Annotated in this window: 46 protein-coding genes; 30 read left to right on the top strand and 16 right to left on the bottom strand. The window is 61.9% G+C overall.

Features of this window, described 5'->3' with window-relative positions:
- Window positions 1–5 precede the first annotated feature (5 nt).
- The 9 genes from atpE to GY725_23580 form a co-directional block, all read right to left on the bottom strand.
- On the bottom strand, window positions 6–296 hold the full coding sequence (gene atpE / locus GY725_23620) for an ATP synthase F0 subunit C (GenBank protein MCP4007183.1): 291 nt from the start codon (window positions 294–296) through the stop codon (window positions 6–8).
- Window positions 297–347: 51 nt separating this feature from the next.
- Window positions 348–1,040, bottom strand: a complete 693-nt coding sequence (gene atpB / locus GY725_23615) for a F0F1 ATP synthase subunit A (protein ID MCP4007182.1) — start codon at window positions 1,038–1,040, stop codon at window positions 348–350.
- Window positions 1,041–1,044: 4 nt separating this feature from the next.
- Entirely contained in the window at window positions 1,045–1,416 is a 372-nt protein-coding gene (locus GY725_23610) for a hypothetical protein (protein ID MCP4007181.1), read from the bottom strand.
- Window position 1,417: 1 nt separating this feature from the next.
- Entirely contained in the window at window positions 1,418–1,678 is a 261-nt protein-coding gene (locus GY725_23605; GenBank protein MCP4007180.1) for an AtpZ/AtpI family protein, read from the bottom strand.
- A gap of 3 nt (window positions 1,679–1,681) precedes the next feature.
- Window positions 1,682–2,968, bottom strand: coding sequence for a glutamate-1-semialdehyde 2,1-aminomutase (gene hemL, locus GY725_23600; GenBank protein MCP4007179.1), 1,287 nt, complete (start codon window positions 2,966–2,968; stop codon window positions 1,682–1,684).
- A complete protein-coding gene (gyrA, locus tag GY725_23595; protein MCP4007178.1) occupies window positions 2,965–5,466 on the bottom strand; it encodes a DNA gyrase subunit A in 2,502 nt (833 codons plus the stop codon). The genes hemL and gyrA overlap by 4 nt, the downstream gene beginning before the upstream one ends.
- A 9-nt stretch (window positions 5,467–5,475) precedes the next feature.
- Complete coding sequence (gyrB, locus tag GY725_23590) at window positions 5,476–7,917, bottom strand: DNA topoisomerase (ATP-hydrolyzing) subunit B (GenBank protein MCP4007177.1); 2,442 nt, start codon at window positions 7,915–7,917, stop codon at window positions 5,476–5,478.
- Between the two features lie 313 nt (window positions 7,918–8,230).
- Complete coding sequence (gene dnaN, locus GY725_23585) at window positions 8,231–9,334, bottom strand: DNA polymerase III subunit beta (protein ID MCP4007176.1); 1,104 nt, start codon at window positions 9,332–9,334, stop codon at window positions 8,231–8,233.
- A gap of 189 nt (window positions 9,335–9,523) precedes the next feature.
- Complete coding sequence (locus GY725_23580) at window positions 9,524–10,660, bottom strand: AAA family ATPase (GenBank protein MCP4007175.1); 1,137 nt, start codon at window positions 10,658–10,660, stop codon at window positions 9,524–9,526.
- Between the two features lie 420 nt (window positions 10,661–11,080).
- Here GY725_23580 and rpmH point away from each other — a divergent pair, with 420 nt between their 5' ends.
- The 17 genes from rpmH (at window position 11,081) to GY725_23495 (ending at window position 25,224) form a co-directional block, all read left to right on the top strand.
- Window positions 11,081–11,233, top strand: coding sequence for a 50S ribosomal protein L34 (gene rpmH / locus GY725_23575; GenBank protein ID MCP4007174.1), 153 nt, complete (start codon window positions 11,081–11,083; stop codon window positions 11,231–11,233).
- 43 nt (window positions 11,234–11,276) lie between these two features.
- Window positions 11,277–11,624: a ribonuclease P protein component gene (gene rnpA / locus GY725_23570; GenBank protein ID MCP4007173.1), complete on the top strand. Its 348-nt coding sequence runs from the start codon at window positions 11,277–11,279 to the stop codon at window positions 11,622–11,624.
- Entirely contained in the window at window positions 11,606–11,815 is a 210-nt protein-coding gene (yidD, locus tag GY725_23565; GenBank protein MCP4007172.1) for a membrane protein insertion efficiency factor YidD, read from the top strand. Before rnpA ends, yidD begins: the two co-directional genes overlap by 19 nt.
- A gap of 7 nt (window positions 11,816–11,822) precedes the next feature.
- Entirely contained in the window at window positions 11,823–13,517 is a 1,695-nt protein-coding gene (yidC, locus tag GY725_23560; protein ID MCP4007171.1) for a membrane protein insertase YidC, read from the top strand.
- 22 nt (window positions 13,518–13,539) lie between these two features.
- Window positions 13,540–14,307 carry a hypothetical protein gene (locus GY725_23555; GenBank protein MCP4007170.1) on the top strand — a complete coding sequence of 256 codons (768 nt, stop codon included), beginning with the start codon at window positions 13,540–13,542 and terminating at the stop codon, window positions 14,305–14,307.
- On the top strand, window positions 14,304–14,876 hold the full coding sequence (rsmG, locus tag GY725_23550; protein ID MCP4007169.1) for a 16S rRNA (guanine(527)-N(7))-methyltransferase RsmG: 573 nt from the start codon (window positions 14,304–14,306) through the stop codon (window positions 14,874–14,876). The genes GY725_23555 and rsmG overlap by 4 nt, the downstream gene beginning before the upstream one ends.
- A 538-nt stretch (window positions 14,877–15,414) precedes the next feature.
- Window positions 15,415–16,194 (top strand): ParA family protein, encoded by a 780-nt coding sequence (locus tag GY725_23545; GenBank protein ID MCP4007168.1) that lies wholly within the window; start codon window positions 15,415–15,417, stop codon window positions 16,192–16,194.
- Window positions 16,181–17,074, top strand: coding sequence for a ParB/RepB/Spo0J family partition protein (locus GY725_23540; GenBank protein MCP4007167.1), 894 nt, complete (start codon window positions 16,181–16,183; stop codon window positions 17,072–17,074). Before GY725_23545 ends, GY725_23540 begins: the two co-directional genes overlap by 14 nt.
- Before the next feature lie 2 nt (window positions 17,075–17,076).
- Complete coding sequence (locus tag GY725_23535; protein MCP4007166.1) at window positions 17,077–17,406, top strand: polymer-forming cytoskeletal protein; 330 nt, start codon at window positions 17,077–17,079, stop codon at window positions 17,404–17,406.
- A gap of 398 nt (window positions 17,407–17,804) precedes the next feature.
- A complete protein-coding gene (locus GY725_23530; protein ID MCP4007165.1) occupies window positions 17,805–18,320 on the top strand; it encodes an ATP synthase F0 subunit B in 516 nt (171 codons plus the stop codon).
- Entirely contained in the window at window positions 18,317–18,898 is a 582-nt protein-coding gene (locus GY725_23525) for an ATP synthase F0 subunit B (protein ID MCP4007164.1), read from the top strand. The genes GY725_23530 and GY725_23525 overlap by 4 nt, the downstream gene beginning before the upstream one ends.
- On the top strand, window positions 18,895–19,449 hold the full coding sequence (gene atpH / locus GY725_23520) for an ATP synthase F1 subunit delta (protein MCP4007163.1): 555 nt from the start codon (window positions 18,895–18,897) through the stop codon (window positions 19,447–19,449). The genes GY725_23525 and atpH overlap by 4 nt, the downstream gene beginning before the upstream one ends.
- On the top strand, window positions 19,446–20,984 hold the full coding sequence (locus GY725_23515; protein ID MCP4007162.1) for a F0F1 ATP synthase subunit alpha: 1,539 nt from the start codon (window positions 19,446–19,448) through the stop codon (window positions 20,982–20,984). The genes atpH and GY725_23515 overlap by 4 nt, the downstream gene beginning before the upstream one ends.
- A gap of 12 nt (window positions 20,985–20,996) precedes the next feature.
- Complete coding sequence (atpG, locus tag GY725_23510; GenBank protein MCP4007161.1) at window positions 20,997–21,845, top strand: ATP synthase F1 subunit gamma; 849 nt, start codon at window positions 20,997–20,999, stop codon at window positions 21,843–21,845.
- A 10-nt stretch (window positions 21,846–21,855) separates the two neighbouring features.
- Complete coding sequence (gene atpD, locus GY725_23505; protein MCP4007160.1) at window positions 21,856–23,274, top strand: F0F1 ATP synthase subunit beta; 1,419 nt, start codon at window positions 21,856–21,858, stop codon at window positions 23,272–23,274.
- The gene (atpC, locus tag GY725_23500) at window positions 23,274–23,549 is read left to right on the top strand and encodes an ATP synthase F1 subunit epsilon (GenBank protein MCP4007159.1); all 276 of its coding nucleotides are present in this window, start codon (window positions 23,274–23,276) and stop codon (window positions 23,547–23,549) included. Before atpD ends, atpC begins: the two co-directional genes overlap by 1 nt.
- Window positions 23,550–23,895: 346 nt before the next feature.
- A complete protein-coding gene (locus GY725_23495) occupies window positions 23,896–25,224 on the top strand; it encodes a LamG domain-containing protein (protein ID MCP4007158.1) in 1,329 nt (442 codons plus the stop codon).
- Here the strand turns inward: GY725_23495 and GY725_23490 are convergent.
- Genes GY725_23490 through GY725_23470 form a run of 5 tightly spaced genes read right to left on the bottom strand, consistent with a single transcriptional unit; the run spans window position 25,217 to window position 30,324 of the window.
- Window positions 25,217–26,314 carry a DegT/DnrJ/EryC1/StrS family aminotransferase gene (locus GY725_23490; GenBank protein MCP4007157.1) on the bottom strand — a complete coding sequence of 366 codons (1,098 nt, stop codon included), beginning with the start codon at window positions 26,312–26,314 and terminating at the stop codon, window positions 25,217–25,219. The genes GY725_23495 and GY725_23490 overlap by 8 nt on opposite strands.
- Window positions 26,315–26,365: 51 nt before the next feature.
- Window positions 26,366–26,995: a hypothetical protein gene (locus tag GY725_23485; protein ID MCP4007156.1), complete on the bottom strand. Its 630-nt coding sequence runs from the start codon at window positions 26,993–26,995 to the stop codon at window positions 26,366–26,368.
- A 37-nt stretch (window positions 26,996–27,032) separates the two neighbouring features.
- Window positions 27,033–27,737 (bottom strand): dethiobiotin synthase, encoded by a 705-nt coding sequence (gene bioD / locus GY725_23480; protein MCP4007155.1) that lies wholly within the window; start codon window positions 27,735–27,737, stop codon window positions 27,033–27,035.
- Window positions 27,710–29,092, bottom strand: a complete 1,383-nt coding sequence (gene bioA / locus GY725_23475) for an adenosylmethionine--8-amino-7-oxononanoate transaminase (GenBank protein MCP4007154.1) — start codon at window positions 29,090–29,092, stop codon at window positions 27,710–27,712. Before bioA ends, bioD begins: the two co-directional genes overlap by 28 nt.
- Complete coding sequence (locus GY725_23470; protein MCP4007153.1) at window positions 29,092–30,324, bottom strand: 8-amino-7-oxononanoate synthase; 1,233 nt, start codon at window positions 30,322–30,324, stop codon at window positions 29,092–29,094. The genes bioA and GY725_23470 overlap by 1 nt, the downstream gene beginning before the upstream one ends.
- Before the next feature lie 49 nt (window positions 30,325–30,373).
- Here GY725_23470 and GY725_23465 point away from each other — a divergent pair, with 49 nt between their 5' ends.
- From GY725_23465 to GY725_23430, 8 genes are all read left to right on the top strand, one after another.
- Entirely contained in the window at window positions 30,374–31,384 is a 1,011-nt protein-coding gene (locus GY725_23465) for a polyprenyl synthetase family protein (protein ID MCP4007152.1), read from the top strand.
- A 48-nt stretch (window positions 31,385–31,432) separates the two neighbouring features.
- Window positions 31,433–31,786, top strand: a complete 354-nt coding sequence (locus GY725_23460; GenBank protein ID MCP4007151.1) for a helix-hairpin-helix domain-containing protein — start codon at window positions 31,433–31,435, stop codon at window positions 31,784–31,786.
- Window positions 31,787–31,981: 195 nt separating this feature from the next.
- Complete coding sequence (locus tag GY725_23455) at window positions 31,982–32,827, top strand: ABC transporter substrate-binding protein (protein ID MCP4007150.1); 846 nt, start codon at window positions 31,982–31,984, stop codon at window positions 32,825–32,827.
- Window positions 32,828–32,868: 41 nt separating this feature from the next.
- Window positions 32,869–33,786, top strand: a complete 918-nt coding sequence (locus GY725_23450; GenBank protein MCP4007149.1) for an iron ABC transporter permease — start codon at window positions 32,869–32,871, stop codon at window positions 33,784–33,786.
- Window positions 33,783–34,589, top strand: coding sequence for an ABC transporter ATP-binding protein (locus tag GY725_23445; GenBank protein MCP4007148.1), 807 nt, complete (start codon window positions 33,783–33,785; stop codon window positions 34,587–34,589). The genes GY725_23450 and GY725_23445 overlap by 4 nt, the downstream gene beginning before the upstream one ends.
- A gap of 46 nt (window positions 34,590–34,635) precedes the next feature.
- Entirely contained in the window at window positions 34,636–35,937 is a 1,302-nt protein-coding gene (eno, locus tag GY725_23440) for a phosphopyruvate hydratase (GenBank protein MCP4007147.1), read from the top strand.
- On the top strand, window positions 35,934–36,605 hold the full coding sequence (locus GY725_23435; protein ID MCP4007146.1) for a hypothetical protein: 672 nt from the start codon (window positions 35,934–35,936) through the stop codon (window positions 36,603–36,605). The genes eno and GY725_23435 overlap by 4 nt, the downstream gene beginning before the upstream one ends.
- 172 nt (window positions 36,606–36,777) lie before the next feature.
- Entirely contained in the window at window positions 36,778–37,383 is a 606-nt protein-coding gene (locus tag GY725_23430; GenBank protein ID MCP4007145.1) for a response regulator, read from the top strand.
- A 16-nt stretch (window positions 37,384–37,399) separates the two neighbouring features.
- Here GY725_23430 and GY725_23425 read toward each other — a convergent pair whose 3' ends face one another.
- Together GY725_23425 and GY725_23420 are read right to left on the bottom strand one after the other, a co-directional pair.
- On the bottom strand, window positions 37,400–38,200 hold the full coding sequence (locus tag GY725_23425) for a hypothetical protein (protein ID MCP4007144.1): 801 nt from the start codon (window positions 38,198–38,200) through the stop codon (window positions 37,400–37,402).
- 121 nt (window positions 38,201–38,321) lie between these two features.
- The gene (locus GY725_23420; GenBank protein MCP4007143.1) at window positions 38,322–38,549 is read right to left on the bottom strand and encodes a hypothetical protein; all 228 of its coding nucleotides are present in this window, start codon (window positions 38,547–38,549) and stop codon (window positions 38,322–38,324) included.
- Window positions 38,550–38,810: 261 nt separating this feature from the next.
- Between GY725_23420 and GY725_23415 the strand changes: the two genes are divergently transcribed.
- Genes GY725_23415 through GY725_23395 form a run of 5 tightly spaced genes read left to right on the top strand, consistent with a single transcriptional unit; the run spans window position 38,811 to window position 44,401 of the window.
- Window positions 38,811–40,613, top strand: a complete 1,803-nt coding sequence (locus GY725_23415; GenBank protein ID MCP4007142.1) for a hypothetical protein — start codon at window positions 38,811–38,813, stop codon at window positions 40,611–40,613.
- 9 nt (window positions 40,614–40,622) lie between these two features.
- On the top strand, window positions 40,623–41,651 hold the full coding sequence (locus tag GY725_23410; protein MCP4007141.1) for an ABC transporter permease: 1,029 nt from the start codon (window positions 40,623–40,625) through the stop codon (window positions 41,649–41,651).
- A complete protein-coding gene (locus GY725_23405; GenBank protein MCP4007140.1) occupies window positions 41,648–42,673 on the top strand; it encodes an ABC transporter permease in 1,026 nt (341 codons plus the stop codon). Before GY725_23410 ends, GY725_23405 begins: the two co-directional genes overlap by 4 nt.
- A gap of 28 nt (window positions 42,674–42,701) precedes the next feature.
- Window positions 42,702–43,802, top strand: a complete 1,101-nt coding sequence (locus GY725_23400; GenBank protein ID MCP4007139.1) for a dihydrodipicolinate synthase family protein — start codon at window positions 42,702–42,704, stop codon at window positions 43,800–43,802.
- The gene (locus tag GY725_23395; protein ID MCP4007138.1) at window positions 43,799–44,401 is read left to right on the top strand and encodes an SIS domain-containing protein; all 603 of its coding nucleotides are present in this window, start codon (window positions 43,799–43,801) and stop codon (window positions 44,399–44,401) included. Before GY725_23400 ends, GY725_23395 begins: the two co-directional genes overlap by 4 nt.
- Window positions 44,402–44,560 lie beyond the last annotated feature (159 nt).

The raw sequence follows: 44,560 nt of genomic DNA, 5'->3' as shown, positions 1-44,560 counted from the left end.
TGCGACTAGAGCGCGTTGGTGAGCAGGATCCCGATGACGAAGGCGTACAGGGAGATCGACTCGATCAGCGCCAGCGCGATGATCATCGGGGTCTGGATCTGACCGGCGGCTCCGGGGTTGCGGGCGATGCCCTGCACGGCTCCCGAACCGGCGATGCCCTGGCCGATACCGCAGCCCAGGGCGCCGAGGCCGATGGCGATACCCGCTCCAAGGCCAATACCCCATTTGTAGTCTCCGCCGTCGGCCGCGAAGGCGATGTCCGGCACGAGGGCCAGGGCGACGAAGAATAGAATCATGGTTGTAACTGTGCGCATCTGAAGAATCCTCCTGGGGATTGGGAGTCGAGGTTAGTGTGCATCCTCGACAGCCTGTCCGATGTAGATGGCCGTGAGGTAGGCAAAGATGAATGCCTGAAGGAAGGCGACGAACAGCCCGAGGCCCATCATCGCCGAGGGGGCGATGAAATTGACCACGGGAAGCGACAGGAAGATCGCGACCAGCGTGTGGTCCGCGAACATATTGGCGGTCAGGCGCACCGTGAGAGACAGAAGTCTCGATGCGTGACTGATCAGCTCAATCGGGAACATCAGCGGTGCCAGCCAGGGCACCGGACCCATGAAATGCTTCAGATAGCCGCCGGCGCCGTGGTGCCGGATGCCGGCGTAGTTGTAGACCCCGAAGCTGATGGCGGCCCAGGCGAGATTCGTCTCGATGAACGAGGTCGGCCCCGTAAAGAAGGGGACCAGCCCGGTCAGGTTCGAAATCAGGATGAACAGTCCCAGGGTGCAGACCACCGGTGCGAATCTGCGCCACTCGGGTCCAATGACGGCGGCCATCTGGCCCGTCAGGCCTTCGAGGAGCAACTCGAGAATATTGCGGGGAGTGAGCTTTTCGGCCGGTACGATTCCGCGACCCTTACGCAGGCTGGCCGCCACGATTGCGCCCAGAAGCAGCGTGATCGCCAGGGTCAACAACATGGTTGCGACCGGCGCGGGCACGCCCTCGGGCAGGAAATCGAAGATGGTCGGTACGTGGGGCATTTACTCAGCTCTCCGGATTCGAATCGGTCAGTGCGCGAGCGGTACTGAGACCGTGCCAGATCACCGCTGGCACCACGGTCGAGAGTCCTACCACAAATGCGATGGGTTCGACCGGATACAAAAGGAGCAACGCGCCGACACTGCCCATTACCAATAACCAACGCATGTGAAGCAGGAACATCATAGCCGCGGAGTGACCTGAAGCTGCGAGCCCGAGCATGCCGACCACGCCCTTCTCAAGAGCCCGTAGGTTCACGATTTGGATCCCTCCGCCCAGCGCGAGGCTCGCCAGCGCGGCCTTTCCATAGGAAATGGCGCAGACGAGTGCAACTGCGAACACGAGGGCGTGTTTCTTGCCGAGGGATGACATCGCCATCTCAGGCTTCCGGACCCGGTTCTTTCGAACCCGCCGCATCATCTTGTTGCATCTGAGCTTGCTTCATGAAGCGGATCATCACGCGAACCGCAGCGGCAAAACCGAAGGCCATGAACACGAAGAGCAGCGCGGGCGAAGTGTCGAGCCAGCGGTCCAGGTAGTAGCCGATCGCCAGGCCGATCAGGATGCAGCCGCCGATCTCGAAGCCGAGTTCCAGGGCTCGGCCAGCCTGACTCGGCTGTGCGCTCGGACGGAGGGCCATGACTCAGAGCGCCTTCTTGAACGCCTTGCGCGCCGCATCCAGCGTGAGTTCGACTTCCTCGTCTCCGTGGGCCGTCGTAACAAAGGCCACTTCATAGGGCGAGGGCGCCAGGTACACGCCCTGCTCGAGCATCGCGTGGAAAAACGTCTTGAAGCGCTTATGGTCGGCCTTGCTCGCCTCTTCGTAGTTGGGAACGGGTCCGGGGTGGAAGAAAAACCCGAACATCCCGCCGACGTAGCGACATCCGAAAGGCACGCCGGCTTCTTCGGCCAGTTCGTTCAGCCCGTTCGACAATTTCTCGGAGACGGCTTCGAGTCCCTCGTATACGCCGGGCTGTGAAAGCAGACCGAGCGCGGCCGCGCCCGCGGCCGTTGCGAGCGGATTGCCAGACAACGTGCCGGCCTGGAAAACGCTGCCCTCCGGCGCGATTTCCTGCATCAAACTCAGCTTGCCTCCGTAACCGCCGACGGGAAGTCCACCGCCGATCACCTTGCCGAAGGTCGTGAGGTCTGGAATCACACCGAAGCGCCCCTGCGCGCCGCCAATCGCGACCCGGAAACCGGTGATCACCTCGTCGAAGATCAACACACTCTGATTGGCATCACAGAGTTCGCGCAGACCCGCGAGGAATCCGTCCTCGGGTAGGACCAGACCCATGTTTGCGGCGATCGGCTCGACGATCACCGCTGCAATCTCTTCGCCGCTGCGCGCAAAGCACTCGGCTGCTGCTTCCAGATCGTTGAAGGGCACGACAATCGTGTCGGCCACCGCACTCGACGGTACGCCGTCGGTTCCGGGAATGCCCAGCGTCGCTACGCCGGAACCCGCCGCGGCCAGCATGTGATCGGGATGGCCGTGGTAGCAGCCGTCGAATTTCAACACCTTGTCGCGACCCGTCGCGCCGCGCGCCAGGCGCACCGCGCTCATGACCGCTTCGGTGCCAGAACTGACCAGGCGCATCATTTCGATCGACGGCACGAGGCGCGAGATCAACTCGGCGAATTCGACTTCGGATTCGGTCGGCGCCCCGAAGCTGGTGCCGCGTGCGGCCGCGCTGCGCACCGCGTCGATGACCACGGGATGCGCGTGACCGAGAATCACTGCGCCCCACGACGATACGTAGTCGATGTAGCGGTTTCCGTCTTCGTCTTCGATGCGGGAACCACTGGCTTGCTTGATGAAGCGGGCAGTGCCGCCCACGGAACCGAAGGCCCGTACGGGGCTGTTCACACCGCCGGGAATATGCGCCCGGGCACGCTTCATCAACCTCTTGGACTTGGCGGTCTTCATGCGCTGGCGGTTTCGGAAGATCCTTCGATACCGAGTGGATCTTCTTCGCGATCGGCGATGCGCGCGATCGACATCACGCGTTCCTCGCCGGAAGTATCCATGACTCTCACGCCCTGCGTGTTGCGACCCATCGTCGAGATACCGTCGACCAGCATTCGAATGACCTTGCCACCGCTGGTGATGACCATGATCTCGTCGCTGCTACCGACCTGCAGGATTCCCACGACCTTGCCGTTTCGATCCGATGTCTTGATGGTGATGATGCCCTGGCCGCCTCGGTTCTGTTCCCGGTACTCGTCGAGCGGAGTGCGCTTGCCGTATCCCCGCTCGGTCACCGTCAGAATCGTCTTGCCCGGTTCCAGGACTTCCATGCCGACGACGGCGTCGCCCTCGCGCGTGGAGATCGATTTCACCCCAGCGGCCGCGCGACCCATGGGCCGCACCTGCTCTTCGTTGAAGCGAATCGCCTTGCCGTCTTCGGTGGCGATCAGGATCTCGGAATCGCCGGTCGTGCGCTCGGCTCCGATCAGCTCGTCGCCATCGTTGATGTTGATGGCGATGATGCCGCCGCGGCGCGGATTCGCATAGGACTCGAGCGCCGTCTTCTTGATCGAACCATTGCGCGTTGCCAGAACCACGAAACCGGCCTCGTTGAAATCGCGCACGGGAAGAATCGCCTGGACTCGTTCTTCCGTGCTCAGTTGCAGCAGATTGACGATGGCCTTGCCGCGCGCACCTCTGGACAGCTCGGGTATTCGGAACACCTTGAGCCAATGCACACGGCCGCGATCTGTGAAACACAGTAGGTAGGCGTGCGTCGAGGCCACGAAGACATTCGTGATGAAGTCCTCGTCCCGGGTCGTAGCGGCGATCTTGCCCTTGCCGCCCCGTCGCTGTGCGCGGTACAGGCCCGGAACGTGGCGTTTGGCGTAGCCCTTGTGCGTGATCGTGACCACCATGTCTTCTTCGGTGATCAGGTCTTCAGTGGTCAGGTCCTCGACGGCCGCCGTGATCTCGGATCGACGCGGGTCGGAGTACTTTTCGCGCATCTCCGCGAGCTCTTCCAGGATGACTTCGGTCACGCGCTCGTCGCTCGCGAGCAGAGCCTTCAATTCCGCGATCTTTGCGCGAATTTCGGCGAGTTCGTCGAGGATCTTCTGGCGCTCCATCGCCGTCAGTCGCTGGAGCCGCAACTCCAGAATTGCCTGGGCTTGTCGCTCGGAGAGTTCGAACTGATCGATCAGGCCGCTACGCGCGGCAGCGGGGCTGGCGCTTGCGCGGATCAACGCGATGATGGCGTCGAGATTGTCGAGCGCGCGCGCGAACCCCTCCAGGATGTGGGCTCGGGCTTCGGCCTGGCGTAGATCGAAGGCCGCGCGGCGGCGCACGACTTCGCGACGGAATTCCAGGAAGTGCTTGAGGAGCTCGACCAGACCCAGCGTACGCGGTCGATTGTTGACCAGCGCCACCATGTTCACGCCGAACGTGCTCTGCAGCGGCGTCATCTTGTACAGCTGGTTCAGGACGATCTGATCGTCGGCATCCTTTTTCAGCTCGATGACCACGCGCATGCCGCGGCGATCCGATTCGTCGCGCAGATCGCTGATGCCCTCGATCTTCCCGTCGCGTACCAGGTCGGCCATCTTCTCGATCATCGAGGCCTTGTTGACCATGTACGGAATTTCGGTCACGACGATGCGCTGGCGATTTCCCTTGAACTCCTCGACATCCGCGCGCGCGCGCACGGCCAGCAAACCCCGACCCGTACGATAGGCCTGCCGGATCCCGGCAACACCGCAGATCATTGCGCCGGTCGGGAAGTCGGGCCCGGGGATCTTCTCCATCAGGTCTTCGAGCGGAGTTTCCGGATCCTTCGCCACCATGGAGAGGGCGTCGATCACTTCGCCGATATTATGCGGCGGAATATTCGTCGCCATACCGACCGCGATGCCCGCGGAGCCGTTGATCAGGAGATTTGGAATTCGCGCCGGCAGAACCAGGGGTTCGGTACGCGTATTGTCGTAGTTAGGGACGAAGTCGACCGTATCGCGGTCGATGTCCGAGAGCATCTCCGAGGCAATCCGCGAGAGGCGCGCTTCGGTGTAGCGCATGGCCGCGGGCGGATCGCCGTCGATGGAACCGAAGTTGCCCTGCCCGTCGACGAGCGGGTAGCGCAGCGAAAACGGCTGGGCCAGACGCACGATCGACGGGTAGATGACCGCCTCGCCGTGCGGGTGGTAGTTACCCGAAACGTCACCCGAGATCTTGGCGCATTTCCGGTAGGGCCGATCGAAGCTCAGATTCAGATCGTTGAACGTGACCAGGATGCGGCGCTGCGACGGTTTGAGGCCGTCGCGCACATCGGGTAGCGCGCGCTGGATGATGACCGACATCGAGTAGTCGAGAAACGCACGGCGCATCTCGTCTTCGATGTTGACCGGCAGGATTGACCCGGTCGGTTCTTCTGGCGGCGGCGGTGTATCTGAAGTGTCGGCCATGGTTCAGGCTCAGATATCCAGGTTGACCACGTTCAGGGCGTTGCGTTCGATAAATTCCTTGCGTGGCTCGACGAGATCTCCCATGAGCACGCTGAACGCCTTGTCTGCGTCGACCTCGTCGTCGACGCGCACCTGAAGAATGGTTCGCAGACTGGGATCCATCGTCGTCTCCCAGAGCTGATCGGGATTCATTTCACCCAGTCCCTTATAGCGCTGGATGTACAAGCCCTTGCTACCGAGAGCAAGCAACCGATCCAGCAAGTGGTTGGCGGTCGGAATCTCTTCATTCGCCTCGCCCAGAATCAGACGGAACGGTGTGGTTCCGATCTCTGAGGTGCGATTGGCGAGTTGCTTGAAGCGATCGTAGTCCGGGGACTCGAGCAACTCGGTGTCCAGGACGACGGAGCGTGGCACGGCGGAATGGAAAGAATGCACCGTGGGTGTCCAAAGGCTGTGCTCTTCGTCGTGATCCCACTCGACTTCGACCGGTAGCGTATCTGGATAGGCGGTCTCGAGATACGCGAGCAGGCGGCGCTCGAATTCCTGGCGACTGTGTTCGTCAGCTGAAAGATCTGCACTCGAAAGACCTGCACCCAGGGCGGTCGCTTCGACGATTCGCGCGTCGATGCCACGGCGCTCCATGGCGGCACCGATCAGCTTGCAACGTTGCGTTTCGAGCATCAATTGCTGCAGGGGTCCGTCCTGGATCGCTGTATCCTGGCCCGTGGTAAAGATCTGCGCGTCGCCCATTCCCAGACCCAGTAGATAGCTCGACAGCTCCGTGTCGCTCTGCACGTAACGTTCGGACTTGCCCTTCTTCACCTTGTACAGCGGCGGCTGCGCCAGGTACAGATGACCGCGCGTGATCAATTCGCGCATGTTCCGGAAGAAGAAAGTCAGAAGAAGCGTGTTGATATGCGAACCATCGACGTCGGCATCGGTCATCAGAATGACCTTGTGGTAGCGAAGCTTGTCGGCGTTGAAGTCCTCGCCAATACCCGTACCCAGCGCTGAGATCATCATCTGGATTTCGTTATTGGCGAGCATTCGATCGAGGCGGGCCTTCTCCACATTGATCAGCTTGCCGCGGATCGGCAGGATCGCCTGGTTCGTGCGATCGCGACCCTGTTTGGCCGAACCGCCGGCGGAATCCCCTTCGACGATGAAGATCTCCGCCTTCGAAGGATCGCGCTCCTGACAATCGGCCAGTTTTCCGGGCAGGCTGGCATCCGAGAGAGCGCCTTTGCGGCGCGTCAATTCGCGCGCCTTGCGAGCGGCATCGCGCGCGCGCATGGCTTCGGTGCACTTATGCGTAATCGCTCGAGCGACGGGCGGATTCTCTTCGAAGTAGGCCCCGAGCCGTTCGTTGACCAGATTGGCCACCAGGCCCGTGAGTTCGGAGTTGCCCAGTTTGGACTTCGTCTGGCCTTCGAATTGCGGATCGGACAGCTTCACACTGACCACCGCAGCCAGTCCCTCGCGTGTGTCGTCACCCTGGACCTGCAGGGGTTCCTTGGAATTCCCGCTATTGGTGTTCAACCAGCGATTGATCGTTCGCGTCAACGCGTTGCGAAAACCCGTGAGATGGGTGCCGCCTTCGATGGTGTTCACGTTATTGGCGAAACTGAAGACGCTCTCGTTGTAGCCGTCGTTGTACTGCAGAGCGATCTCGATGCGAACGTGAGTAGTGACCACTCCGTCACCGGTCGACTGTTCAAACTGGCGATCGCCCGACACTAAGACCGGCGGGTGCAACGGTTCCTTGCTGCGATTCATGTATTCGACGAACGAGACGATTCCGCCTTCGTAGTGGAAGTCGTGAGACTTGCCCGAGCGCTCGTCGGCGAGTTGAATGCGCACGCCGCCGTTCAGGAAGCTGAGTTCTCGCAGGCGCTTGGCCAGGGTGTCGAAGTTGTACTCGGTGATCTCGAAGATCTGCGGATCGGGGTGGAAGGTGACCTTCGTGCCCTTCTTGTCCGTTGAGCCGACGCGCTTGAGGTCGACCTGGGGAACACCGCGCTCGTAGTGCTGACGGTAGACGCCGCCGCTGATCTTGATCTCGAGTTCGAAACGATCGGAGAGCGCGTTTACGCACGACACACCGACGCCGTGTAGACCACTGGAGACTTTGTAGGCCTTGTCGTTGAACTTCCCGCCCGCGTGCAAGGTGGTCATGACGACCTCGGCCGCCGGGCGACCTTCCTTTTCGTGGGGGTCGACGGGAATGCCGCGACCGTTGTCCTCGACGGTTACCGAGTTGTCGGTGTGGATCGCGACTTTGATCGTGTCGCAATGCCCCGCAACTGCCTCGTCGATCGAGTTGTCGACGACTTCGTAGACCAGGTGATGGAGACCAGAGGGCCCGGTCGATCCGATGTACATGGCCGGGCGCTTGCGCACGGGCTCGAGGCCTTCGAGGACCTCGATGGATGTCGCGTCGTAATCACTCATGCGCTGCTGTCACTGGACGTCCTGGACCTTCTGGCCGGATGAGTTTGCACCGGATGCTTTTCGCGGATGTCACGAGCATCCCGACTGCTCATCTGGCCGTACGTGAACCGTTGTGGATCGCGGAATTGAGAGGGCGCTACAAAGCACGAGTAGCCTGCGGAGCATCACCGTCGCCGAGCATCCGAAGCAAGGCCTGGATGAGACCGCAAGCTACTGCAATCGTTCGCGAAAGTAGCGAAATCCGAGGCTCAGGGCTAGCAGTTACGGAACATAGTTTGGGACCAGATTTTCGACCCCGGAACCAACCCCGCGGCTACAACCGCATGGGCATGATGACCGCGATCTCGTCGGGGTCGTCGGCCGGCCGGAAAGCGGCCGGTGTCAGTTCCTCGCTGAGTTCGAGCACCACTTCCTTGCAGGTCATCGCACTCAGGGTGTCGAGCACGTACCGGGCATTGAAGCCGGTCTCGAGCGCCTCCCCGGTGTAATCGACCGGAATCGCCTCCCGGGCCTCTCCGAGGTCTGGATTGCTGGCAGAAAGCTCGATCTGCCCGTCCGCCAGGGCGAAACGGAAACCGTGGGAGCGCTCGTGGGCCATCAGCGACATGCGACGCACGGAATGCACCAGTCGTTCGCGCTCGATCACCAGCCGGATCTTGTGATCCTTGGGCAGGATCTGCCGGTAGTTCGGAAACTCACCATCGATCAGGCGGCTCGTCAGAAGGAGATCGGGGCGCCGAACGATCAGGAACCCGTCTCCGAGGCCGATCTCCACTCCACCGTCTGTCTCGTCGCACAGTTTGCGAATTTCAGACACTCCCTTGCGCGGAACGATGATGCCCGCGTCCAGAAAGCCCACCGGCTCCTGCAGGGTGCGATCGATCATGGCCATGCGGTGGCCATCGGTCGCCACGAAGCGGACCCGCTTTTCTTTGCCTTCCATGAAGACGCCGTTCAGGTTGTAACGGGTCTCGTCGGTCGAGGTGGAGTAGATCGTGCGATCGATCATCGAGGCCAGGAGTCCGGCTTCGAGCGAGACATAGGCCACCCCCTCACCGTCGGGCAGGGTTGGATACTCCTCGGGCGAGATCGACATCATGGAGAAATGCGCACCGCCACAATCAATCGAAACGCGGGCGTTGCCGTCGAGCTCGAGGGATACCTGCTCACCGTCGAACTCGCGCACGACTTCGAACAGCTTCTTCGCCCCGATGGTGGCGGATCCCGGTGCCTCGACGCTGGCGGGAAGAGTTGCCACGACGCCGACTTCGAGATCGGTCGCAGCCAGAGTGATCTTGGCGTCACCGGTATCGATCAGAACGTTGGCGAGAATCGGCAGTGTTCCGCGTCGCTCGATAATGGCCTGGACTCTTCCGAGTCCGCGCAGGAGTTCTTCGCGCTCGATTTGGAACTTCATACCGCTCTCCTTCTAATTGATCTTAACCCAAGAAGAATAGGGGGAGTAGTCGGGCCGGTGGAAACGTGGAAAAGTCGCTCAACCCCCCGTGAATGAGCGACTTGTTTTTCACATCGGAGTGTGGAGAACCAGTGGGTCGTCGGTGAGGAGTCTCGACAGGGACTCTCTCGAACCGGTTTTCTCCAACGGTTATCCACCATCCTCTGACAGGCGAAGTAGTTCTTTTTCCAGCAGCACGACCGCTGCGCGCAGACTTCCGTTCTGGTCGAGATGACGTCGGACCAATCGATCTGAGTGCAAGGCCGTGGTGTGGTGCCGAGCAAAGCGGCGTCCGATTTCCGGGTAGGAATGACCGCAATAGCGCCGGATCAGATACATGGCGATCTGGCGCGGTGTGGTTACCCGCGGGCTTCGGCTCGGAGAGCGCAGGTCGCGCATCTTGACGCTGAAATGACGGCAGACTACGGAAAAAACATCTTCAGGCGATACGCGAATCGCTCGATTACCGGCCTCGTTGAGCGCGTGTTTGACGGCGTTGAGATCCGCCAGGCTCTGAGCGCACGAGGAGTGCGTCATCAGTGAGGTGAGCAGTGTATCGAGGCGCGACAGATTGCTGCGCAGCTTACCCGCCAGAAAAGAAGCCACGGGCGCGGATGCATCCACCTGCCAGCGTTGGATGCGATCCAGAACGATCGCGACCCTTGTCTCCCATTCGGGGGCATTCAACTGCAGGTGCTGGCCGGCTTCCAGGCGTTGGAGCAGTGGTTCGATCAATCCTGCGATCCGCGAGGGAGCGCGCGTGCTGGCGACCACGACCGGCACCCCGGCTTCGGCGAGCGCGTCGATTGCGTGCACGATCTCTTCCTGGGTCGCCTCTTTGCCTGCCAGCGCTTGCGCGTCGTCGATTAAAAGCGCCCGCGCGCCGTGCAGGACAGCACGGAAACCCGCCAGTTCGTTGTTCCAGATCGCGTTGATCAGCTCCAGCGAGAGCTCTTCGGCGTTGCCGAGTAGAACCGCCGCGTTTCCGTGGGTTTCGCGGAAACGATGGCCAAGCGCGTGAAGCAGGTGTGATTTTCCCGAACCCGAAGGACCCTGGATGAAGAGCAACCCGGGCTTCTTTCCAGCCCCGGGTGCGAAATCCTCAGCTCGTCGGAGCGATTCCTGGTTCGATGGTCCGACGATGAAATTGGCGAAGTCGTGACTGGGATCAACGGAGAGGTCGCGCGCGTCGTCGACGGGCAGCATCGCGAGCTCACAGGCACCTTCGGAAAGCTGCGAAGCCGCGGATTCCAGGGCGGCCAGGTGACCGTTTCGAGCCCAGCCCAATAATTCTTCTGCCGTCGCCGCGATCCGAAGAGTAGACGCAGTTCGGCCCAGGCATCGAGAGTGCTGAGCGAGCGCCGCGCACACTTCGGCCGGAAGTCTCGAAATGAGAGAGTGTTGTACCGAGGACCAGAGCACGCTGGCTTCGTCGTCGGAAGAAAGGACGAGCGAACCGCCGAACATCACAGGCGTCAACCTTTCGGCTCGAAGTGGGTGGGATAAGCACAGCTCATATCAGAGCGCCGCGCAGCATTGCAAGGAGAGATCTTCCGCGTCGAAAAACAGCCGTGAAAGCGCGCGGATGGCTCACCCCCGGAAAACGGCCTTCAACGCACCCGGGGCTCTTTCCCGCGCTCATTGACACACTCGGAGGCCTATGCTCCCATCTAGTTTCATCGCGTTCGTACGAGCGGAGCCACCTCCATGAAGCGCACATATCAGCCCAGTCGAATTCGTCGGGCCCGATCTCACGGGTTCCGTGCCCGTATGTCTACCAAGGGTGGACGTCGGGTCCTCGCCCGTCGACGCGCGAAGGGCCGCCACCGGCTGACGCCGAACACGAACGACAGGAAGTAACCATTCGGTCGATATGACCGGGCTGGTCGAGTTCCGGCGCCGCTTGCGGCGCTCCGACTTTTTGAGGGGAACGCGTCAGGGTCGCAGGGTGGTGACCCGTTTCTTCATCGTCTTCATTTCCGACCGTGACGACACCGAGCCTACCCGCCTGGGCATCACCGTCACACGCAAGGTCGGTAATGCGGTTCGCCGCAATCGCATCAAGAGGGTCGTTCGGGAGTGGTTCCGACAGCGCCGCTACGAGTTGGGAGCACGAGACCTCATCGTGATTGCGAAACGGTCCATACCCTCGTCCCTGAAGCTGATCGAGGTACAGACAGACCTCGATCGAGTGCTTCGGAAGCCCCCGATGAACGGCTCCCGAGACCGCACATCGGACAAATTGTCTTGATCGCACTGGTCCGTTTGTACCAGCGCGCCATTTCCCCATTCATGGGTCCCGCGTGCCGCTACTATCCGAGCTGTTCTGAATACGCCGTCGCCACGATCCGGCAAGACGGTGTTCTCAGAGGCGGATGGCGGGCGATGCGTCGCCTGGGTCGTTGCCATCCATTCGCCGGTGGCGGCCTGGACCTGCCGTAGGAAAATCGTGGATCGCGTCCAGATTGCCATTATCGCCCTGGCTGCCGTGCTCATCGCATTGGCGCTGTTCAACCAACCGCCTCCGCCTCCGCTGACACCCCCTCAGCCTTTGCCGGCCGCCACGACGCAAGCACCGGAACCCGGTCGCGCGCCCGATACAGGGCTGCCCCCCGTTCCTTCCCAACCCGGAGCGATTGCAGAACCTGACACACCGCGTCAGAGCATTCGGCCGGTTTCGCTCGTGGGACTGGAAAATGACGCAGTCAAAATCAGCGTCAGTAGCTTGGGTGGGCGTATCGAAAGCATCGAGTTGTCTCAGTTCCGCGATCGCCTGGGGGATGACGCCCAGCCCGTACAACTGGTAACCGGGAGCGGGCGCGCCACTCTAGTGAGTTTTCTGGGAGTCGGCGACGAGCCGCTCGCGGGACTCGAGAGCGTGGAACACGAGATCACTTCGCAGGGGCCGCGTCACATAGAACTGCGCGTGGTGCGAGACGGTGTCGAAGTCACTCGGCGCATCTCTTTGGACGAAACCGGCTACGGGGCCCGGCTCGAGCTGGCGCTGAAGAACCGCGGATCCGCCGAGGTTCGGCCGCTATTCCAGCTGGCCTTCTACGGTATGGAGCGGGCGAGCGACGCTCCGGATCACTACATGAACTACAGCGTCGTGGCGCTGGCCGAAGACGGCATTGAGCGCACGGCCATCCGCGGGATCGAATCTCCGGGTTTCTTCTCGGGCCTGTTCGGGGGAAATGGGACTCCGGGCTTCGAGATACCGGCGCCGGTCGAGTGGACGGGCATCGACAGCCAGTATTTCCTGTTGGCCGGTATCGTCGAGAACTCGCGCGATGCGTCGGCCTATCTGGGGCCGTTGGGCCGGGATCTGGGACAGGCGGTCATACGCTACGCACCCATCCCCGTACCGCCCGGTACGGGTGTGGAGCGATCCTATCGCCTCTACATGGGGCCGAAGATCGCGAAGCACGTGGCCGTGGTCAGCCCAAAGCTCGACCCGGCGACGGTCGTTGGCTGGGTGTGGGTGCGACCGCTGGTCGATCTCTTCGCTGGGTTGTTGAACTGGACCTACACCAATATCTGGGGGAATTACGGCGTCGCCATCATTCTGCTCACGATCTTGCTGCGTCTGCTGACCTTTCCTTTGACGCAGCGCTCGATGAAGTCGATGAAGCGTTTCAGCCTGATTGCTCCGGAAATGAAGGCCATCCAGGAGAAGTACGCAGACGACCGCGGCAAGCTGCAAGAAGAGTTGATGAAACTCTACAAGCAGAAAGGGATGAACCCGCTGACGGCGATGGGCGGCGGCTGCATTCCGATGCTGATCCAGATGCCGTTCATGATCGCGTTGTATTTTGCTCTTCAGTCGTCGATCGATCTGCGTCATGCGCCGTTCGCGTTCTGGATCAACGATCTGTCGGCGCCAGAGAATCTATTCGCAATCGGACCGGTGCCGTTGCGCATCCTGCCGCTGCTCATGGGCGGATCGATGCTACTTCAGCAGAAACTCTCGCCGACTCCCAATGCGGATCCGCAGCAGAAGCAGATGATGATGATGATGAGCGTCATGTTCATTTTCCTCTTCTATCAATTCCCGTCGGGCCTGGTCTTGTACTGGTTTGTTAGCAATCTACTGGGCATAGCCCAGCAGTTGTTCGTGAACCGCTCGGCCCCCGACCCCGCCTGAAACCAAGCGAAGGAACGCAGTCGTGTTCGAAGATGTCAAAGAGTTCGTTGCCGATACAAGCGACGAAGCGGTCGCCAAAGCAGTAACACATTACGGTGTTGAACAGGGCAAGCTCCGTGTTCACGTGGTCCCCGACTCCAGCGAAGTCTCCGGGCTCGGGGGGCGCTCACTGATCATCGTGTCCATCTCGGACGAACCGGAAGAACTAAGCCCGGTTGGAGAATTTCTCGACACGGTCCTGAGCCACATGGGCACAGACGGCGTGCGAATCAGCGAGAGCCAGGGCAAAGAGGGTGAGCAGGTGTTCACGCTTCGCGGCACCGGGATCATGCAACTCGACTCTCGTGACTCGCGAGTCCTGCCTTCGCTTTCCCACCTGGTCGAGCGCGTGGCCGAGAAGCTGAAAGGCGAAGGATCGTCCGCGCGCGTCGAGCTCGCGGAGAACGGCCGTCCCGCAGCCCGGGATCGGGGAGATCGCGGCGATCGGGAACGCGGTGGCCGGGAGCGCGGTGGTCGCGGACGCGGGGATCGCGATGGCGATGGACGGCGCGGCGACAACCGAGGTCGTGATACTCGAGGGCCGCGTCCGGAGATCGACGAGGCCGGACTCGAGAAAGAGGCCCGGGACGCCGCTGCAAAGGTAAGGGATGACGGGGAATCCCTGGTGATGCGCGAGATGAACTCGCGTGAGCGCTGGGTAATCCACAACGCGCTGAAGGACGAGTCCGGGGTTCGCTCGGAGAGTGAAGGCGAAGGCCGGGCGAGACGGGTCAAACTCGTACCCGCGTGAGCGAAGATTCTGGGACTCGCTCCCAGATCAACGCCTTCCTGAGCGAGCTCAGCACCTGGGCGAAGCGCATCAATCTCGTCGGGTCCACAGACCCCGCTGCGCTGGCCAAGCACGTCAGCGACTCGCTTTCTGCGGCGGAGTATCTGAGTCCCGGTAGTCGCGTCGTCGATCTCGGTAGTGGAGCCGGTTTTCCGGGCATCCCGCTGGCGATTGCCCGGGCCGACGTGGAGATGACGCTCGTCGAGATCCGCGAAAAACGCGTTCATTTCCTGCGGCACTGTGTCCGCACACTCGGGCTCGGCGCGCGAGTTCTCCGCGCCAAGATCGAAGAACCGCCCGCAGAGCCACCCGCAGAGCGGTACGACGTCGCGACGCTCCGAGCCGTTGCCATACCTTCTAAGGCCGTGGAAATCGCCAGGCCGTGGGTCAAGGATGAGGGAGAGATCTGGGTGTGGGTGGGATCGAGTGCGGATCGCCATTCGCTAGATCCTCACGCGGAGATCTCGCTGGGGAAGCGCGGATCCGTCTTGCGCATCTCAGCGGCGAGCGTTTCCCGTGGAACACACTGAGGTCCTGCCGTTCCACACGTTTCCCGTGGAACACACTGAAGTCTCGTTGTTCCACATGTTCCCCATGGAACACATAGGAATCCGCGCCTGACACCGAAAGCGGCACCCGGAGGCCCGCCGAGCAACTCCTCCCCCTCTGCCCTCCGTCGAAGAGATCGTTGATCCAGAGAAAAGGCTCCGATACCGGCGAACGCGATTCGGGAAATTCCATCCATCCATCTGGCCGGGTGCGAACCGGGTGTTTCGAGCGGTTCCAGCCCATTCTTCGAACCACGTCTCTCGAACCGCGGCGGATGGCGAGCGTTTCCCGTGGAACACCGCCCGTCGCCTGCCGTCGCCTGCTGAGCGCGAATCCGATCGGAAAACCGGATGAACCGGGCCCCCCTGGCCTCTCTCTGCCCCGCTACCCATGTCGCTGCGCAATTATCGCCGGCCTCAGGAAGAATTCCGCCGCCATCTCACCGGACCGACTTCCTTTCACGTGGAACAATGCAGTACACTAAGCGCGCTGATTTCACGGCCTCGGGGGGGGGGAAACTTGGCTCGCGTAATCGTAGTAGCCAACCAGAAGGGCGGAGTCGGGAAAACGACCACCTCGGTCAATCTCGCCGCGTCTCTTGCAGCGGCCGAGTGTCCGACGCTGCTGATCGACATGGATCCGCAGGCCAATAGCACATCGAGCCTCGGATTCATGCCGTCGGACGTCGATCGCGATATTTATGACGCGCTCGTCGATCAGGTGGATCTGGACGAGATCTCGCTCGAGACCGAGCTCAAATTCCTGAAGCTGGTGCCCTCTTCCACGGAGCTGGTCGGTGCGGAGGTCGAGCTGGCGAATGCTCCAGGGCGCGAGCGCCGCTTCGAGTCCGCCCTCAAGAGCGTGCGAGATCACTACCGCGTCATTCTGGTCGACACCCCACCATCGCTGGGACTCCTTACCTTGAACGCCCTCGTGGCCGCGGATTCGGTGCTCGTTCCGCTGCAATGCGAATACCTGGCCCTCGAGGGGCTCGCGAAGTTGACGCAGACCATCGAGCTGGTGCGGGGACAGATGAATCCCCGACTCGAGATCGAGGGTCTGGTTCTGACCATGTACGACCCCCGGAACAATCTGTCGTTGCAGGTCGCTCGCGAGACGCGCGAGCATTTCGGAGACCGGGTGTTCAAGTCGGTGATTCCCAGAAATGTCCGGCTCTCGGAGGCTCCGAGTCACGGCAAGCCGGCGCTGCTCTATGACATCAGCTCGAAGGGCGCAATGAGCTACCTCCAACTCGCGGAGGAGTTGCTGGAAAGGATCGGGGAAAATGGCGACGCGTAAGGCACTGGGTCGAGGACTTTCCGCACTGATTCCGCAGACCCCTACGCCACGTCCGGAAGTGGCGGAAGTAGCTGAAATCAAAAAGGAAACACCCGAGGACACGGCACCGCTCTACCTCGAGATTTCTTCGATTCACCCCAATCCGAATCAGCCCCGCAAGGCGTTTGTAGACCAGGATCTCAACACGCTTGCCGCCTCCATACGAGAACAGGGGATCCTCCAGCCCCTGGTCGTGCGCCGCCAGCAACACGGCTACGAGCTGATCATCGGGGAACGCCGCTGGCGGGCCTCCCAGCTCGCCGGGCTCGACGAAGTGCCGGTGGTCGTGCTCGACGCCAGCGACCGGCAAGTCGTGGAAATGGCTCTGGTCGAGAACGTTCAACGCGCCGACCTGAATCCCATCGAGCTCGCCGAGGCGTTCCGGGTCTTGATCGAAAACGAAGGCATGACGCAGGAGCAGGTCGGACGCCGGGTCGGCCTCGATCGCTCAAGTGTGGCTAATAACCTACGGCTACTGGAACTCGACCGCGAAATCCAGCAGGACGTGATCGACGGCAACCTCACACTCGGTCACGCAAAGGCCGTTTTGCAGGTTCCCCAATCGCATCGCAAAATGGTGCGCGATCAGATCGTGCGCGGTGCGCTCAGTGTGCGCGGCGCCGAAGAACTAGGTCGACGCATTGCGTCAAATACCGGCGGCAAGACGCTGGCCAAAGGTCCGACCCGCGACATCCACATCGTGGACCTGGAGGACAACCTGCGAAAGGAGTTGCGGACCAAGGTCCGTGTGATCGGTCGCCCCGGCAAAGGCCGAATCGAACTACACTACTTCGGAGAAGGTGAGCTGGATCGGCTCGCCGACCTTTTGCTCGGAGGATAACGGTGAAGGACGAACTGCAGGCATTTCTGGATGTGGGGACCTCGTTTGAAGGCAAGGTCTCGTTCAGCGGTACGGTACGCGTCGACGGGCACTTCAAAGGCGATGCAATCGCAGAGGGTACGCTGGTCATCGGCGAAACCGGTACGGTCGAGGCAGATCTTTCGGTTCGCGGCCTGATCGTGCGCGGATCGATCCGGGGAAAGATCGTCGCGAAGGAGCTGGTCGAGATCGGCCCGGCTGCTTTTGTAGAAGGCGTCATCCACACGCCCAAACTCGTGGTGCACGAAGGTGCGCGGATCGAGGCCAAGGTCGAAATGGGAGAGATCGCTTAGCGTCCTGCTCCAGAAGTTCGGTGCCCATCCAGGTGCCCGGACGCCACGCTGGCAAGGCGGGAGGCCGCTGGAGTATCCGTTGATACTTCAAGGCCTTTCCAACGCAGCCGGCGGGGATGGGCGGGCGTCGCGATAGTCACCGAACTTCTGGAACAGGACACTCCCACGTCTTTCCCGAGGCCTGCCCTGCCCTCACGCCGCAACGAATTGCGGCAGTCCCGGGTTTATTGACTTGAGGGACGTCTTTGCCATACTCCGGTCCGCGCGGGAGCTTGGGCCTGCCCCTTGTGTACGGGTGTGGCCTCGATTCGACTCATCTCGAGTCGGGATTGCACGCAGAGCATTGCTCCCACCGTGTCCAATCGCATCGCCAAAGCTGCACAGAGAGCGAGGTCACTTTGCGGGACGTATCCAGAATCCTGCTGCTCCCGATTGCCGCGCTGACGGTGCTCGGCACCCCTTTCGACGCTGCAGCGGCCGCACTCAATCTTTCACCCGACTTCCAACTCGTCGGGTTGAACCTGCTCGTCTTTTCACTGCTCATCTACCCCGTGAACAAGCTGGTGATCCAACCCCTGCTCGGTGTGATCCAGGAACGCGAGGAGCTTTCCACCGGGACTGCGGAGCGCGCAGACGGCGTGCGTCAGGAGTCACTGGCCGCTCAGCAAGAGCTGGAAACTCAGCTGGTCGCGATGCGGGTCGAGGCCCAGTCGAAACGCGTGGAGATTCTGGGCGACGCGGATCAGCAGGAACGATCGATTCTCGAACAGGCCCGCGAGCGCGCAGGCGAGTCCATCGACGATGTGCGCCGCACGATTTCACTCGAACTCGGTGAGGCGCGCCAGTCTCTGCAATCCGACGCCCAGACGCTGGCGCAAGAAGCGGCCTCGAAGATCTTGGGGAGAGAACTGTGAAGCGCTTCGGAATTCTGCTGCCGTCAGTGATCGCGTTGCTGCTGATCAGCACCAGTGCGCTCGCGGCTGGCGATGCGGCCGGCGCCGAGCACCACGGGCACAACTGGGAGGCTCTCGGGCTTCAGGTTTTCAACATCGCCCTGATCGGTTTCATCCTTTTCCGCTTCGTGCGCGAACCGTTGAGCGATTTCCTCAAGCAGCGCAGCAGCGGAATCCGCGAGCAGATCGAAGCTTCGGAGCGCAGTCTGGCCGAAGCCGAGCAGGAGATCGCGGCACTGCGCCAGCAGCTTGGCAGTTTCGAAGCCGAAAAAGTCAGGTTCATCCAAGAAACCCAGGACAACGCGCGTTCCGAAGCCACCCGAAATATCGAAAGCGCCAACGAGACTTCGATTCGCATCCAGGAAGACGCAGTCCGGGTTGCCAATCAGGAAATCGCGCGCGCGCGCAAGGAATTGCAGATCGAGGCCGCATCTCTGGCGACGAAGCTCGCCGGCGACATCCTGCGGGAAAACCTGACGCCGGACGACGATCAGCGCATCGTGGCTGACTTCGTCGAGCGGGTAGGGAGCCAGTCATGAGCGCAGGTGGAGCTCTGGCCCTGCGCTACGCGCGGGCGGTCTTCGGACTCGGCGATGACGCGGCGGGAAGCAGTCGCCTCGCGGACGAGATCGATGCCCTGACCGACCAGATCCTGGAGAGCGAAGAACTCCAGAACGTGCTTTTTCAGCCCATCCACCCGCGGGCCGAGCGCCGTGAGGTCATCGGGGAGCTGGCGACCAAACTCGAGCTGTCCATCGAAGTCCGCGCCTTTGCCCGCCTGCTCGTCGAAGAGAACCGCATCCACTCGCTCCCGGCGATCCGCTCGGCGTTGCGCGAACTGGTCGACCGCGCTGAAGGCAAACTAGAAGCACAGGTGACCTCGGCGCGACCGCTTGGCAACGAACAGCAGGAACAACTGCGACAGGTTCTGTCACAGCGCTTTGGAGCGCAGATCACTCTGGAACTCGACGTCGACGAGAGCCTCATCGGCGGTCTGATCGCGCGCGTTGGTGACCGCCTGCTCGACGCAAGTATCCGAACTCAGCTCGAGACGCTGGGAGCGAACCTCAAGAAGGGATCCGTTTCATGAAGATCAAGGCGGCTGAAATCAGCGACATCATCCGGCGTCAGATCCGCGATTACGATCGCGAGATCGATGTGGCGGAGACGGGAACGATCCTGTCAGTCGGCGATGGCATCGCCCGCGTCTACGGACTGGACAAGGTCATGGCCGGTGAACTCGTCGAGTTCGGCGGGGGCGTTCAGGGGCTGGTGCTCAACCTGGAAGACGACAACGTCGGAATCGCCATCATGGGTGATGACAAGCACATCCGCGAAGGCGATCTCGTGCGCCGAACTGGCACGATCCTGGAAGTGCCCGTAGGCGATGAACTCTGCGGACGCATCGTGGACGGTCTCGGCCAGCCGATTGACGGCAAGGGCCCGATCGCAACCAGTGCGGTGCAACGCGTGGAGCTGAAGGCCCCCGGGATCGTCGATCGCCAGCCGGTGACCGAGCCGCTGCAGACCGGCCTCAAATGTATCGATGCCATGACGCCGATCGGGCGCGGTCAGCGCGAGCTGATCATCGGCGACCGCCAGACCGGCAAGACGGCGATCGCCATCGATACAATCATCAATCAGAAGAACACCGACGTCTACTGCATCTACGTCGCCGTCGGCCAGAAGCAATCCACGGTGGCGCAGGTGGTCGAACGCCTGCGGGCCGAAGGCGCCATGGATTACACGATCGTCGTCTCGGTCAGCGCCGCCGATCCGGCACCACTGCAGTTCATCGCTCCCTACACAGGTTGTGCAATGGGCGAATGGTTCCGCGACAACGGCAAGCACGCGGTGATCGTGTACGACGATCTTTCGAAGCAGGCCGTGGCCTATCGTCAGCTTTCCCTGCTCCTGCGCCGTCCGCCGGGACGTCAGGCTTTTCCGGGAGACGTCTTTTATATCCACTCGCGCCTGCTGGAGCGTGCGGCCAAGATGAGTGATGCCCAGGGCGGCGGCACTCTGACGGCTCTGCCGATCATCGAAACGCAGGCCGGCGATGTTTCGGACTACATCCCGACCAACGTCATCTCGATCACCGACGGCCAGATCTTCCTCGAAACCGACCTGTTCAACTCCGGTCAACGACCGGCGATGAACGCAGGTATCTCGGTTTCCCGGGTCGGCGGTAACGCGCAGATCAAGGCCATGAAGGGGGTTGCCGGTAGTCTCCGGGTGACGCTCGCCCAGTACGCAGAGGTCGAGGCGTTTTCGCAGTTTGGCAGTGACCTCGACAAGGCCACTCAAGAACAGCTCGCAAACGGGGAGCGCCTGCAAGCCATCCTGCGCCAGTCGCAATACGCACCCCTCAATGTCGAAGAGCAGATCGTGCAGATCTACGCGGCTACTCCGACCGACGATCGGGATTCGTGGGTCCGCAACATTCCGGTCGAGGATGTGCCGCGCTACGCGAACGAACTCAGCGAGTACATGCGTTCGAACGCTGCGGGAGTGCTCGGCGACATCCGGGAAAAGAAGCAACTCGACGACGATCTCGAAGAGCGCCTCGGCGAGGCGCTCGACGCCTTCGGGAAGGTCTTCGAGCCTTCCAAGTCGGCCGCCTGACCGGAGTAGGCGATGGGTTCCCTCCGCGATATTCGCAGTCGAATCACTGCGGTGCAGAAAACGCAGAAGATCGTCAAAGCCATGAAGATGGTGGCGGCGGCCAAGCTCGCCCGTGCGACCAGCGCGATCAACGCAGCGCGTCCCTATGCAGAAAAGCTGCGCGACGTCTTGGGATCGGTGGCCAGCGGCCTCGAATCCGACATCCACCCGATGCTCATGGACCGCGAGGTCCGCAAGCTCGACCTGGTGCTGTTCACGAGCGACCGTGGTCTCTGCGGTGCTTTCAATTCGAACATGATCAAACGCGGGCAGGCGGTGATCGATGCGCGCGCGGGTGAAGTCGATGAGATTTCGGTCATCGCGATCGGTCGGCGTGGCGCCGAGCATTATGCCCGCCACGGGAACAAACCCGTGCGGGTCTGGGAAGATCTTCCCAACGCCACACCCTCGATCGCCGTGGAGATCGCGAGTTTCCTGATGGAGCGCTTCGCCCAGGAGGAATGCGATCAGACCGTGTTGATCTACCCGGAGTTCGTCTCGGCTCTCACTCAGACGCCCACCGAAGAGATCCTGTTGCCGGTTCGGCCGCCCGCTTCCGAGAGTGCCACGGCCTACGAAATCGAGCCGAGCCCCGAGAAGTTGCTCGGCCAGCTGATTCCGCGGGCCGTCGAGTTCAATGTCTTTCGAGCACTGCTGGAAACGCAGGCGGGCGAGCACGGTGCTCGCATGACGTCGATGGATAGTGCGACCAACAACACCGAAGAGCTGACGCGCACGCTGACGCTCGACTACAACAAGGCGCGCCAGGCCGCGATCACGGCCGAGCTCTGCGAAATCGTCAGCGGCGCCGAAGCCCTCTAGGAGATATGAAATGGCCGCCGAAGGCAAGATTCTTCAGGTGATGGGCCCCGTCGTGGACGTCGAGTTCCCGCCGGGCGAACTGCCCGAACTCTATACCGCGCTCACCCTGACCAATCCGTCGCTCAATGACGACGCCGACAATCTGGTGATCGAGGTCAACCAGCACCTGGGCGAGAACAATCTGCGCTGTATCGCCATGGATTCCACCGAGGGTCTGGTCCGCGGTCAGGTGGCCGTCAGTACTGGCGCACCCATCCAGGTCCCGGTCGGTCAAGCTACTCTGGGTCGGATCATGAACGTGGTCGGCGCTCCGGTGGACGAAGCTGGCCCCATCAGTCGCGAAACGCTGGCGCCCATTCACGCGGCTCCGCCGAAGCTCGAAGATCAGTCGACCTCGATCAAACAGTTCGAAACCGGCTTGAAAGTCATCGATCTGCTCTGCCCGTTCCCGCTCGGAGGCAAGATCGGTCTGTTCGGCGGCGCGGGCGTCGGCAAGACGGTTCTGATGCAGGAACTGATTCGCAATATCGCCAAGGAGCACTCGGGTTACTCGGTTTTTGCCGGTGTTGGCGAGCGCACTCGCGAAGGCAACGACCTGTGGTTGGAGTTCAAGGAGTCTGGGGTCCTCGAGCAGGCCGCCCTGGTCTACGGACAGATGAACGAGCCGCCCGGGGCGCGCGCGCGCGTCGGATTGACGGCTCTGGCAGTCGCCGAGTACTTCCGCGATGGCGAAGGCCGCGACGTCCTTCTGTTCATCGACAATATCTTCCGCTTCACGCAGGCGGGTTCCGAGGTTTCGGCGCTCCTGGGTCGCATTCCCAGCGCGGTCGGCTACCAGCCGACCCTGGCCACCGACATGGGTCAGCTGCAGGAGCGGATCACGTCGACGCAGAAGGGCTCGATCACCTCGGTGCAGGCGATCTACGTTCCGGCGGATGACCTGACCGACCCCGCACCGGCGACCACGTTCGCGCATCTTGACGCAACCATCACGCTCTCGCGTCAAATTGCGTCATTGGGAATTTATCCCGCGGTCGACCCGCTCGACTCGACTAGTCGCATCCTGGATCCCCAGGTCGTCGGCGACGAGCACTACAACACCGCGCGCGCCGTCCAGCAGGTTCTGCAGAAGTACAAAGACCTGCAGGACATCATCGCGATCCTGGGTATGGACGAATTGTCCGAAGAGGACAAGACGGTGGTCGCGCGTGCGCGCAAGCTCGAGAAGTTCCTCTCGCAGCCAAACTATGTGGCCGAGCAGTTCACCGGGAAACCCGGTAAGTACGTGCGCATCGCGGACTCGATCCGCAGCTTCAAAGAGATCATCGATGGCAAGCACGACGATCTGCCCGAGCAGGCCTTCTATATGGTGGGCAGCGTGGACGAAGCTCGCGAGCGCGGCGAGCAGATGCTGAAGTCGGACGACTAGTGGGTTTTCAGCTGACAATCGTTACGCCCCAACGCCCGGTGCTCGACCGAGAAGTCGAGACCGTCGTGGTCCCGGGACAGGAAGGTGACTTCGGCGTTCTTGCGTCGCACGAACCCTTTCTTGCTCCGATTGAAGGTGGTGTGCTCTGCTACACGGCCGATGGACGCACGACAGAAGTAGAAATTGGAGGCGGCTTTGCCGAGGTCGGTCACGATCGCGTGATCGTTCTCGCACAGAGTGCCGACGGCGCCGAGATCGGGAGCGAGAAGGCCTGATCAGGAGCGACGCTCCCAGTCCTGTATCTAGTGGCAAATCCACAGTGCAACTGCTGGATTTGAATCACGTTTCCTTCCTTGCGCTACCCTCGCCGAAGCGGCGTTCTTCTTGCCCGGAACCCGCTTTCTGAACCGTTGTGGACCTGTACTTGGCCACTTCCGTTCAACAGCGACGTTAGGCGGCAACCCGCCACACGGCGGGATGCCGTTCCGATTCCCGCCAGAACGGAATATGTTGATACGTGACGGCGATCACGGGTTAGTTGCGCGCAATCCCGTAACGCATATCAGACGCAAGAGTTTGAGGGGCGGTCCACTGCGCTGGGCCGACCCATGAGAAGGATGGATGAGGGGCCAGCCAGAGACCAGTAACGCGAAGGCGACAGGGTGCTACGCGCTCGTCGCACTTCTGTGTGTGTGCTTCGGATGGAGTGCGTCCTTCGCTCAGGCCGCAACTCCCGAGGCTTCGTTCATCTCGAATCTGGCCGAAATCCCGGCCGGTAAGCGAATCGTGGCCCTGCGCTACCAGGTTCCATCCGATCCCAGTGTTGACGGCTATCGCCTGTACTACATGACCAGCCAGTCGCCGAACCCTGTTCGGATCGATATCGGAAGCCCGCGGGGATTGGTCTCCGGCGAGGCCGTGGCCTTTCTGGCTGTCGATCCCGCCCGTTCATATTTCTTCTTGCTGACCGCCTACATCGAGTGGGCGGGAGGCATTGTCGAATCATCGCCTTCAAATCTATTCCAATTGACCAAGTTGCCCGACAGCGAGTTGCCGGAGCCGGAGCCTCAGCCAGAGCCAGAGCCAGCACCTGCACCGGAACCAGCACCCGAGCCTGCACCTGAGCCTGAGCCTGAGCCTGAGCCTGAGCCTGAGCCTGAGCCTGAGCCTGAGCCTGAGCCTGAGCCTGAGCCTGAGCCGGAACCGGAACCTGCACCTGAACCCGCTCCGGACTCGTCTGTCCGCGGTCCTTCCGAAGCGTTGCAACACTGGTGGCGCCTGGGCGACGACCTCGCCGATATTGGCGCCGATTCGGGGAGTGGATCCAAGGCCGGGCTCGACACGTTCTACGGAAGCCTGGGCGCCGGTAGTGTTCAGACAAACGTCTCTGGAAGCTATCTCGAGTTCGACGGCCGGTTGGAGGCCATCTTCGGCCCGCAAGCAGCCGTTCCCCTGTCAATCCAGAACGCCTGGAGTCTGGCCGCGTGGGTCCGTCCGGATCAACTCGATCGGTCCATGGTCCTGCTCCAGGTAGGCGTTCCGTGGGTTTCGGCCAATCAGATCAGCGTACGCATCGAGGGTGGCCTGGAGGGCACTCCATTTCACACCCAACTCGAAAGTAGCTGGTGGCGTCCGCTCGGCGACTGGGTGCATCCAGCCGATCTACGGGTCGGGAAATGGGTCCACCTGGCGATCACCTGGAACGGTACCCAGGGCGATAAGTTCTCCCTGTACGTGGATGGTCAGCTCCGCGAAGGGGCGATCTACGGCCTGAGCTACGGCGGGGTCCAGGAAGACTCGGCACGCCAGATCTCGATCGGCTGTGGCCTCCGAGGTGAAGACTGTTTCGAGGGTGCCGTCCACTCGGTCGCGATCTGGAATGTGCCGCTGAGCGCGGCGCAAGTCCGGGACATCTACGCCGACGGCGACAAGGGCATCCCGCTCAACTGATCCGCTGCATCGCCTGGCGCGTGGCTTCGATCACGCGTTCCACGGCCGCATCTTCCATCTCAGGCCAGATCGGCAGGCTGAGCACTTCGGCCGCGGCGCGGTCGGTCTCTGGAAGACCACCTGCGGGTGGGTCGAACATGCTGAAACCGTGGCACGGTGTCGGATAGTAGATGACTGCCGACACGCCCAGCTCGGCCAGGGTGTCGAGCAGCGCATCGCGGCGTCCATCCGCAACGCGCAAGGTGTACTGGTGATACACGTGCTTCACGTCAGCGGCCTCGCTCGGGACCGTCAACCCCGGGATTTCGCTCAAGGCTTCGCTGTAGCGCGCGGCAATGCGACGCCGTTCCTCGTTCCAGCGCTCTACATGCGGCAGCTTGACGCGCAGCACCGCCGCCTGAATCTCGTCGAGCCTGGCCGTATAGCCAATGGCCTCGTGGACATAGCGCCGTACGGAGCCGTGACCTCGTAACAGACGCGCCTGCTCGGAGACCGCGTCATCCTGCGTCACGAACAGACCGCCATCGCCCATGGCTCCGAGGTTCTTGCTGGGGAAGAACGAGAAGGCAGCGGCGGCTCCAAGACTGCCCAGGCGACGGCCCTCGTAGGTGCCCGCGAAGACCTGCGCGGCATCTTCCACGACCACCAGATTGCGATCTTCTGCGATTTGCAGAAGCGGACCCATCTCCGCCGCATGACCGAACAGGTGCACCGGTAGAATCGCCCGAGTTCGCGCTGTGACTGCGGCGGCTACCGAATCCGGATCCAGACAGAAGCTCGCCGGCTGGATGTCGGCAAAGACCGGTGTCGCCCCGATCAGCGCAATGGCTTCGACGGTGGCAAAGAAGGTGAAGGACGGGACGATGACTTCGTCGCCCAGCCCAATGCCCAGAGAACGCAGAGCGATGATCAGCGCGTCGGCTCCCGAGCTGACGCCGACGGCATGACGCACGCCCAGGAACTCCGCGGCCTCCCGTTCGAAAGCTTCGACATTGGGACCCAGGATGAAATGCCCCGAGCGAATGACGTCGAGAACTGCCTTTTCCAGCTCCGGCCACAGCTGGGAGATCTGGTCGTCGAGCCGGAGCATGGGAATCTTGGAATTCACACCGCGCAGGGTAGCGCAGCTGGGGGTCTGGACTCAGGTCTTGGAAACGGTCGCCTTGATCTTGGCGCGATCGTCCTCGATCACGACCTTGAAACGGATCTTGGCGTCTCCGTAGCGCTTTTTGAGGGCCGTCGTCTGCTGACGCACCACCTTGGCCAGGGCTGTCGCGTCCAGACCGCCGTGCTCACCGGTCTTGCGACGGGCGGATTGCAGCGCGTTGTAGAGTCGGTCCATCCCGGAGGACGCTGCGCCGGGTGCGGTGACGCCCCCGGGCGCCGAGCTGGAATCTGCGGAGGCCCCGCCCGAAGGATTCCCATCGGCGTTTTCGATGGCGACCTTCTCGCGCAGGTCGGCTTTGAAGCGATGCGGCTTGTAAGTTCCCGCGTCGATCTGACGCTGAATTCGGCCCCATTGTTGCCGCATCACCTGGAATCTCGAGTTCAACTGGTTGTAGCGGAACTTCTGACGCGTATTTCGGGGCGGTGCGGAAGAAAACTGGATGATGATCTTTTGAACCTTCGCCAGCAGCACCGTCGGGGGCCGTTTCAAGATTCCGAGGAAGTACTGATCGTGGTCGATGCGCAGGCGTTTGATGCCCTGGTCGAGCACGGCCAGCTCCTCATCGATCGCTTCCTGCTCGGTCTGTTTTTCTTCAAAGCCCATCAGAACCGGAATCGGTCGGAGAAACTGTGGGCTTGAGTCAGGGACCGGCAACCGCCCGGCAGAAAGCGCCGAAATCGAAAGAATTCAGTTCAGCGGCGCCGTGCGGAAGCTCGCCGACAAGCGGAACGGGGAGCATTTCCAGCAACAGGTCCAGATTCTTGCGATCCGCCGGGGTCAGATCGGGATCCACGTGGCTGATTGCAACTCCGAGGACGTTCAGGCCTCGTGCGCGGGCAGCTTCCAGCGTGAGCAGCGTGTGGTTCAGTGTTCCCAGTCGCGCGCGAGCGACCACGAGCAGCGGCAAATCGAGATGCGACGCGAGATCCGCCATGTTGGCTGTTTCGTTCAGCGGTACCAGAAGTCCACCGGCTCCCTCCACGATGACCAGGTCTGCGTCCGTCGCCGCGTCGTTCACGGCGGCTTCGAGTGTGGACTGCTCGATTCGCGTGCGCTCTTCCCGCGCGGCCAGCGCGGGAGCCACCGGCAACCCCAATCGATACGGGCAGATCCGCTCGATCGGGCGCGAATCTCCCGCGGCATTCGCCAGGGCCAGGGCGTCGGCCGGAAGGCGCCTGCCGTCACGCTCTTCGCAGCCCGTTTCGGCGGGCTTCACGACCCGAACGCGTGCTCCCGACCCCCGACCCGCGCGTGCCAGGGCGCAGGCGACGGCGGTCTTTCCGCAATCGGTGTCGGTGCCCGTTACGAAGACTCCGATCACCCGCCGGTAACCTCGACGATGCATGCGGCCAGAGACTCGACCAGTTTGTCGAGTTCCTCTGGCGTGGTCGACAGCGGGGGCATGATGACGACCGTGTCGGCCAGCGGCCGCAAGATGATGCCGTGCTTGCGCATGGCCATGCACACCAGATGTCCCACCCGGTCGCCCGGATCGAAGGATTCACGAGTCTCCCGATCGCGCACCAGCTCGACGCCCACCATCAATCCCCGAAAACGGATTTCCCCGACCGCCGGGAGTACGCGAAGTGCTTCGAGTCGTTGTTCGAGTCGAGCGGCCAGCTTCTGCACGCGCGGTATCACGTCTTCTTCCCGAAAAATCTCGAGATTGGCGAGCGCTGCAGCACAGCCCATGGCGTTTCCCGTGTACGAGTGACCGTGGAAAAACTGGCGCGAGTCCCGAACCGGAGCGAGGAAACCCTCGAAGATGCGTTCCGTAGTCAGAGTGGCTGCCAGGGGAAGAAAGCCAGCCGTCAGACCCTTGGCCAGCGCCATGATATCGGGCGAGACGTCTTCGTGGTCGCACGCGAACATCTCGCCCGTACGGCCGAAACCCGTGGCCACCTCGTCGACGATCAGCAGAGTGCCGTGGCGATCGCAGAGCTCGCGGACCCGTTTCAACCAGCCATCGGGCAGCATCAACATTCCGGCCGCTGCCTGTACCAACGGCTCGACGATCACGCCGGCGACTTCACCGCCGTGCTGCTCGAGAATGCCCTCGAGGGATTCCAGACATTTGATCTTGCAGCTCGGGTATTCCAGGCCCCGCGGACAGCGATAGCAGGGGGCGTTCTCGGCGCGCAAAACGTCGAACACCAGCGGGCGAAACGCCTCGTGAAAGCGCTCGATACCGCCGATGGCCACGGCTCCGAGAGTGTCGCCGTGGTAGGCGTCTTTCAACGCGACGAAGCGCGTGCGCCTTCGGTCGGTCTCCAGCGCGGACTGTTGCCAGTACTGGAAGGCGATCTTGATGGCCACCTCCATCGCCGTGGAACCGTTGTCCGAAAAGAAAACCCGCGAAAGCTCCGATGGCGTCACCTCGACCAGCGCGTCGGCCAGTTCGATCGACGGAATGCCCGCCAGTCCCAGGAGTGTGGAGTGCGCGATCTTGTCCAACTGCTCGTGGATGCGGCGGCGCAGGATTTCGTGATCGTGGCCGTGCAGGTTCACCCAGAGCGACGACACGCCATCAAAATAGCGATTGCCGTCCGTATCGATCAGGTAGTTGCCTTCACCTCGTTCGACGACCACGGAATGGCCGTCCATCCACTCACTCATCTGTGTGAACGGATGCCAGCCGGAGCGCCGATCGCGATCTTGAAGATCGCGTTTCTCGGTCTCGCTGAGGGTTGGATCGGGCATCAGAGAAGCTCCGCGAAGGTTTTTGCGACGCGTTCGATGTCTTCTTGCGTGTGCTCGGCCATGGGCGTGAAGCGGATACGAGCTGAGCCGCGCGGAACCGATGGGTAACGGATTCCCTGCGCGTAGATGCCGCGTTCCAGGCCGGCTTCGCACAGGCGCATGACCGTGTCATTTTCACCGACAATTGCCGGAACGATATGAGTGGTACTCGCACCCGTGTCGAAACCCGCGTCTCGCAGCAGGTTGCGCAGCTGCTCGGCACGCGTGTGCAAGCGGGCCCGCCGCTCGGGTTCCGTTCTCAGCAGGCGCAGCGACTCCCGTGCAGCGCCGAGTGCCGACGGTGCGACGGCGCACGTGAAGATGAATGGGCGCGACACGTTGATCAGGTATTCGCGCATGCGTTCAGAGCAGGTCACGAAGGCTCCGAAACTGCCTAGCGCCTTGCCCAGGTTTCCGATCGAGACGTCGACCGAAACGCCTTCGACTTCCTCGACTCCGCGCCCGAGGTCTCCAAGCACTCCCAGGCCGTGCGCGTCGTCGAGTACGCAGACCATGTCGTGTTCGCGCGCGATCGGGATCATCTCTCGCAAACGCGCCATGTCCCCGTCCATGCTGTAGACGCCATCTGCGACCAGGATGCGCCGGCGAAAACCGGAGAGTCCGGCCGCCACCCGTGCCAGATCGGCGGGGTCGTTGTGTCGGAAAACGCGTGTCTGGGCGCGGCTCAGACGGCAGGCGTCGATCGTGCTGGCGTGATTGAGTGCGTCACTCACGATTACGTCATCGGGCCCGGCCAGGGCGGTGATCACGCCGACGTTGGCCATGTAGCCGCTGCTATAGACCAGACCCGCGTCGCGCCCGGTGAAGGTGGCAAGTTCTTGCTCGAGGGCCTCGTGCAGTTCCAGATTGCCGTTGATCAGGCGCGATCCCGCTGCGGCACAGCCGTGGGCCTCGGCGGCTTCCACGCCCGCCCGGATCACCCGCGGATCGCCCGCCAGCCCGAGGTAGTTTGCCCCGGCGAACATCAGGACATCGCGTCCGTCGACGCGCATGCGCGGACCCTGCAGGCCTGAGACCCGGCGCAGGCTGCGATACAGATCTGCATCCCGAAGCTCTGCGAGTTCGGCCTCGAGCGCCGCGTCCAGCCCGTCTGAGGGAATTCCTACTCCGGACCGTGAAAACCTATTAACTGATTGATTTTCCAGGGGTTTCTGCCTTATCTGTTTTGACAATTCGGGCTCGTCCGGTTAGACTCGGCCGAGCTTTTGGTCGGATGAGAACTTGGCAAACGACACTACCCTCGACTCTGTTATCTCGTTCCTGCGAGACGATCTCGAACAGGTCGAGCGCGTCATGCGGGAGGGTATGCACTCGGTCGCGCCCCTGATTCCCGAGATCGGGGATTATACATTCGGCAGCGGCGGCAAGCGCATTCGCCCGGTCATGGTCCTGTTGGCCTCCCGCCTGTGCGGTTATCGCGGCCCGCGCTCGATCCAGATTGCCGTAGCAGCGGAATATTTGCACAGCGCCTCCCTGCTGCACGACGACGTGGTCGACGGAGCGGAAACGCGCCGCGGCAAGGCGAGCGTCAATGTTCGCTTCGGCATGCGCCTCGCAATCCTCGTCGGTGATTTTCTGTACGCGCGCACCTGCCAGACGCTGGTCGAAGACGGCGATAGCGACATCCTGGCGATCTTTTCCGAGAGCATCCGCTCCATGGCAGAGGGCGAGGTGCTTCAGCTGTCGCGCAGCTTCGATCCGGAGATCAGCGAGTCCACCTACATCGATGTAATCGGTCGCAAGACGTCCAGCCTCCTGGCCACTGCGGCTGAATCCGGCGCGATCCTCGGCGGCGTTACGCGGGCCGAACGGCGAGCCGTCCGCGAGTACGGACACGAGGTCGGGTTGGCTTTTCAGTTGGTCGATGACGCATTGGATTACGACGCGTCGGGGAGCGAGCTGGGCAAGCCCCCGCTGGCCGATCTGGCAGAGGGCAAGATCACGCTTCCGCTTCTATCGACGCTCAAGCGCTGTAGCGTCGGGGAGCGCGACTCGATCATCTCGGCAATCAAGACCTTTTCCCATACCGCGCTACAGGGCAAGGATCCCGACGCGGCAGAGATCGCACGTGTCGCCGACGCCGTGCACCGAAACAACGGCGTGCAGCACGCACTCGATCGCGCCAGCGAACGTGTAGCCCGTGCCAGAGCTTGCATCGAACCGTTTGTCGACTGCGAAGCAAAGGACGCAATGAACCAACTGGCCGAGTTCATCGTCACTCGCCGCAGTTAGCCGGCTTCTTTTCCCTCGCCTCGCCCCAAAAACAACGGAGGATGGACCATGAGCCATCTGATTGTTCGCACTGGGGCGCTGATCGCGGCGCTCGCGTTTCTCTGGGGTTCGGCCGGCGCGTTTGCGGTCGAGACGACATCGGACAAGTCGGCGGTCGAGTCGACAAAACCACGGGTCGTCGGGGTGGTCAATGTGAACACCGCAACCCCCGAACAACTGGGCCTGCTCCCGGGTGTGGGGCCTGCACGCGCGCTGGCCATCGTGGAACAGCGCAAGAAGCAGGACGGCTTCAAGAAGCTCGAGGACCTGACGCAGATCAAGGGAATCGGCGAGAAGGCGCTCGAGAAGATCCGCCCACACGCTGCACTTGAAGGTAAGACTACCGCTAGAATCACGCGCTGATCGTTCGGAGGTCGCGGTGCTTCAGCGCCGCGGCCTCCTCTTCGCCCGTTTTCACCCGGTATGGGCGGGCGTCGCGATAGTTGGCGAACTTCTGGAACAGGGCACTAGTGTCCTGTTCCAGAAGTTCGCCAGCGCCAGGCCGTCGGTCTTCTGAGACTGGAAACCGGTGTGGAAACCAGGGAGAAGGCTTTCCGAATGCTGCGACAATCGCTCGCCGGGCTGATGCTCTGGCTCGCGCTCGGCTGCTCGCCCGAGAGCATTCCGGCGGATTCGGGTCTGCGAGTGATCTCGCTTTCTCCTTCGATCACCGCGATCGTGGTAGCGCTCGGTGCGACCGATCAACTCGTGGGAATTGATCGCTACTCCCGCGACGTGAAAGGCGTAGGGCATCTTCCCTCCCTTGGCGGACTGTTCGCGCCCGATCTGGAACGGGCGGTCGAGTTGCGGCCGACGCTCGTGCTGGCCGTTTCGAGTGCGCAACAGACCGGCTTTTTCGCGCAGCTACGCGCTCGCGGTGTGCGCGTGCGCGAACTGGAGCCGTATACACTGGGCGAAGTGTTCGAAAGTTACCGAGAGATCGGGGATCTGCTCGATCGGGATGCCGAGCCCCTGATCGCTCGCATCCGTGCCGAACTCGAACAAATCCGCGCATCGTCGCTGAATCGTCCTCGTCCGAGCGTCGCGCTCGTGATCGAACGCGATCCCGTATACGTGGCCGCCGGGGGTACTTTTGTCGATGAACTGATTCGCGTGGCGGGTGGGCGCAATGTGTTTGGCGACCTGCAGAGTCGATACCCACAGGTATCTCTCGAACTGCTCGCCGAGCGCGCGCCGGATCTCCTGATCGACTCAACGGTTCCAGATCTGGATCCGGCCCGGATGGCCGAAGCACGGGCACACTGGGCGCGTTTCAATTGGATCGGCCGGGTCGAATTCATCGCGCCGGGTGTAGCCACCGTTCCCGGTACGGACCTCGCTGAAGGTGCGCGGCTCCTGCGCGAACAGATCCACCCGGATCTCCATTTGAGTCAGGTGCCGTGAAGCGCGCGACACCGACGCTCCTGTTCGCTTCGCTGATTGCGATGCTCGTGCTCGCCTTCCTGGCGAGTCTCGCGCTCGGTTCGGCGGAGAACCCCACGAGTGAGATCATCCTACAGATTCGCCTGCCGCGCACGATCCTGGCGGCGCTGGTCGGTGCAGGCCTGGCGACGGCCGGAGCGCTCCTGCAGGCCTTGCTGCAGAATCCGCTCGCCGACCCGTACGTGTTGGGCATTTCCGGGGGGGCAGCGTTGGGTGGAGTACTGGCGTTGGCCTTCGGATTGGGTGTCGGAGTTGGCGCGCTCACGGTTCCGGGGGTCGCCTTTATCGGGGCGCTCGTCGCGACGGCTCTCTTGTATCTCGTCGCCGGTGCGGGCGGGCGCGCACCGGCGCACAGCCTCTTGTTGACGGGAGTCGTGTTCAACGCCTTCGCGTCTTCACTGATCGTGTTCGCGACCACGGCGAGTGACCTGAGCCGCGTCGCGGGGGTTTTCCTGTGGCTGATCGGGTCGATCCGACTGGTCGATCCGACGATGATTGGCGCCGTTGCCGTGCTGCTCCTGCTCGGGCTCTCGGTCGGTATGTACTACGCCTATCCGCTCAATCTCCTTTCGCAAGGAGACGACACTGCGGCCAATCTCGGCGTCGATGTGCGAAGAACGCGGAAGCGAATCCTGTTTGCGACCGCCCTGATGATAGGCGCGTCCGTTTCGGTATCGGGCCTGATCGGCTTCGTAGGGCTGATCGTTCCCCACCTATTGAGACTGTTGATTGGTTCCGACAACCGCCTGCTCGTGCCCGCTTCGGCATTGCTAGGCGCAGCCTTTCTCGTGGCGACCGATGCCGTCGCGCGCACGATTCTGGCTCCGACTGAACTTCCAGTCGGAGCAATTACCGCACTCTTCGGCGGCCCGCTATTCCTGGTTCTGCTGCGTCGCGAACTGGCGAGGCGAGTGACGTGAGTTCTCCTCTTTCGGCAACGGGCTTGAGTCACGCCTATGGAAGTTCCCGCGTATTGCGCGACGTGGACTTCAGCTTTGCATCCGGGAAACTCGTGATCGTGGTTGGGCCCAATGGTTCCGGCAAGACGACGCTGGCGCGTATTCTCTCGGGCGTGCTGAAGCCGCAGTCCGGTCGCGTTCTGCTCGACGGGCAGGAGTTGGCGACTCTCTCGCATCGGAAGATCGCACAGAGCCTAGCGGTCGTGCCCCAGGACACTTCTATTCCTTTTCCCTACAGCGTCGAAGAAATGGTGGCGATGGGCAGGGCTCCGTTTCTCGGGGCGTTGGGCCGGGAGAGTGAGGTGGATCGCCAGACTGTTGCCGGCGCACTTGCCGAACTGGACCTCGTCGATCTGTACCAGCGCGACTACAGCACGCTTTCGGGAGGCGAAAAGCAACGAGTCCTGCTGGCCCGGGCACGTGCGCAGGACACCGACAAGCTTCTGCTGGATGAGCCGACGGCACACATGGACATCGGGCACCGACTGCACTGCTTCGAGTGGCTTCGTTCCTGGCTCGATGCGGCCCACGGACTGCGCTCGGCTGCCGTCATCACGCACGATCTGATGCTGGCTGCCCATTTCGCCGACACCCTGGTATTGCTGCATCACGGCTCAGTCGTGTGCAGCGGACCCGCCGAAACGGTCCTGACCCGGCAGCGCATTGCCGAGGTCTACGGAGTGGATGCGCGCGTGGATCGCGACCCCGAGGGAAACCTGCGCGTGACTCCACTGGGAACGCGACCCGATCGGGCAGAAGACTGAGCACGCCTCCGGCGAGTCGGTTCTCAGTTCAGTATGCTCCGCCGCCATGAGTCGTATCGAGCAGGTCAGCGCGCGCGAGATCCTCGACTCCCGGGGCAACCCGACAGTCGAAGTCGATGTAAAACTGGATTCCGGAGCTCTGGGGCGGGCCGCCGTGCCGTCGGGTGCTTCGACGGGCATTCGCGAGGCGCTCGAGCTTCGCGACGGCGGCGAGCGCTACCAGGGCAAGGGGGTGGCCAACGCGGTTGCCAATGTCACGGGTGAGCTTGCAAAAGCCGTGAAGCCTCTGGAGATCGGAGGTCTCAAAGAACAAGCGGCGCTCGATGCGGCGATGATCGAACTCGATGGAACACCGACCAAATCGCGCCTGGGAGCGAACGCACTCCTGGGGGTCTCACTGGCCGCCGCGCACGCGGCGGCAGTGGATTCCGGCCAATCGCTATTCCGCTGGCTCGCCGGGTCTCGGACGCCATCGCTGCCCCTGCCGATGATGAACATTCTCAACGGAGGTGCCCACGCTGCGAACAAGGTCGATTTCCAGGAGTTCATGATCCTGCCTACGGGCGCCGAGAGTTTCGCCGAGAGCCTGCGTTACGGCGTCGGCGTGTTTCACGCATTGCGCGACGTTCTACAGCAGGCGGGGTTCGCCACTGGAGTCGGAGACGAAGGCGGTTTTGCGCCGGATCTCAATTCGAACGAGCAGGCGGTGGAAATGGTCTTGCGGGGTATCGAGGCGGCCGGTTTCCGACCTGGTGAGGATATTCAGATCGGTCTGGATGTCGCGGCGAGCGAGGTTCATAAGGACAACCAGTACGTGCTTTACGGCGAGGGTGTTACGCGCTCGTGCGACGAGATGATCCGTCTGTACGAGGATTGGATCACACGTTATCCGATCGTGACGATCGAAGATGGTCTGGGCGAGACCGACTGGGATGGTTGGAAGCAACTGACCGACGCGATTGGGGATCGCGTGCAACTCGTGGGCGACGATCTCTTCGTCACCAATCCGGCCATATTCCGGGATGGTATACAGCGCGGAGTCGCGAACTCGATCCTCATCAAGCTGAATCAGATCGGAACGCTGACCGAAACGCTCGAGGCGCTCGAGATCGCCGACGACGCCAGCTACACGACCGTAATCTCACACCGCTCTGGCGAGACTGAAGACACGACGATCGCCGATCTGGCTGCTGGCCGAGATGCAGGACAGATCAAGACCGGCTCACTGTGCCGTTCCGATCGCGTTGCGAAGTACAACCAACTACTGCGCATCGAACAGGAGTTGGGGCCGAAGGCTCGCTTCCGAGGTGCCGATGCTCTCCGCTCGGCGACTTCGGTGGGTTCGTGAGCAGGCGCTTCGGCATCGCTCTGCTGTCGCTGGGTCTCCTGGCGTTTGTATTACCCGGTTCGCGCATCGTCAAGCAGATCTCCGAACGGCGCGTCGAGCAACTTCCGCTGCGCGTCGAAACCACGCTTTCGGGACTGGGAGAAGACTGGCCTGCGACGGTCATCATCGAGATGCACCCCGAACTGGGGACGCGGGTCTGGGATGGACAAGGGGGGCGCTGGCTGATTCGCAGGGGTCAGGTGGTCGCGGGAACCCTGATGCCGCCGCCGACCTGGGTGCCGGACCTGGAAATTCTAGTCCTGCGGGAAGAGGCTGATTTGACCCGATGGGCCCGACGCCACGATGTAAACCTATTGGAAAGTGAACTGGCGCGTTGCGGGGAGCGGGACTGTTTTCTGGTGGGCAATCGCTTCTCCGGTGGGCAATTGTGGGTCGACAAAGATCGCTTTGAAGTGCTCCGAGTCGTCCGGCCCGGCGGTCGCGAACTGGCGATGAGTCGCTATCGGGACTGGGAAGACCAGCGTTTCCCGAGCGAAATCACCATTTTGGAAGGTGTTGGGGAAGTCGGGTCGTTGTCGGTCGAAAGAGTCTCGCCTCACCGAGATCTCGGGGAGAGCGATCTTTCTCGGGCCTGGGTCGAAGGCGCACCCGCAACTCGCGCCCCTTGAAAAAATTCCACTGGCCAAGGAGTTCTCGAACGGATTACACTGTGCTTGAACTTCGAGCGCCAGATCCCCAGATACCGATGCAAAGCGTCGGTCGAATTCCAGACTCAGCGGAGTCGTGTGAGTTCAGGCGCAATTCCATACACAGTACAAGCAGTTCCGAGAGGGAGTCCCTATGTCACAGCGGATGAAGCTGCGGCTTCTCGTCATCGACGATGACGAAGATATCTGTCTGTACCTGAAGGAATTTCTGACCCGCGAAGGCTACCGGGTCTCGACCATCACCAAACCGATCGACGCCCTTCCCGAAATCAAGGAAGGTCGCCACCAGATCGTGTTGCTCGATGTGCGCATGCCAGGAACCGACGGGGTCGAGTTGCTTCGCCAGATTCGCGCGATCGATTCCGATATTTGCGTGATCATCATGACTGCCTACCCATCGGTGGAGAGCGCCGTCGATACCATGAAGGCGGACGCTTTCGACTATCTGCGCAAACCGTTCGATCTGGATCAGTTGCGCGGTGTAATTCAGCGCGCCGTTCGCGAGCGCGGCCTGATGATCGACGCAGAAGAGCGCGTGAACCAGGTGCTCGGCGCGAAGATTCGCATGTTGCGCAAGGAGCGGACGCTGACGCTCAAGCAGCTTGCGAACAAGACGGCGCTATCGGTGAGCCTGATCTCGCAGATCGAACTTGGCAAGAGCGCGGCTTCGGTATCGACACTGCGCAAGCTGGCTACCGCCCTCGGTGTGACGATGGCCTATCTGTTCGAGGGCATCTGAGCCGACGTCGATCGTTTCAGGCGACCGAACTCTCGACCTCTGGCGCCGCGTTGCGCAGCAAGATACGCGTGACATTCCCGTCGACTTCGAGCCGACCCCCCTGTGCCTCGATCAGATGACGAGTTACGAGCATCGTGAGTGGATCGGGTTCGGTGCCACGCCGTCCGATCTCGATCTCGATGCGCACTGGAAATCCAGGCTCCGAACCCTGGAGGATCTTGATTCCCATTCGCCCGTTCTTCCCGGCGATCTCGGCGCCGGACACCAATAACTCGCGGAAGGCGGCGCGCATGCGCTCTGGATCGACATGCGCGGGCTGTCGGTTCAAAAGACTCCAGGATGCACCGACGATACCGTCGCGCAGCTGCGGAACTTCCTCGGCCGCTTCCTGCAGGAGAGAGATTGGAGAGGTGGGTTTGGCCTGCATCGGTCGCGGTCGCGATACGAGCATGCGCGTCTGCCAGACGATGCGCTCGAGCGGGGCGAGCGCTTCGGGCGAAAAGCCGTCGCAGCGTCGCAGTTGTCGCAATGAGCCGCGGATCGCCTGGCCGAGCAGAGTGATCAGATGGGGCGGTGCAACCTCGGTGGCTTCGCATTCCGCGCCGCCGCCTGCAATGCCGCCCGAGGCGCCCCTGGAAGCGTGTCTGGCGGCGGGTTCGGGCCTGGCGATCGGATCGGGCACGACGCGCAGGAGTTCCGATGCGGGTAGCGGCGATCTTGCGCGTCGTGCATCGCGCTGACGCCGCAACACACCCCACGCAGCCATCACGCCGATGCCGCCCGAAAATCCAATTACTGCCCAGAGCCAGGGGCTCATCAGGCGATCACCCCCCGGTGAAGCCGCAAACACAGCCACTCGAAATCAACAACACCGCACACAGTAACCGATTCCAGAAGCAATCGCGGCCAATCTCCCCCGGGATTCAGGCCGCCGATACTCAAGACGTCCGCTTCATCTCCTCGGGAAGAAGGGAAAGCGCAATCGCGGTATCCCAGGGCAAAAAGCCCTCCGTGTCAGATCTATCCGCGTGCCGAAAACAGATTCCACGCGCGTCGAATCGAACTTCGATCACCTCGCAACCGATGTACAGCTTGAAGGCCGCACCTTCGCGGATGTGCATCGGTGGTTGCAATCCAGTCTCGCTGTGCCTCGCGTTTTGTTCCATCGAGTCCCTCGCGGGGAGGACTTTAGGATGGGGGCGTTATGAAGGATGCGCAGGATAAGCGAGAAAAATCGTAGCATTCTGATTGTGACAAGCGAGGATTCTTCCGTCGTCAGAGGAAACGACCGGCAGTCTACGCCAGTTCGGAAAGGCCAGCTTCGCCGAGTTACAGGTAGGGACTGGCTGGCGACGATCCAAGCGCGCACCATGTGTAGGCGCGAGTATTCCGACTCGCACTGTTTTGCGTTCAGGGGGAGAGATTCGATGCAAGATCGCGAAGAACTCGGGCACTCTGTCCGGGCTCGGTCGCTGGCGGTTCTGTTGGCCGGCTTGGTGTTGGCGTGTGGCGGCGGCGGCGATTCCGCCGATGCACCCGCGTCCGAAGTGCACTCCGGAGAGCAGAACGGGCATCCCGTACGGGGTGACTGGATGGTGCGCTGGCTGCTGGCCGATCCCGAGAACCTCAATCCGCTCACGTCCAACGATGCGTCGTCCAACAGCATCCTCAGCCTGATGATGGCTCCTCTTCTGACACTCGACAATCAGACGCTCGAGCAGAGGCCGGTCATCGCCAGCTTGTTGCCCGAGATCAGCGAGGACAAGCTCACCTACACCTTCCGCCTGCGCGATGACGTGACCTTCGCAGATGGCAAGCTGCTGAGCGCCGAGGACGTCGTCTTCACGATGAAGGCGATCAAGAACCCCGAGGTCATGGCCCCGCAGACGCGCAACTACTTCGACTCGGTGCGCGACGTGGTCGCCGTGGACAAGTACACCGTGCGCTTCGACCTGAGAAAACGCTACTTCCGCAATACCCTGGTACTCGGCTCGATTCAGCCACTGCCGCGCCACTTCTACGACCCTGACGATCTGATGGCCGAGGTCTCGATCCCCGAACTCGACGCATTCGACAAGCTCACCGGCAAGAAGAAGACGAACGCGCAGAAGTTCGCCAAGCAATTCAACGAACAGTACGATCGCAAAGTCATGGGCGCTGGCGCATTCACTTTGAAGGACCCGAAGACGGATATCATCACCGGGGAACGGATTCTCCTGACACGTCGCCCGGATTTCTGGGCGCCGGAAGATCCCGAACTCGGAGATGCCTACGTCGACAAGATCTTGTTTCGTGTGATCAACGACAAGGAAGCCGCGCTGGTTTCGTTCAAGGGACGCGATATCGACGTGATGGGTCTGACTCCCATACAGCACAAACGCCAGACCGGTACGACCCGCTTCGAGGCGCAGGCCCAGAAGAAGGAGCACGTATCGCCGGGCTATACCTACATCGGATGGAATGCCAAGAAGCCGATCTTTTCGGACGTTCGCGTGCGCCGCGCGCTTCGCTACTTCATCGACAAACAGAGCATCATCGACAAGGTTCTTCTGGGCCTCGGAGTTCCCGTCGAGGGTTCGATCTTCATCGGGCGCAGCGAGTACAACAAGAGCCTGCCCGGGCACGAGTTCGATCCGGAGAAGGGCAAGAAGTTGCTCGCGGAGGCGGGCTGGAAGGACTCCGACGGCGATGGTGTCCTGGACAAGACGCAGGGCGGAAAGAAGCGCGATCTGGTCTTCGAGATCATCTCCAATAGCGGCAATGATATTCGCAAGGCGATCGGCCTGGTCGTGATCGACGAGATGAAGCGCGCGGGCATCGGTGCATCCTTCCGCGAGATCGACTGGGGCATCATGCTCGAACAGGTTCGCGGGCAGAAGTACGATGCCGTGATCCTGGGCTGGCAGATGGGCGTGGTATCGCCGGACCCCTATCAACTCTGGCACTCTTCGCAGGCGGTACAGGGCGGTTCGAACCACGTGTCTTTCAAGAACGATGAGGTGGATCAGTTGCTGGAGGACTACCGGGTCGAGTTCGATCCGGCTCGGCGCAAGAAGCTGATCGATCGCTTCCAGATGATCCTCTTTGAAGAGCAGCCCTACGCATTCCTCTTCATGAAGAGGGCCGTTACTGCCTGGGACCGGCGTTTTCACGGTGTTACCTGGTATCCGAGTGAGAGTACGGATCTCGGCGAGTGGTGGGTGCCGAAGAACGAACAGAAGTACAACTGACGCGCGTCGATGGCTTCGTATTTGCTTCAGCGCGTGATTCTGCTGAGCCTGACGTTCATCGCGATCACGGTTCTCCAGTTCGTGCTCATCCACCAGGCCCCCGGCGATCCCGTCGAAATGTTCTTTTCCGGGGGAGTTGCAGGAGGTACCGAGGGTGTCTCGCCCGAGAAGCTGGCCGATATCGAGCGCGCGAAAGCGGATCTGCGCCAGAAGTTCGGACTCGATAGGCCTCTGCCCGTTCGATACGGGATCTGGTTAGGCAGGACGCTGCGCGGTGATTTCGGCACGAGCTTCAAGGACGACCGCGACGTCTGGACCAAGATCAAAGAGCGCGTGCCGCTGACGGTCGAGCTGAACATCTACGCCATCGTGATCATGTTCGCGCTCTCGATCCCCCTTGGAATCCTGTCGGCCACGCGCGAAGGCAGCCTGGCCGACCAGGCTTCTACGCTGATCATGTTCATGCTCGTCTCTCTGCCTTCGTTCTGGATCGGAACTCTGATCATCATCTATCTGTGCGGTGGCGACTTCTACGATTGGTTCCCACCCGCGGGTGTCCGTTCGCTTCAATACGATCCAAACTGGTCCTTCCTCGAGCGCGCGCTCGACCGCGCCCATCACCTGGCTATGCCGGTATTCATCACGACCTACGCTTCATTCGCATTTCAGTCGCGAGTCCTGCGCTCGTCGATGCTGGAAGTGAAGGCGCTCGATTACGTGCGCACAGCGCGGGCCAAGGGGGTCTCCGAGCGAACCGTGATCCTGCGACACATTCTGCGCAATTCGATCATTCCGATCGTCACGAACATCGGCGGCCTGCTGCCCGCGTTGATCGGTGGCTCGGTGATCGTCGAGACGATCTTCTCACTGCCCGGGCTCGGCCAGCTCAGCTATCAGTCTGTTCTCGCGCGCGACTATCCGGTCGTACTGGCCCTGCTGTCGATCAGTTCGGCGTTGGCGTTGATCGGCATCCTGATCTCCGACATCGCACTCACACTCGTCGACCCGCGCATCAGCTTCCAGCGGAGCCAGGGATGAGTCAGCACACTTCCAGCCAGAAATTTCTGGCGCGGGTCTGGCGGGACTTCAAGGGTCGGCGCGCCGCTTTTGCCAGCCTGTGCATGGTGATTGCCATGGGCGTCGTCGCCTTGAGCGCGGACTTCATCGCAAACGAAAAGCCCTACTACATCGAAGTGGAAGGCGAAGGGTACTTTCCCGCCTTCATCGACTACGGCGTTTGGCTCGGCCTGCGCAACTGGCCCCGACCTTTGCTCAACGCCGACTTCAAGAGACTCGCCGAAAAATCGCAGAGCGTGATCTTCGCGCCGATTCCGTATTCGCCCGAGCGCGTGGATATTCGCGGTGAGGTCTTCGCGAACCCTTCGGCGGAGCATCTGCTGGGAACGGATCGACTGGGGCGCGATGTAGCGGCAGGTCTGATTCACGGCACACGAATTTCGCTGACGATCGGGCTGGTCGTGGTGGCGATCCAGGCGACGATCGGAATCCTGCTCGGCGGGCTCGCCGGTTACTACGGTGGCTGGGTCGATATCGCCATCTCGCGTTTCATAGAGATGATGCTCGGTATACCCACCTTCTTTATCCTGATCACGGTCGCCGCGATCTTTCCGCCATCGATCTTCTTGATCATGGTCATTCTGGGCGTGACGGGATGGACGGGTATCGCCCGCTACATCCGCAGTGAGTTCCTCAGAGTGAGGGCCATGGAGTTCGTGGAAGCCGCGCGCAGCCTGGGCAGCACGGACGCGCGGGTCATGTTCCGCCACATCCTGCCCAATGCCATTGCGCCGGTCCTCGTGGCGATGGCCTTTGGAGTCGCCGGTGCAATCATGGCCGAGTCATCCCTGAGCTTTCTGGGAATCGGTGTTCCCGCGCACGTCGTGACATGGGGCTCGATCCTGGCTGAAGCGCGCGCCAATACGTTCGCCTGGTGGCTCGCGGTGTTCCCCGGGCTGGCGATCTTCGTCACGGTGACCGCCTACAACCTGCTGGGCGATGGCCTGCGGGACGCGATGGATCCGCGTGTGACCGGGGGCTGAAGCTCCGGCGCCTGCTATTCTCCAGTGCATGAGGACGCTCGAAGGTTATTCGGGGCGCCGCGGGGTATCGATCCCGTGTGTGACCGTACTGGATCCCGATGGAAATCCGATTGACGCAGATCAGCGCCGCCTGATCCGTTTCCTGGCGCAATCCGGCCGCGGCGCCGATGTGATTTTCGCCATGGGAACCACAGGCGAGTGGAACGTGCTCGATCAGGCGCGACGTCACCAGGTCATTCGCGCGAGCGTCGACGAAGTCCACAAGCTTGCCGATCGACACGTCCAGAGTGGCGAACGACCGGTCGAAGCGTGGGTCGGCGCGACCGCGCCCACCCGCGCCGAAACTCTGGAGACTCTGGAACTCTCCCTGGAGATCGATGCAGACGCGGTCGTGATCGCACCCCTGGCGATCTCCGACGTGGACGATCCGGTGCGTTTCCTGACCCGCGACGTGGCCGATCTCCTCGACGAGCGAAATTGCTGCCTGCCGGTTTTCCTGTACGACAATCAAGAAATCGCCGCAGGTGAAGTGCCCTACCTACGTACCCGCTGGGTCAAACAACTGAGCCGTCTCGATTTCGTGCGCGGTATCAAGGTATCGGCACCCCCGCGCAAACTCGGTCACTACACGAAGGCCGCCCGGCAGTTTCGCGACAGCGGATCGTTTGGGATCTACGTGGGCAACGCGCTGTACATCCTGGACATGATGCGCCCGCACGAGGGGTTCTGGGGGCGCATCGTCGAACAGTGGAACCGCTTTCTCCTGCACGATCTGTTGCCGGCCGGCGTGATCACCGGTCCCGGAAACCTGTGGCCGCGGGAATGGCAACGCGCGTGGCAGGTGGCCTCGGCAGGAGACGTTGAGCGCATGGATCAGATGAAGCATCTGTTCACGCGCTTCGGCCAGCTGTACCGCTTTCCCGAGGGCAAGCGCAGCCTGGCTGCTCACAAGCGTGGACTTTTCAGCAGTGGAGTCATCTCGAGCGACGCCGTGGCGCGCGGAACGCCCGCCATGAACGCGGAACAGGCCGCGAGCTTCGACGCAAGTCTCGAGGTCCTGCGCGCGGAAATGCGTGCGACTCTTCCGGAGATCTGGATTAGCGATCCACAAGAGGCAGACGAGCAATGAGTTCGAAGCGCGCCACACTCGATCACTTTTTTGACGTCACCCTGCGAGAGCTTGCCGGGGTCGCGGAGCGCTGTAATCGCGAGGCGATCGCCGCGGCCGTCGATCTGATTCACAAGGCCGAGACGGAAGGGGGACGGGTTGCGGTTACGGGGATCGGCAAGCCCGAGCATCTCGCGCGCTATGCGGCGTCACTTCTGTCCAGTACTGGCACGCCCGCGGTTTTCTTGCACGGCACCGAAACCACGCACGGAAGTCTGGGACAGATTCGTCCCGGCGACGTCGTGATTGCGATCTCCAACAGCGGTAGCACCGAGGAGTTGCTCAACGCTGTCGGCGCACTCGAATCCTACGGAGCGCGTCTGATTGCCGTGACTGCGAATCCCGATTCCCCACTCGGACGGGCCTCGGAGTTGGTACTGGAGGCGCGGGTCGATGACGAGGGTGGGCCCCTGGGACTTGCGCCACGGGCAAGCTATCTGGCCGAAAACCTCGTGCTGATGGCACTCTCGGTCGCGCTACAGGACGCAAAGGGTCTGACGCGCGAGGAGTACCACCGACGGCATCCGGGCGGGGCGCTGGGCAGGAGAAGCAGTTCGTAGCCAGGCGATCGCTCGCGGGCTAGGGAATCTCTGCACAGGGAGGATTCGAGCGAGAAGCGGGAGTCGCCGCCTGAGCAAGAAGCGTGATCCGATCGCAGATCCGTAGATCTGCAGAGGGTCGCGCGACGCAGCGCAGGCGGATGCATCGAGCTTCGCAGC

The sequence above is a fragment of the bacterium genome, assembly GCA_024226335.1.
Lineage (GTDB): Bacteria > Myxococcota_A > UBA9160 > SZUA-336 > SZUA-336 > JAAELY01.
The sequence above is the reverse complement of the archived record's forward strand: the minus strand, read 5'-3'. Positions and strand labels throughout refer to the sequence as shown.

Excerpts from the sequence above, each read along its gene's own strand:
- atpE (MCP4007183.1), bottom strand. The coding sequence starts at position 296 with ATGATTCTATTCTTCGTCGCCCTGGCCCTCGTGCCGGACATCGCCTTC.
- atpB (MCP4007182.1), bottom strand. The coding sequence starts at position 1,040 with ATGCCCCACGTACCGACCATCTTCGATTTCCTGCCCGAGGGCGTGCCC.
- GY725_23610 (MCP4007181.1), bottom strand. The coding sequence starts at position 1,416 with ATGGCGATGTCATCCCTCGGCAAGAAACACGCCCTCGTGTTCGCAGTT.
- GY725_23605 (MCP4007180.1), bottom strand. The coding sequence starts at position 1,678 with ATGGCCCTCCGTCCGAGCGCACAGCCGAGTCAGGCTGGCCGAGCCCTG.
- hemL (MCP4007179.1), bottom strand. The coding sequence starts at position 2,968 with ATGAAGACCGCCAAGTCCAAGAGGTTGATGAAGCGTGCCCGGGCGCAT.
- gyrA (MCP4007178.1), bottom strand. The coding sequence starts at position 5,466 with ATGGCCGACACTTCAGATACACCGCCGCCGCCAGAAGAACCGACCGGG.
- gyrB (MCP4007177.1), bottom strand. The coding sequence starts at position 7,917 with ATGAGTGATTACGACGCGACATCCATCGAGGTCCTCGAAGGCCTCGAG.
- dnaN (MCP4007176.1), bottom strand. The coding sequence starts at position 9,334 with ATGAAGTTCCAAATCGAGCGCGAAGAACTCCTGCGCGGACTCGGAAGA.
- rpmH (MCP4007174.1), top strand. The coding sequence starts at position 11,081 with ATGAAGCGCACATATCAGCCCAGTCGAATTCGTCGGGCCCGATCTCAC.
- GY725_23540 (MCP4007167.1), top strand. The coding sequence starts at position 16,181 with ATGGCGACGCGTAAGGCACTGGGTCGAGGACTTTCCGCACTGATTCCG.
- atpH (MCP4007163.1), top strand. The coding sequence starts at position 18,895 with ATGAGCGCAGGTGGAGCTCTGGCCCTGCGCTACGCGCGGGCGGTCTTC.
- GY725_23515 (MCP4007162.1), top strand. The coding sequence starts at position 19,446 with ATGAAGATCAAGGCGGCTGAAATCAGCGACATCATCCGGCGTCAGATC.
- atpG (MCP4007161.1), top strand. The coding sequence starts at position 20,997 with ATGGGTTCCCTCCGCGATATTCGCAGTCGAATCACTGCGGTGCAGAAA.
- atpD (MCP4007160.1), top strand. The coding sequence starts at position 21,856 with ATGGCCGCCGAAGGCAAGATTCTTCAGGTGATGGGCCCCGTCGTGGAC.
- GY725_23495 (MCP4007158.1), top strand. The coding sequence starts at position 23,896 with ATGAGGGGCCAGCCAGAGACCAGTAACGCGAAGGCGACAGGGTGCTAC.
- GY725_23490 (MCP4007157.1), bottom strand. The coding sequence starts at position 26,314 with ATGCTCCGGCTCGACGACCAGATCTCCCAGCTGTGGCCGGAGCTGGAA.
- GY725_23485 (MCP4007156.1), bottom strand. The coding sequence starts at position 26,995 with ATGGGCTTTGAAGAAAAACAGACCGAGCAGGAAGCGATCGATGAGGAG.
- bioD (MCP4007155.1), bottom strand. The coding sequence starts at position 27,737 with ATGCATCGTCGAGGTTACCGGCGGGTGATCGGAGTCTTCGTAACGGGC.
- bioA (MCP4007154.1), bottom strand. The coding sequence starts at position 29,092 with ATGCCCGATCCAACCCTCAGCGAGACCGAGAAACGCGATCTTCAAGAT.
- GY725_23460 (MCP4007151.1), top strand. The coding sequence starts at position 31,433 with ATGAGCCATCTGATTGTTCGCACTGGGGCGCTGATCGCGGCGCTCGCG.
- GY725_23455 (MCP4007150.1), top strand. The coding sequence starts at position 31,982 with ATGCTGCGACAATCGCTCGCCGGGCTGATGCTCTGGCTCGCGCTCGGC.
- GY725_23450 (MCP4007149.1), top strand. The coding sequence starts at position 32,869 with ATGCTCGTGCTCGCCTTCCTGGCGAGTCTCGCGCTCGGTTCGGCGGAG.
- eno (MCP4007147.1), top strand. The coding sequence starts at position 34,636 with ATGAGTCGTATCGAGCAGGTCAGCGCGCGCGAGATCCTCGACTCCCGG.
- GY725_23430 (MCP4007145.1), top strand. The coding sequence starts at position 36,778 with ATGTCACAGCGGATGAAGCTGCGGCTTCTCGTCATCGACGATGACGAA.
- GY725_23425 (MCP4007144.1), bottom strand. The coding sequence starts at position 38,200 with ATGAGCCCCTGGCTCTGGGCAGTAATTGGATTTTCGGGCGGCATCGGC.
- GY725_23420 (MCP4007143.1), bottom strand. The coding sequence starts at position 38,549 with ATGGAACAAAACGCGAGGCACAGCGAGACTGGATTGCAACCACCGATG.
- GY725_23415 (MCP4007142.1), top strand. The coding sequence starts at position 38,811 with ATGCAAGATCGCGAAGAACTCGGGCACTCTGTCCGGGCTCGGTCGCTG.
- GY725_23410 (MCP4007141.1), top strand. The coding sequence starts at position 40,623 with ATGGCTTCGTATTTGCTTCAGCGCGTGATTCTGCTGAGCCTGACGTTC.
- GY725_23405 (MCP4007140.1), top strand. The coding sequence starts at position 41,648 with ATGAGTCAGCACACTTCCAGCCAGAAATTTCTGGCGCGGGTCTGGCGG.
- GY725_23400 (MCP4007139.1), top strand. The coding sequence starts at position 42,702 with ATGAGGACGCTCGAAGGTTATTCGGGGCGCCGCGGGGTATCGATCCCG.
- GY725_23395 (MCP4007138.1), top strand. The coding sequence starts at position 43,799 with ATGAGTTCGAAGCGCGCCACACTCGATCACTTTTTTGACGTCACCCTG.